Annotated in this window: 57 protein-coding genes and 2 riboswitches (2 of these 59 running past the window's edge); of the genes, 10 read left to right on the top strand and 47 right to left on the bottom strand. The window is 38.4% G+C overall.

Annotated features, from left to right (window positions below; all coding sequences use genetic code 11):
• Window positions 1-577, bottom strand: partial view of a class I SAM-dependent methyltransferase gene (locus O3598_RS04590; protein ID WP_316111417.1) — the beginning only. The gene continues 596 nt to the left of window position 1, outside the view; the window shows 577 of its 1,173 coding nt (coding positions 1-577); it begins with the start codon at window positions 575-577; its stop codon lies beyond the left edge, outside the window.
• A 359-nt stretch (window positions 578-936) separates the two neighbouring features.
• Between O3598_RS04590 and ychF the strand changes: the two genes are divergently transcribed.
• A complete protein-coding gene (gene ychF, locus O3598_RS04595; protein WP_371451969.1) occupies window positions 937-2,043 on the top strand; it encodes a redox-regulated ATPase YchF in 1,107 nt (368 codons plus the stop codon).
• Window positions 2,044-2,146: 103 nt separating this feature from the next.
• Here ychF and O3598_RS04600 read toward each other — a convergent pair whose 3' ends face one another.
• The 8 genes from O3598_RS04600 to O3598_RS04635 all read right to left on the bottom strand — a co-directional run bounded on the left by O3598_RS04600 (window position 2,147) and on the right by O3598_RS04635 (window position 6,631).
• Window positions 2,147-2,350, bottom strand: coding sequence for a CsbD family protein (locus O3598_RS04600; RefSeq protein ID WP_005379485.1), 204 nt, complete (start codon window positions 2,348-2,350; stop codon window positions 2,147-2,149).
• Between the two features lie 65 nt (window positions 2,351-2,415).
• Window positions 2,416-2,655, bottom strand: a complete 240-nt coding sequence (locus O3598_RS04605) for a GlsB/YeaQ/YmgE family stress response membrane protein (RefSeq protein WP_009661862.1) — start codon at window positions 2,653-2,655, stop codon at window positions 2,416-2,418.
• A gap of 197 nt (window positions 2,656-2,852) precedes the next feature.
• Entirely contained in the window at window positions 2,853-3,563 is a 711-nt protein-coding gene (locus tag O3598_RS04610; protein ID WP_371451970.1) for an NAD(P)H-dependent oxidoreductase, read from the bottom strand.
• A gap of 66 nt (window positions 3,564-3,629) precedes the next feature.
• Window positions 3,630-4,313, bottom strand: coding sequence for a Fic family protein (locus tag O3598_RS04615; RefSeq protein WP_009661725.1), 684 nt, complete (start codon window positions 4,311-4,313; stop codon window positions 3,630-3,632).
• A 77-nt stretch (window positions 4,314-4,390) separates the two neighbouring features.
• Window positions 4,391-4,648, bottom strand: a complete 258-nt coding sequence (locus O3598_RS04620) for a putative Se/S carrier protein (RefSeq protein WP_009661865.1) — start codon at window positions 4,646-4,648, stop codon at window positions 4,391-4,393.
• A gap of 51 nt (window positions 4,649-4,699) precedes the next feature.
• Window positions 4,700-5,299, bottom strand: coding sequence for a sulfurtransferase-like selenium metabolism protein YedF (gene yedF, locus O3598_RS04625; RefSeq protein ID WP_316707599.1), 600 nt, complete (start codon window positions 5,297-5,299; stop codon window positions 4,700-4,702).
• Between the two features lie 87 nt (window positions 5,300-5,386).
• Window positions 5,387-6,418, bottom strand: a complete 1,032-nt coding sequence (selD, locus tag O3598_RS04630) for a selenide, water dikinase SelD (protein WP_371451973.1) — start codon at window positions 6,416-6,418, stop codon at window positions 5,387-5,389.
• 9 nt (window positions 6,419-6,427) lie between these two features.
• The gene (locus O3598_RS04635) at window positions 6,428-6,631 is read right to left on the bottom strand and encodes a DUF951 domain-containing protein (RefSeq protein WP_005379561.1); all 204 of its coding nucleotides are present in this window, start codon (window positions 6,629-6,631) and stop codon (window positions 6,428-6,430) included.
• Window positions 6,632-7,233: 602 nt separating this feature from the next.
• On the opposite strand from O3598_RS04635, the gene rbr reads away from it, so the two are divergent.
• Window positions 7,234-7,779 carry a rubrerythrin gene (gene rbr / locus O3598_RS04640; protein WP_205096659.1) on the top strand — a complete coding sequence of 182 codons (546 nt, stop codon included), beginning with the start codon at window positions 7,234-7,236 and terminating at the stop codon, window positions 7,777-7,779.
• A 177-nt stretch (window positions 7,780-7,956) separates the two neighbouring features.
• Here rbr and thiM read toward each other — a convergent pair whose 3' ends face one another.
• Complete coding sequence (gene thiM / locus O3598_RS04645; RefSeq protein ID WP_371451975.1) at window positions 7,957-9,462, bottom strand: hydroxyethylthiazole kinase; 1,506 nt, start codon at window positions 9,460-9,462, stop codon at window positions 7,957-7,959.
• A 4-nt stretch (window positions 9,463-9,466) separates the two neighbouring features.
• Entirely contained in the window at window positions 9,467-10,309 is an 843-nt protein-coding gene (thiD, locus tag O3598_RS04650; RefSeq protein WP_371451977.1) for a bifunctional hydroxymethylpyrimidine kinase/phosphomethylpyrimidine kinase, read from the bottom strand.
• Between the two features lie 62 nt (window positions 10,310-10,371).
• Window positions 10,372-10,466, bottom strand: a riboswitch (TPP riboswitch).
• A gap of 81 nt (window positions 10,467-10,547) precedes the next feature.
• Window positions 10,548-10,653: riboswitch (TPP riboswitch) on the top strand.
• Between the two features lie 52 nt (window positions 10,654-10,705).
• On the opposite strand from thiD, the gene cytX reads away from it, so the two are divergent.
• Window positions 10,706-11,905 (top strand): putative hydroxymethylpyrimidine transporter CytX, encoded by a 1,200-nt coding sequence (gene cytX, locus O3598_RS04655; protein WP_316065072.1) that lies wholly within the window; start codon window positions 10,706-10,708, stop codon window positions 11,903-11,905.
• 45 nt (window positions 11,906-11,950) lie between these two features.
• On the opposite strand, the gene O3598_RS04660 is transcribed toward cytX, so the two are convergent.
• From O3598_RS04660 to modA, 3 genes are all read right to left on the bottom strand, one after another.
• A complete protein-coding gene (locus tag O3598_RS04660; RefSeq protein ID WP_316065071.1) occupies window positions 11,951-12,580 on the bottom strand; it encodes an ATP-binding cassette domain-containing protein in 630 nt (209 codons plus the stop codon).
• Between the two features lie 8 nt (window positions 12,581-12,588).
• Window positions 12,589-13,257 carry a molybdate ABC transporter permease subunit gene (gene modB, locus O3598_RS04665; RefSeq protein WP_005379554.1) on the bottom strand — a complete coding sequence of 223 codons (669 nt, stop codon included), beginning with the start codon at window positions 13,255-13,257 and terminating at the stop codon, window positions 12,589-12,591.
• A gap of 98 nt (window positions 13,258-13,355) precedes the next feature.
• Entirely contained in the window at window positions 13,356-14,144 is a 789-nt protein-coding gene (modA, locus tag O3598_RS04670) for a molybdate ABC transporter substrate-binding protein (protein WP_227040896.1), read from the bottom strand.
• A gap of 215 nt (window positions 14,145-14,359) precedes the next feature.
• On the opposite strand from modA, the gene O3598_RS04675 reads away from it, so the two are divergent.
• Window positions 14,360-15,349, top strand: a complete 990-nt coding sequence (locus O3598_RS04675) for an AEC family transporter (protein ID WP_287509388.1) — start codon at window positions 14,360-14,362, stop codon at window positions 15,347-15,349.
• Between the two features lie 88 nt (window positions 15,350-15,437).
• On the opposite strand, the gene O3598_RS04680 is transcribed toward O3598_RS04675, so the two are convergent.
• The 9 genes from O3598_RS04680 to glmS form a co-directional block, all read right to left on the bottom strand.
• Complete coding sequence (locus O3598_RS04680) at window positions 15,438-15,728, bottom strand: ArsR/SmtB family transcription factor (RefSeq protein ID WP_005379548.1); 291 nt, start codon at window positions 15,726-15,728, stop codon at window positions 15,438-15,440.
• A 123-nt stretch (window positions 15,729-15,851) separates the two neighbouring features.
• Window positions 15,852-16,298, bottom strand: a complete 447-nt coding sequence (locus O3598_RS04685) for a universal stress protein (protein WP_005379465.1) — start codon at window positions 16,296-16,298, stop codon at window positions 15,852-15,854.
• A gap of 141 nt (window positions 16,299-16,439) precedes the next feature.
• Window positions 16,440-17,705: a hypothetical protein gene (locus O3598_RS04690; RefSeq protein WP_371451980.1), complete on the bottom strand. Its 1,266-nt coding sequence runs from the start codon at window positions 17,703-17,705 to the stop codon at window positions 16,440-16,442.
• A gap of 55 nt (window positions 17,706-17,760) precedes the next feature.
• Window positions 17,761-18,519 (bottom strand): amino acid ABC transporter ATP-binding protein, encoded by a 759-nt coding sequence (locus O3598_RS04695; protein WP_205096651.1) that lies wholly within the window; start codon window positions 18,517-18,519, stop codon window positions 17,761-17,763.
• Window positions 18,520-18,528: 9 nt separating this feature from the next.
• Complete coding sequence (locus O3598_RS04700; RefSeq protein ID WP_005375469.1) at window positions 18,529-19,185, bottom strand: amino acid ABC transporter permease; 657 nt, start codon at window positions 19,183-19,185, stop codon at window positions 18,529-18,531.
• Window positions 19,186-19,308: 123 nt separating this feature from the next.
• Entirely contained in the window at window positions 19,309-20,121 is an 813-nt protein-coding gene (locus O3598_RS04705; protein WP_016476010.1) for an amino acid ABC transporter substrate-binding protein, read from the bottom strand.
• Between the two features lie 103 nt (window positions 20,122-20,224).
• The gene (locus O3598_RS04710) at window positions 20,225-20,710 is read right to left on the bottom strand and encodes a hypothetical protein (protein ID WP_371451981.1); all 486 of its coding nucleotides are present in this window, start codon (window positions 20,708-20,710) and stop codon (window positions 20,225-20,227) included.
• Between the two features lie 28 nt (window positions 20,711-20,738).
• Entirely contained in the window at window positions 20,739-21,725 is a 987-nt protein-coding gene (gene trpS, locus O3598_RS04715) for a tryptophan--tRNA ligase (RefSeq protein WP_371451983.1), read from the bottom strand.
• A gap of 58 nt (window positions 21,726-21,783) precedes the next feature.
• The gene (gene glmS, locus O3598_RS04720; RefSeq protein ID WP_371451985.1) at window positions 21,784-23,616 is read right to left on the bottom strand and encodes a glutamine--fructose-6-phosphate transaminase (isomerizing); all 1,833 of its coding nucleotides are present in this window, start codon (window positions 23,614-23,616) and stop codon (window positions 21,784-21,786) included.
• Window positions 23,617-24,182: 566 nt separating this feature from the next.
• On the opposite strand from glmS, the gene O3598_RS04725 reads away from it, so the two are divergent.
• Window positions 24,183-25,535, top strand: a complete 1,353-nt coding sequence (locus tag O3598_RS04725; protein WP_371451987.1) for a hypothetical protein — start codon at window positions 24,183-24,185, stop codon at window positions 25,533-25,535.
• A gap of 48 nt (window positions 25,536-25,583) precedes the next feature.
• Here the strand turns inward: O3598_RS04725 and O3598_RS04730 are convergent, their stop codons facing one another.
• The 18 genes from O3598_RS04730 to O3598_RS04815 form a co-directional block, all read right to left on the bottom strand.
• Window positions 25,584-27,299, bottom strand: coding sequence for an NERD domain-containing protein (locus tag O3598_RS04730; protein WP_371451989.1), 1,716 nt, complete (start codon window positions 27,297-27,299; stop codon window positions 25,584-25,586).
• 3 nt (window positions 27,300-27,302) lie between these two features.
• Window positions 27,303-27,710, bottom strand: coding sequence for an SMI1/KNR4 family protein (locus tag O3598_RS04735; RefSeq protein WP_371451991.1), 408 nt, complete (start codon window positions 27,708-27,710; stop codon window positions 27,303-27,305).
• A gap of 4 nt (window positions 27,711-27,714) precedes the next feature.
• Window positions 27,715-28,449: an HNH/ENDO VII family nuclease gene (locus O3598_RS04740; protein WP_371451993.1), complete on the bottom strand. Its 735-nt coding sequence runs from the start codon at window positions 28,447-28,449 to the stop codon at window positions 27,715-27,717.
• Complete coding sequence (locus O3598_RS04745) at window positions 28,436-31,651, bottom strand: ATP-binding protein (RefSeq protein ID WP_371451994.1); 3,216 nt, start codon at window positions 31,649-31,651, stop codon at window positions 28,436-28,438. Before O3598_RS04745 ends, O3598_RS04740 begins: the two co-directional genes overlap by 14 nt.
• 1 nt (window position 31,652) lies before the next feature.
• Window positions 31,653-32,291: a hypothetical protein gene (locus tag O3598_RS04750; RefSeq protein WP_316062778.1), complete on the bottom strand. Its 639-nt coding sequence runs from the start codon at window positions 32,289-32,291 to the stop codon at window positions 31,653-31,655.
• A gap of 1 nt (window position 32,292) precedes the next feature.
• Window positions 32,293-34,377, bottom strand: a complete 2,085-nt coding sequence (locus O3598_RS04755) for a dynamin family protein (RefSeq protein ID WP_371451997.1) — start codon at window positions 34,375-34,377, stop codon at window positions 32,293-32,295.
• A 215-nt stretch (window positions 34,378-34,592) separates the two neighbouring features.
• The gene (glmM, locus tag O3598_RS04760) at window positions 34,593-35,945 is read right to left on the bottom strand and encodes a phosphoglucosamine mutase (protein ID WP_371451999.1); all 1,353 of its coding nucleotides are present in this window, start codon (window positions 35,943-35,945) and stop codon (window positions 34,593-34,595) included.
• A 135-nt stretch (window positions 35,946-36,080) separates the two neighbouring features.
• Window positions 36,081-37,682 (bottom strand): NAD(P)/FAD-dependent oxidoreductase, encoded by a 1,602-nt coding sequence (locus O3598_RS04765; protein ID WP_371452001.1) that lies wholly within the window; start codon window positions 37,680-37,682, stop codon window positions 36,081-36,083.
• Between the two features lie 2 nt (window positions 37,683-37,684).
• Entirely contained in the window at window positions 37,685-38,602 is a 918-nt protein-coding gene (locus O3598_RS04770) for a CdaR family protein (protein WP_038123666.1), read from the bottom strand.
• Window positions 38,599-39,411, bottom strand: coding sequence for a diadenylate cyclase CdaA (gene cdaA, locus O3598_RS04775; RefSeq protein ID WP_005375475.1), 813 nt, complete (start codon window positions 39,409-39,411; stop codon window positions 38,599-38,601). The genes O3598_RS04770 and cdaA overlap by 4 nt, the downstream gene beginning before the upstream one ends.
• A gap of 99 nt (window positions 39,412-39,510) precedes the next feature.
• Window positions 39,511-39,825 carry an XdhC family protein gene (locus O3598_RS04780; protein ID WP_227068566.1) on the bottom strand — a complete coding sequence of 105 codons (315 nt, stop codon included), beginning with the start codon at window positions 39,823-39,825 and terminating at the stop codon, window positions 39,511-39,513.
• Window positions 39,815-40,546, bottom strand: a complete 732-nt coding sequence (locus O3598_RS04785) for an XdhC family protein (RefSeq protein WP_227068567.1) — start codon at window positions 40,544-40,546, stop codon at window positions 39,815-39,817. Before O3598_RS04785 ends, O3598_RS04780 begins: the two co-directional genes overlap by 11 nt.
• Window positions 40,530-41,342 (bottom strand): selenium-dependent molybdenum cofactor biosynthesis protein YqeB, encoded by an 813-nt coding sequence (gene yqeB / locus O3598_RS04790; RefSeq protein WP_227068568.1) that lies wholly within the window; start codon window positions 41,340-41,342, stop codon window positions 40,530-40,532. The genes O3598_RS04785 and yqeB overlap by 17 nt, the downstream gene beginning before the upstream one ends.
• Window positions 41,339-42,055 (bottom strand): nucleotidyltransferase family protein, encoded by a 717-nt coding sequence (locus tag O3598_RS04795; protein ID WP_227068569.1) that lies wholly within the window; start codon window positions 42,053-42,055, stop codon window positions 41,339-41,341. Before O3598_RS04795 ends, yqeB begins: the two co-directional genes overlap by 4 nt.
• Before the next feature lie 8 nt (window positions 42,056-42,063).
• The gene (gene yqeC, locus O3598_RS04800) at window positions 42,064-42,822 is read right to left on the bottom strand and encodes a selenium cofactor biosynthesis protein YqeC (RefSeq protein WP_005382104.1); all 759 of its coding nucleotides are present in this window, start codon (window positions 42,820-42,822) and stop codon (window positions 42,064-42,066) included.
• Between the two features lie 33 nt (window positions 42,823-42,855).
• On the bottom strand, window positions 42,856-45,147 hold the full coding sequence (locus tag O3598_RS04805; RefSeq protein ID WP_285417414.1) for a xanthine dehydrogenase family protein molybdopterin-binding subunit: 2,292 nt from the start codon (window positions 45,145-45,147) through the stop codon (window positions 42,856-42,858).
• Window positions 45,147-45,599, bottom strand: a complete 453-nt coding sequence (locus O3598_RS04810; protein WP_005375431.1) for a (2Fe-2S)-binding protein — start codon at window positions 45,597-45,599, stop codon at window positions 45,147-45,149. Before O3598_RS04810 ends, O3598_RS04805 begins: the two co-directional genes overlap by 1 nt.
• On the bottom strand, window positions 45,599-46,381 hold the full coding sequence (locus O3598_RS04815) for an FAD binding domain-containing protein (protein ID WP_316602343.1): 783 nt from the start codon (window positions 46,379-46,381) through the stop codon (window positions 45,599-45,601). Before O3598_RS04815 ends, O3598_RS04810 begins: the two co-directional genes overlap by 1 nt.
• A gap of 128 nt (window positions 46,382-46,509) precedes the next feature.
• Here O3598_RS04815 and O3598_RS04820 point away from each other — a divergent pair, with 128 nt between their 5' ends.
• On the top strand, window positions 46,510-47,388 hold the full coding sequence (locus tag O3598_RS04820; RefSeq protein ID WP_287505401.1) for an epoxyqueuosine reductase: 879 nt from the start codon (window positions 46,510-46,512) through the stop codon (window positions 47,386-47,388).
• Window positions 47,389-47,397: 9 nt separating this feature from the next.
• Here the strand turns inward: O3598_RS04820 and yfbR are convergent, their stop codons facing one another.
• The 3 genes from yfbR to O3598_RS04835 form a co-directional block, all read right to left on the bottom strand.
• Window positions 47,398-47,985, bottom strand: coding sequence for a 5'-deoxynucleotidase (yfbR, locus tag O3598_RS04825; protein WP_005375498.1), 588 nt, complete (start codon window positions 47,983-47,985; stop codon window positions 47,398-47,400).
• Between the two features lie 76 nt (window positions 47,986-48,061).
• The gene (locus O3598_RS04830) at window positions 48,062-48,916 is read right to left on the bottom strand and encodes a D-alanyl-D-alanine carboxypeptidase family protein (RefSeq protein WP_287505403.1); all 855 of its coding nucleotides are present in this window, start codon (window positions 48,914-48,916) and stop codon (window positions 48,062-48,064) included.
• 45 nt (window positions 48,917-48,961) lie between these two features.
• Window positions 48,962-49,873: a mechanosensitive ion channel family protein gene (locus tag O3598_RS04835; RefSeq protein ID WP_287505405.1), complete on the bottom strand. Its 912-nt coding sequence runs from the start codon at window positions 49,871-49,873 to the stop codon at window positions 48,962-48,964.
• Between the two features lie 172 nt (window positions 49,874-50,045).
• Here O3598_RS04835 and O3598_RS04840 point away from each other — a divergent pair, with 172 nt between their 5' ends.
• Window positions 50,046-50,822 (top strand): adenosylcobinamide amidohydrolase, encoded by a 777-nt coding sequence (locus O3598_RS04840; RefSeq protein WP_016476031.1) that lies wholly within the window; start codon window positions 50,046-50,048, stop codon window positions 50,820-50,822.
• An 84-nt stretch (window positions 50,823-50,906) separates the two neighbouring features.
• On the opposite strand, the gene O3598_RS04845 is transcribed toward O3598_RS04840, so the two are convergent.
• The 3 genes from O3598_RS04845 to O3598_RS04855 are packed head-to-tail and all read right to left on the bottom strand — an operon-like array spanning window position 50,907 to window position 54,133.
• Window positions 50,907-51,884, bottom strand: a complete 978-nt coding sequence (locus O3598_RS04845; protein WP_005382081.1) for an asparaginase — start codon at window positions 51,882-51,884, stop codon at window positions 50,907-50,909.
• A gap of 18 nt (window positions 51,885-51,902) precedes the next feature.
• The gene (nadE, locus tag O3598_RS04850) at window positions 51,903-52,673 is read right to left on the bottom strand and encodes an NAD(+) synthase (protein ID WP_016476032.1); all 771 of its coding nucleotides are present in this window, start codon (window positions 52,671-52,673) and stop codon (window positions 51,903-51,905) included.
• Between the two features lie 8 nt (window positions 52,674-52,681).
• A complete protein-coding gene (locus O3598_RS04855) occupies window positions 52,682-54,133 on the bottom strand; it encodes a nicotinate phosphoribosyltransferase (protein ID WP_371452006.1) in 1,452 nt (483 codons plus the stop codon).
• Between the two features lie 231 nt (window positions 54,134-54,364).
• Here O3598_RS04855 and O3598_RS04860 point away from each other — a divergent pair, with 231 nt between their 5' ends.
• The 3 genes from O3598_RS04860 to O3598_RS04870 all read left to right on the top strand — a co-directional run.
• Window positions 54,365-55,813 carry an aminoacyl-histidine dipeptidase gene (locus O3598_RS04860; RefSeq protein WP_371452008.1) on the top strand — a complete coding sequence of 483 codons (1,449 nt, stop codon included), beginning with the start codon at window positions 54,365-54,367 and terminating at the stop codon, window positions 55,811-55,813.
• A gap of 264 nt (window positions 55,814-56,077) precedes the next feature.
• Window positions 56,078-57,043, top strand: a complete 966-nt coding sequence (locus tag O3598_RS04865; RefSeq protein ID WP_371452010.1) for a CobW family GTP-binding protein — start codon at window positions 56,078-56,080, stop codon at window positions 57,041-57,043.
• A protein-coding gene (locus O3598_RS04870) for a permease (RefSeq protein WP_371452012.1) crosses the window boundary here: on the top strand, window positions 57,040-57,671 show its start. 895 nt of this gene lie beyond the right edge of the window; the window shows 632 of its 1,527 coding nt (coding positions 1-632); it begins with the start codon at window positions 57,040-57,042; its stop codon lies beyond the right edge, outside the window. The genes O3598_RS04865 and O3598_RS04870 overlap by 4 nt, the downstream gene beginning before the upstream one ends.

Consider the following 57,671-nt stretch of genomic DNA (forward strand, 5'->3'; position numbering starts at 1 on the left):
AGCCTTTAACGCCATATTTACGGGCTGCTTCAATTAAAAGGAATCCCCAACCACAACCGATATCGAGTAATGTCATACCTTCTTTTAAATATAATTTATCGAGAATATGATGAACCTTTTGGTATTGTGCATCTTCTAAGCTATCATCTTCATGTTTAAAGTACGCACAAGAATAGCTCATCGTCTTATCAAGCCATAAGCTATAAAAATCATTGCCAAGGTCGTAGTGAGAAGACACTTGTTGTTTTTGATCTTTCTTTTTAAGACCTACATTAAAGAGAGAACTAAGTACCTTTTTATTGATAGAATCCTTATTAACATGACCTAGTACAACACAAAGAGCTTTGAATAAATCGCCTTCTATTTCAATATCCTTACGCATATACGCTTCGCCAAGTGCAAGTTCACCAGAAACGAGCAAATCTTTCTTAGGGATATCGCGGTTTACACGAATGGTAAACTCAGGTGTACCTTCGCCAATGGTATATTCATTGTCACCCACTTTTACACTAAAGCAGTGATCATTAAAACGTTCTAAATAGTGAACTAAAAAACTATCAAATAACTTAGAAAACATACTTAACTTCCTTTCCTAGTAGCGTTACATGACGTTTACGTTCAATCAAAATGACACGTCCGCCTGCACACTGACATAGTCATATCTACTCATCAAAATTTTCTATAAAACAAATCATAAGAAAAACTTATATTTTTATTATATAAATACATCTACTTATCATTATTTTTTATAATAAACTTCAACTTTCTCTCTAATATTATAGCACTTCTTGATAAATAATCTAGACCAATTCTATAGAAATGTATATATCCATTAGAATATGATATAATATGTGTTTGACAAGGCTTTTATAAGAAACAATATTTCTAATGAAAGCTTTCACAAAGAACGAAATTAATTTTAATAAAGGTGGTACCATGAGCACAAATTTAGAAGTAGGCATCGTAGGCCTTCCAAATGTTGGTAAAAGTACATTATTCAACGCTATTACAAAAGCTGGCGCTGAGGCTGCCAACTATCCATTCTGTACAATTGAGCCAAACGTAGGTGTTGTTGATGTTCCAGACAGTCGTCTAGCTGTATTAGCGGAAATGTTCGGTTCCAAACGCATCCTCCCTGCTGCTATGCGATTTGTAGATATTGCAGGTCTCGTTGAAGGTGCATCTAAAGGCGAAGGTTTAGGCAACAAATTCCTTAGCCATATTCGTCAAGTAGATGCAATTGCACAAGTTATTCGTTGTTTCGATGACCCTAATATCACTCACGTTGCAGGTTCTATCGATTCAATCCGAGACATCGAAATCATCAACACCGAGCTCTGCCTTGCAGACCTTGAATCCGTAGAAAAACGGAAACAACGCATTGAAAAAATTGCAAAATCCGGCGATAAAGATGCTCGCGCTGAGTTACCATTGCTAGAACGCATTATCGAAGGTCTCGGTGAAGCAAAACCAGTTCGTGCCCAAGGTCTTAACGAAGAAGAGTTAGAAATGATTAAAGAGTTGACATTACTTACAGCAAAACCATCTCTTTATGTTGCTAACATTTCTGAAGATGAAGTATCTGATTACTCCGCTAACGAGCACGTAAAACGCGTAGAAGAATACGCGAAGAACGAAGGTGCTGGCATCGTTGTTGTATCCGCTCGTATCGAATCCGAAATTGCTGAGTTATCTGATGAAGAATCCGCTGCCTTCCTAGAAGATCTCGGTCTTGAAGAATCTGGCTTAACTAAGCTTATCAAGGCAAGTTATGCACTCTTAGGTCTTATCAACTACTTCACAGCTGGTGAAATGGAAGCTCGTGCATGGACAATTGTAAACGGCACAAAAGCACCTCAAGCAGCTGGTAAAATTCACTCCGATATTGAAAAAGGCTTTATCCGCGCTGAAATCGTATCCTTCGATGACTTACAAGCTTGCGGCAGCCAAAATGCGGCTAAAGAAAAAGGCCTTGTTCGCCTAGAAGGTAAAGATTACGTTATGAAAGACGGCGACGTAACACACTTCCGCTTCAACGTATAATACAAATTAATAGCAATAAAAAACCAGTAAATCGAACGATTTACTGGTTTTTTGTTGTCTCTTAATGAGATTTTCTTTATGTGATTGTTGAATAAACACGAGTTTATTCTTTATCGTTATCAACAGAGTTTTTCAAGCCGTCAAGTGCGCCTTCTACAGCATCTTTAACATCTTCTACAACGTCTTTAACTTTAGCAGTTGTTTTTTCTACAGCACCTTCTGATTCCAATTTTTTGTCACCAGTTAATTTGCCAACATTTTCTTTTAGTGCACCTTTAGCTTGGTTGAGTTTTTCTTCTAATGCCATAATAGTGACTCCTTTCATGTAAAATCACGTTTAGCTATATTAGACCTACTTTTATAAGTAGATTACTATCCCCTTTTTCCGAAGAAAAATGAGACTACAGCAACAACAATGACTGCACCTAATACAGATGGAATTAAGGACATACCTGCTAAGCTAGGACCCCAGGTACCAAATAGGGACTGACCTACGGACGATCCAATTAAACCAGCAACAACTTTAGCGATAACGCCCATTGCACCGCCTTTGTTAGTGATGGCACCTGCTAGGAACCCGATAAAACCACCAACAATAATTGACCATAACATATAATCACTCCTTTACGCTTATATACATGTATCTTAAAAATCATCTAAATATACAGATATGTTAAATATTGTGTATATTTATAACGTACCATTCATGTTTAAAGGTTAAATGAAGTGCGATATATAAAGTTGGCATACTTTAGCAAAAGTAGTGTTCTATGGTCCTAACATTCTTCTTGTAAATATTTTGATATATTCTATTCAACGACCTTTACAATTTCATCCATTGTACGACGTGTTTTATTGCGATGTGGTTCTTCATCACGGTACCCAAAGGCTGCCATTACAGAAATACCGAAATGTTTAGTATCGAAAAGACCAAGTTCATCGCCTAAGAATGCTGTCATCTTGTCTTGGTTGAAGCCTTCCAACGCACAGGAGTCAAGCCCTTCATAGGCAGCCATGGTCATCATATTCGCCATAACGATATACGCTTGTTTAGAGGACCAATCAAAAGCAGCACGTTCAGACTCAAATGTTTTATAGTCTTCCGTAGTAAACTGCGCATATTTTTCCTTATAAATAGCATCTACTTCAGCAGGTAATTGTTTAACCTCTTCCTGAATATAGCGTACATAAGGAGAATCAAATTCTAAATCAACCTTTTTACGTGTTAAGAATACTACAAAATGACTTGCTTCCAAACCAGCCAAAATACCCCAGCCGTAAGCCTTCATTTTTTCGCGAATCTCTGGATTTTGAATGACTAACAACTGATATGCTTCAAAACCTAAGGATGTTGGAGACAAACGCGCTGCATTCAGAATCGCATTCCAATCATCGTCAGAAATCTTTTTAGTGCTATCGAATTTTTTACATGCATAACGATATGTCATAGCATATTCTAAATCGTTACGATCCAATTTAGGGGCTGTTAATTTTACGTTTTCTATTTCATATTTGCTCATTGAAATTCAACCTTTCATTATATTAATTTCAAAAACTTAACCTAGATACATAACATATGATGCTCATTAGCCAAAATTTTGACCAAATAGAATCATACGTTCTTTTTCCTTATAAAATAAATCAAGACCTAACTTATATAAGCCATTTAAATCACCATCATTTAACAGAGTCATATATTCACCTCTATCAGCTTTGTTAATGATAATAGGCGCTAATTTCTGTTGTAAACAAGCGTGTACAATAAGAGCTCTTCCTGTACGGCCATTACCATCAACAAAAGGATGAATACGTTCAAATTGCAAATGTTGCTCCATAATGGTACGCACCCGCTCTTCATCATTTTGGGATATCTCTAAACGATATTGCAATGTATCACACCAGTTTTTTAAAGCTTCTTGTACTTGATATGGTTTTGTTGGCTCAAAATCAGCACCAATAACCATGTTTGGAACAACCTTAAATTGCCCATTATCATCACGGATATGTGCTAGTAACAATCGTTGTGTGTCTCTTATGATATCTATCGTAATTACTTCTTGATATGATTCCATCAAGAATACTAAATAGTCGCGATAATTAGATACTTCATAGAACTCACGCAAATCCATTTTACGGGGTATCATATTATCTAATATGATACTCTTTGCTTCCCCTTGTGTTAACGTATTCCCCTCGATTGCTGTACTATGATGGGCCATACGGACGACCATATCGTCTATATATTCGCGAGGCAAGGTAAAATCAACCATGTATATCTCCTATACAATACGATTTTTATATATTAATGTTATCATATATAGATAAATTTCGATACTAATAAATCGATTTAATCTTTATAAGCTAAAACTGGTTTCCCTTTTTCATACCAAAATAAGCCTGACGTACTAATCTTATGTTCTTTTAGGATAGTCTGAACTTGTTCTACAGCATTCAAGTCTATTTGAATGGACAAACCACACATATCATTCAATTCTGGCGGTGTAGCCATCAGTTGGTGAGGCACCGAAAGTTCTGTTAATATCTTATCTGCTTTATCCCCAAAATAATAGGATGTAAAAACGACAAGCAACTTTTTATTGTTCAACGCCTCACCCCCAATAATATTGCTTAATCATTTACAACATAGATACGAGTATTATAGTTTAACAACATTTTCCCCAACGATAGCATCTGTAATCGCATACATGTTTGTAATAGAGCCTACCCCCACTTGATCTTTTAGACCATAATAGTCGAGACAAATGCCACATGCAGCAATTTCAACACCAAGTTCAGCCAACTTTTTAATATTGTCTAAATGAATAGAATCGTTGGTTACCATTTTAACGCTACTATTGATGAAATAAATTGTAGATGGCTTCACGTCGGCTTCAACCATGCACACCCAGAAGGTTTTCATCAAATTACGGCCAAGCTCTTCACTACCTTCACCAAGATAATCTTTCGTCATCAAAATGATGCGGTCACTATAATTCATAGGTTTGCAACCAATTTCCGGTGCAGGTTCTACATTCGGCGTAAGTTTAATAAAAAAATCTATACCATCTTGTCCAATTGCCACATCATAGCCACGAGACTTCCCAAATTTCTCTACATTATCGCGACTCACCTCGTTATCTACAATGGTCGTAATAATCGCGTCTGGATTTGCATCGCTTACCTTCTTCGTTTCAATCACAGGTTTTGGACACAAACTGCCACGCACATCTACAGTTAATTCATTTGTATTACTCATTATTTACCTCAATATTATTATATATTTTGTGAAAGCATCAACGCACAACTACTCTATATACTATTAAAATCAAAATTGTAATATATCTTATTTAGTGACGCGTACCGCTAAGCCACTAAAGCTTTCAACAGCACCAACTATAGTGGCACCTTCAACGCCCACATCATGTAAAGCTTTCACAAAATCCGGTCCTTCTGTAGCAGGCACAGAGAATAAAAGACCGCCTGATGTTTGTGGATCAAATAAAATATCCGTCCACACAGAATCTAATATTTTATCTACTTGTACATCTGTAATAGCCTTACGATTGCCATAGGACGCCGCTGGTACAAGGCCCATTCGAGCCGCGTCAATGACGTCATCAAAGAGCGGAATATCATAAATCTTGATATGAATTGTTACATTAGAGGCACTCGCCATTTCTACAGAATGCCCCATAAGGCTAAAGCCCGTCACATCAGTACACGCATGAATTGTAAAATTATGGGCCACCTCAGCAGCCACACGATTCAACGTACTCATGCTAGCAACCGCCTGCGCAGTACCAGTAGGAAATAAATCAGCTTTCAACGCATTATTCATAATACCTGTGCCGATACGTTTTGTTAACACCAATACATCCCCTACTCGAGCGCCTTTATTCTTCCAAATCTCATTAGGATTAACTTGACCTGTGATCGACATGCCAAAAATAGGTTCCTTATTTTCGATGCTGTGACCACCTACAATGGCTGCACCAGATTCAGAAACAATGGACGCAGCCCCATTGAGTACATCCGTCAATACGCCTTGTTCTACTAAGGGAACAGGAAATCCAACGATGTTCATCGCCGTTAGGGGTATCCCCCCCATCGCATATACATCGCTCAATGCATTAGCCGCTGCAATTTTACCGAATAACGTAGGGTCATTGACAACAGGCGTGAAAAAATCCAATGTTTGTACAAGGGCAAGTTGATCAGAAATTTGATATACCCCTGCATCATCAGCACCAGTCATATCAGCTAGAACATGTTCATTTGTAACAGGTGTAACGGCCTTTAAAACACGTTCTAATATATGAGGACCAATCTTACACGCGCATCCTCCACTCGTAACATAATCAGTGAGTCGCACCATAGTCCTACCTCATTCATTTTCAGGCAAGCGCGATACTATTTTCTTCGCTGCCTTTTCAAATTTAGGGCGAGGCATCAACAACTGATGACCACAACCTTTACAAACGATAAGAAAATCTGTACCTATGCGCTTGACCTCCCACTCATCACTGCCACAGGGATGCGATTTTTTCATTTGTACTATATCGCCCACATAATATCTAATAAACGCCATAGCGCCTCCTTATACTATTTCTATTATATATATCTTATTATACTTAAAATATGTTCTCCAATATAGGTAAAAGTACACTTTGACTAATAAGATCTATCGGCTTAATCAGAATTGTTACCAAAAACAAACAATTCTACAAACAATAATGATTTTCCATGTAATTATCATTCTCATTATCAGTAATTCTATTTTTAATAAACCCATTACTTAACAAGCTTTCAAAAACCGCTTATTTACTACATTGATAACATTTATCATTTAGAAAATTCTCGAAATAAATTTTACAAAAACACTTGCATTTCTCATTTAGTATGTTACAATATAGTCAACAATGATTATTCGTTAAGTATACGAATCAAAAACATTGTGGTGTAAATTATAGGCAAGTGCCTCTTTACAACTATAGGTAAGTACTCATTTAAAAGATAAGCAAGTGCTTTTTTCAAATATAGACAAGTGTCTATCTAATCAGTATATAAATAAGTTTTTATTTAACTTAAACTCAAGTGAGTTACCCACTATTGCATTCACAACCAAGTGGTTATGAATATATAACTAATTAAAAATTTTGAAATTTGATGTAAGTACAAAGGAGTATTAAAATGGCAGAATTAAAAGGTTCTAACACTGAAAAAAATCTTCAAACAGCATTTGCTGGTGAATCCCAAGCATACCAAAAATATACATACTATGCAGCAGCAGCTCGTAAAGCTGGCATGAACGAAATCGCTGATTATTTCGAAGAAACAGCTCACAACGAATCTGCACATGCTAAAGTTTGGTTCAAAGCTCTTCATGGTGGCGACATTTCCGCTGATATCGAAGCTAACCTTCGCGATGCAGCAGCTGGTGAAAACTATGAACACACTACAATGTACAAAGATTTCGCTGATGAAGCAGAAAAAGAAGGCTTCACTGCTATCGCTTTCAAAATGCGCGAAGTTGGTAAAATCGAAGCTCGTCATGAAGCTCGTTACCTTGCATTAGCAGCTCGTGTTTCTGGCAACAAAGTGTTCCACAACGATCAACCAGTTGCATGGATTTGCGCTAACTGCGGTTACATTCACGTTGGTGAAGAAGCTCCTAAAGTTTGCCCAGTATGTGCTCACCCACAAGCTTTCTTCCAACGCCACGTTGAATCCATCTAATCTATAAGTTTAGATAAAATAATATTTTAAATACAGATATTTGATACTGCAAGTGCAGTTCTTCCTAACTGTATGTACAGACAACCTCAATATAAAAGACGATGACTTAGGTCATCGTCTTTTTTGTGTTCTATTAGTTATATATGTATTAAGAGTCGTAAGTCATACTATTTACTATTAAAGGCTAGATGCTAATTCTTTAAATTGTCGAACCGCTTCATAAGGCTTTTCTGCATGGGCAATGGCGGATATAACTGCTACACCACAAGCGCCAGCACGGAGTACTGCCATTGCATTGTCTATGGTAATACCACCAATTCCAACGCATGGTAAGTTTAATCCTTGTGCCTGTAGTTCAGCTATACGTTCCGGGCCGCATGGTTCTTGCGCATCAGGCTTGCTACTAGTTGTATACATAGGACCTACGCCTACACAATCAGCATACAGTACATCTGTCTTATGGAGTTCCTCTATGGAATGGATGGATATCCCCACTACCTTATGACCTACGATATTACGCACATCTTCTAAGCACATATCGTCTTGCCCTACGTGAATACCATCCGCATTAACAGCGACCGCTAGCTCTACATCATCATTGATAATATAGAGCACATGATACTTGGCACAGATATATTGTAACTGTTGTGCTAGTTCTAACTTCTGTTGACCTTCTAATGTACCATCGCCCTTCTCTCTAAACTGAAAGCAGGTTATACCACCACGACAAGCATCTTCTACGATTTCGAGCAACCGTTTTTTGTTAAGCGCTGTATCTTGTGTACCACACACGAAATACACCTGTAATTGATCTGGTACAACTACAGACTGCACACGATTTTCAGATACAAGCACCTCATCATCTAGCGTATACAAAGCATCCATAAAGGCTATGCTAAAGCTACCTGGTTTTATTCCACTTACCTTAACAGCACTTTCACCAGCTAAACCATAGTACGCCAATGCATAGGCAAGAAATTCACCTGTAGACAGGCTATACTTAAAGGAATCATAAATTCCAAAAAAGGCTGCTAATACGGCCCCCAAGAGACAGCCTGTTCCCGTTACAGCAGTCATAATCGAATGACCATGAGGCACTGCAAAGACTCGAGTTCCATCAGATACATAATCCTCTTCGCCCGTTGCTACTACAGGACAGTTAATAAGACGCGCTAAACGATATGCGATAATGGCACTATCCGCTACCTGCGCCCCATCAACACCCTTACCTAACGGAGAGTTTTCATCCTTATTATCAGAACTCAGTGCATCATAAACAGCCTTAACTTCGCTTTGATTGCCTCGTAATAACGAAATAGAACCAGTCTTAATCAAATCTAAGACCACCGACAATCGGTAAGCTCCTGCATGACAGCCCACAGGATCAAGAATAATTGGTACATCATATTCCTTCGCTAGTTTAATAGCCTCTTTATAGTAACCAACCTTCTCAGGTGTAAGTGTCCCAATATTGATGAGCAGTGCTGATGCATACACAATAAGATCCTTTAAATCTTCACTACATTCGCTCATGATAGGCGATGCCCCAATAGCTAGTAGTCCATTAGCAGTAAAGGTTCGTACCACATCATTGGTAATACAAATCACAAGAGGATTTTTCTTCCTCAATGTGTATAATATATTGAATTCAGGCCTAATTTGATTATGTATATATGGGTTCATAGCATCATCTCCTCTCATCTTTTTTCAAGAGCTCATCCATCGTTTCAGTTCCATTCGCCAATAAACCATAGGCCATGTGGTTAACTGGGCCACACCCATTGCCTAACGCTGGATTGTACTTAATAGCAAGAGCAATATAGTCCTTGGCAATACCGATGGCATCCATTACATCACGGCCTTTAGCAAGCTCCGCTGTAATAACCGCTGAGAAGGTACAGCCCGTACCATGAGTATGCACCGTATCGTATTTAGGACTCGTCCACGTACGAACGTGACCATCTCTTGTGAAAGCATAATCTGTTGCATCTTCGCCAATATGGCCACCTTTAATGATGACCACTTGGGGCCCTAAGTCATGTAAAATTCGATTAGCCGCCGTTGTTATGTCACTTTCACAATTAATAGACATGTCCGCTAAGACCTCAGCCTCACTGCGATTAGGTGTGATAACTGTAGCGGTAGGAATGAGTTTAGATTTTAAGAGATGTACAGCCTCATCTGATACGAGTCGGTCACCGCTAGTAGCAATCATAACGGGGTCCATTACGTACGAAATATCCTTGCTTACATAAGGATAAATGAGATCCATCATTTCCGGTAAGGCAATCATACCAGTCTTAACGGCTTGGGGCATAATATCTGAGTACACATCGTGTAACTGTTTTTCTATACTCTCTAAGGATAGATGTTCTACGTGGTGAACACCCGTTGTATTTTGAGCTACCACGGATGTAACCACGGCCATGCCGTATACGTGACGACTTTGAAAGGATTTTAAATCAGCCATAATACCAGCACCACCGCTAGGATCAGTACCAGCAATTGTTAATGCAGTATGTAATTTCATAATACCTCCAAACATATAAAATGAGACCACTCCCAATGGAATGGTCTCGTAATAGTTTAGTATTATGTTGCACTCCACTTCCCTACGCCAGTATTATCTGGATCAGGTCTAGGGTTTTGAATGGTCAATCTCAGCATAAGCACCCCTAGTGGCAATATATTTTTATACTCTAGTTATAACATCATTATACAATCTATGCAAGAAAATAATTGACGGGGTTCTCTTAACAGCCTATAATGAAGCCATAACGGGGTGCTCACATGAGTGGGCTGAGAGTAAGCTAATGCTTTAACCCATAACCTGATTTGGATAATGCCAACGTAGGGAACATAGAGGATTAATAGCCGAGTTCCTATGAACTCGGCTTTTTCTATGACTTCCTGGCAAGGAGGACGTATGAAAGACACATACATTACACAACCACAGTTCGCCATGATATGGTTTGGTGCCGCTCTATCTATAGCGGAAATTATGACAGGAACCTATCTAGCCCCCTTAGGACTCACCCAAGGTCTATATGCCATCATCTTAGGACATATCATCGGCGGCATACTGCTCTTTGGGGCTGGCCTTATCGGTGGACGTTTACGGCAAGGCAGTATGAATACTACTGCCTTCAGCTTTGGCCCACTAGGGGCTAAAGGCTTTGCCTTTTTAAATATGCTTCAACTTATCGGCTGGACTAGCATCATGATCTACGATGCTATGCTAGCCTTACAAGAACTAGCACCTCTATCCCCTATCATTTGGACAATAGCTATCGGAGCACTTGTCATCTTGTGGCTTTTCATCGGCCTTCACAATACGGGCTATATTCAAGCTATCGTATCCGTTCTATTGTTAGGCCTCACCCTTTACATGGGTGCTCACATGATATCGCAGTGGCCTAGTGAAGGTGTCATTCTAACTAGCGGTAACATGAGTTTCATCGCTGCCCTTGAATTATCTATCGCCATGCCACTATCTTGGCTACCTCTCATCAGTGATTATACCCGTGAAAGTAAAAAACCTTTCTCCGCATCACTTACAAGTGCTACAGTCTACACTGTAACAAGTATCGTTATGTACACCTTAGGTCTTAGTGCCGCTATCTTTGGCGGCGGCGACTCCATCATTACTATCATGATGAATGCAGGACTTGGCCTTGCGGGCCTCATCGTTATTATTTTCTCTACCGTAACTACAACCTTTATGGACGCTTACTCTGCAGGCGTATCTAGTACGACTATCTACAAGAGTGCTTCTAGTAAAGGCATAGCCGTTGTAGTTACTATCGTTGGTACAATCGCTGCCATCCTATATCCGATGGACGATATTACAGACTTCCTATACCTCATCGGCTCTGTATTTGCGCCGATGATTGCCATTCTTTTGGCGGACTACTTTATCAATCGCCAACAAGTACAAACGATCTCAGCATATCTCGTGCGCGGTTTAATTTGGGTAGTTTCCGTTGGACTCTATCACTATATGTTACATAGTGAAAGTACTATTGGGGCTACACTGCCAGCCTTTACAACGGCATTCGTCGTAACAGCTATCGTTGGATTTATAAGTCATACAGAAAACTCATCTGTCGAAATAAAACAACACTAAAACAAAAACACCTTCGTAAGCAATCATGCTTATGAAGGTGTTTTACTACTCAGGTATAATAATTTGTCCGTCTTCACAGATCCAGTGTCTATCACCAACTGCATCAGCTTCGCTTTCATCATGGGTAACCCATACGCAAGGTACATCCCATTCACGAATGATGGAAACAAGATCCTCACGCACTTGTTTCCGAAGGTTCCAATCTAATGCAGATAAAGGTTCATCAAGAAGCAATATAGTTGGTTTTGAATAGAGTGCACGACCTAAAGCCACACGTTGTTGTTCACCACCAGATAAGCGCCCCGCCTTAGTGTTACGGTATTTTTCTAATCCTAAACGTTTTAATAGAGAATCACACATATCAGGTGTGCCTCGTTTACTATATGTAATATTGTGTTCCACGGATAAATGAGGAAATACGATATTGCCTTGTGGCATATATCCTACCTGACGCTCTTGAGCTGGCACCCATATATTTTGATCTCGGTCAACCCATGTTCGTTCATCGCATCGAATGATACCAGTTGTAGGTTTCACTAACCCTGCAATACATTTAATAAACGTACTTTTACCACTTCCAGATGAACCGGTTAACACCGTAATTCCTGAAGATAAAGTACCATCGGCTTTCACAATCATAGAAGGTCTTGCTATGGTAAAAGAAAATGTAATCATAGTCCCTCCTAATTACGCCCTAAATTACGGAACAAGGATCCTTTTGTAAGGATGTGAATCCCGCTCAATAGCGCTAATGTAAGCACACAAATGTAAATAACGAGTTCAAAGGCATCCATGTACTGTCCTGCCTCTACATAGGAATAGATAGCAAGTGGCATGGTACGCGTAATTTTAGGAATATTACCTGCGATTAATATGGTAGCACCGAACTCACCCATAGCACGACAAAATGCCAATATGCTGCCCGTTAAAATCCCCTTCCATGCCAATGGTACAGAGATTGTAAAAAATATGCGCAGCTCTGAAGCGCCTAATGTACGTGCTACGTCCTCCATATTATGGTCTACAGACTGCAATGCGGACCGCACCGTTTGATAAAACAAAGGAAAGGCAATAACAGAAGAGGCCACAACGGCACCTGCTGCAGTAAATACGACGCCTAAACCATGTGATTCTAACCAAGCGCCGAATGCATAGCCCGGTGTAAATACCATAAGCAAAGCAAAGCCAACTACTACTGGAGGCAATACGAGCGGCAATGTTATTAGGGCATCTAGAATAGCGATACCACTCCACTTACATCGATTCATCCAGTAACAAGCAGCTAAGCCAGTCAATATAACAATAACTAGAGCTAAACTCGCCACCCACAATGACAACCAAAATGGACTCATATCGGGCCTCCTTTCTTTGCCGAATCTCTGCCGGATAATAAATTATAACTCTATTGTATCATAAGAAAACGCTAGCCCTAAAAGCTAGCGTTAAATTCTTATTTAGACGTAGAGAACCCATATTTTTCCAATACTTTTTGGCCCTCTGGGCTCATTACGTATGTATAGAAATCTTGAGCCAAAGCATTATCATATTTCTTAATAATACCGATAGGGTATATAACAGGATCATGAGAATCTGCAGGTGTTACTGCAGCAATTTCAACTGCATCACCGGCTGCAATAGCATCCGTCTTATAGATAAAGCCCGCATCACCAGCCGCTTGGCTAATAGAAGCCGTTACAGCTTTAACGTCTTTAGCATATACCACATTAGGTTCTACTTGGTCCCATACACCTAATTTTGTTAGTACTTGCTTACCATAGTTACCAGCGGGTACGGTATCTGGATTACCTAAAACAATACGTTTTACAGATGCAATTTGATCTAACTCAATTTTAGGTTGTCCTTTAGGAACTACAAGAACGAGTTCATTTGTTACAAATGGTTTTACATTTGTTACTAAATCTTTATCTTGTAACATCTTCATATTTTTTTCGTCTGCAGAAATGAATAAGCTTGCAGGTGCACCTTGTTCAATCTGTTGACGCAATGTGCCAGAGCCAGCAAAGTTAATTGTGATTTGATCATCTGCTAAGTTATGCTCTTTCTTATACGCATCTGCTAATTCAGTAAGAGCCCCCTTAAGGCTAGCAGCCGCTTGAATTGTAATCTTTTCAGACGTACTTGGCTTTGCGCTATCCGTAGTTTTACTTGCATCATTACCACAGCCTACTACAAAGGCGAGCATACAAATACTCATTAAAACTAATAGAATTTTTCTCATACAACCTCCTACTCTCTACGGAATTAATACATATAAATGCTTAAAAATATAAACCTAAACTCTACGTCCTATGGTATGATATTGATATAAAGTAATTCAGTTACATATATATTCTATGTGTATAATAGATATATTATATTATATTTTGTCATAGTTAATATATACCATGATTTTAATCACACAAAAATATATATTAGAAAACTCTAGGTGAGACCATGAATTTATTAACATTAATAGGCCATATCTTCATGAATTCCATGATTCCTATATTTATGCTTATAGGCGTTGGATTTGTATTAGATAAAAAATTTAAACTTGACTTATATACACTGAGCAAACTTAATTTCTATATATTATTGCCCACCTTCGTATTTAGGGCGATGTATGAGGCTAAATTCACTTCAAGTACATTGGAAATTGTTTTCTGTGCACTGTGTGTACTCATACTAAACTCTATTATTTCTGAAATTATTGGGCGCATAGGGGGCTACGATGTAGCTAAAATCGCAACATTAAAAAACTGTGTCATGTTCAATAATGTAGGTAATATGGGGGTGGCCCTTGCCATCTTTGTATTTGCTAATGTACCATATGTCATCGATGGGGCTACGCCCTATGCTAACTTAGGACTCGTGAGTGTAGTATCTATCATGATTATTCAAACCATTACGAGCAATACTTATGGATTCTATCAAGCAGGTGCAGGTCGATTAAGTACGAAAGATGCACTAAATGTCGTATTCCACATGCCCATGGTATACGCCATTCCACTAGCCTTACTATGCCAATTATTGCCATTTGATCTTCATAGGCTCTTCTTCTTTGCTCCCCTCAACATCTTTGCTAACGCCTTTGTTGGTGTAGCCATGATAGCCTTAGGGGTACAAATTAACCGGACCCCATTGAATTTCTTTAAAGCTGACGTCATGTTAGCCAGTGCATTACGACTTATCATAAGTCCCCTATTAGCCGCTGTTATGACCATACTATTTATTATCTTCTATGGTCCTATGCATCCAATTGCGGCACAAACAATCGTCATTACCTATAGCGTACCAACGGCTATCAACATGGCCCTCATCGCTATCGAAATGAAAAACAACCCAGAATACGCTACGCAAATCGTAATGGGTACCACCATATTATCGGCAGTGACCATGCCACTCTTTATCACATTCGCTTATTATATATTTCCATTATACTAAAAATATATACATCAAAAGGGAGCCCCGATAGGCTCCCTTTCTTGTATCTAATTCATATAATGCAATATGATAGACCAGGTACAGTACTCTATTGATGTGATACGTGATCCATACCCATTCGTACAAGGCCTTCTACATGATCATCATTTAAAGAATAATATGCAGTTTTCCCTTCCTTGCGATATGTTACAAGACGAGCTTGTCGCAATACTCGCAACTGATGTGAAATAGCAGATTGTCCCATGCCCATTGTCTCTGCAATATGATTAACACACATCTCATTTTCTAGCAGTATCTCAACAATCTTTAGGCGCGTTGGATCGCCAAGAATCTTAAACAATTCTGCTAACTTTAACAATGATTCGTTCCCGTCGATCATAGGGATCCTTTCTTTTAAACTAACACTAATAATCTATCTAAATTTAAATACTATGTCTATGATATCTATTATATACAAAAAAAGGCTTTGTACACAATGACAAAGCCTTTAAATTGTATGATATTATTTAACGACCAATACTGGGCAAGAGGAATGACTAGTTACATAGCTACTTACACTACCCATGAATAAACCTTTCAAAGGTCCAAGACCACGGCTACCCATTACGATAAGATCAGCATTGTATTTTTTAGCAACAGCTAACAATGCTGGGCCTGGGGAACCAACTTCAAATACAGATTTAACTTTAACACCTGTAGGAATTTCTTTCACTACATCGTTCAAAATTTCTTTACCTGTTTCTTCCATGTCTTCTGCAATTTGTTCAGACACATAGCCACCAGAAATTGGTGTTTGATCAAAGTTGGAAATAGCAGATACAATATTTGCTACATGAACAACAATCAATTCTGCTTTGTTACGATCTGCTACTGCAAGTGCATGTTCTAGTGCACGTTTAGCATTTTCAGAACCATCAGTAGGTACGACAATAGTTTTGTAGGTAACCATATTAACCCCTCCTATTTCTAATCCCCATGAAGGGATATGATTAAAAATCGTTTAGTCTATTTATAATATTCTAGACGAATTAGGAAAAATCCTCTTTTTTCGATTAGGATTTATATACATTATAGCACATTTTTTTACAGATTAAAGAACTTGAGACGAATTGTTGATGTTTAAGGAATTCGATAACTTAAATCCATCTAAAATATCGATTAGTTCAGGTGTGGTCAATACAGTACCTATTGGAGCTATCATGCGAGCTACACCGACATTGCCATTATTGCCGAGAATAATAGTACCACTAAATGCAACAGTTTCAGCTGTATCCGTATCTGCTACTTCTGGATTTTTCATTGTCCCTGCTACATAAAACATAACAGCGCCATCAATAATATGTGTTTCATATCGTTCAATGGTTGCCTTATTTACATCCACCAAGGATTTTACGTATTGATCACCTAACATTTGCTTGCCCATCATCGTAGGCATAGCACTGCTCACCGCTTGTACGGGAACGGAAAAACTTTCTACGTCGAGACGGATCTTATCCTTTGTGAAAGTAATCTTTTTAGGGTCATTAATGCGTGTAAACCCTTTAGGACTAACGAATTTCAAACCTTCTGCTACATTGATATCACTGGAACCTGACAATAGTTTCTTAACATTATTTAATGTAGAGCTACTCTTCTTTGTATCTAGCAAGGAAAATGAAGGAACTGTCGTTTCCATAAGTCCTTGTTCCATAAATTTGGCCTGAATAGGTGGATATGTACTTACGAGATTATAACGATGCGTTGGGTCCTTTTCCATAATGAATTCAACTTCAAAAATAGAGTGAACCTGTTCCGTAGATGTCATCTCTGCATAGGACTTCGGTGTCGTACGACTCCAACGTGCGGCTTGTGCCCCTTTCTTAGGGAAGAATCCGCCCACTATATCATTAGTGTCAAATACATTGCTATGTTGTCGCCAAATGCGAAGATATTCCTCATCTGTCATGCCCTTAATAGGTACATCGTACCACGTTGTATTCCACACTTTTTGCGATACATTGCCTTGCGGTGTATTATTTCTCTTTGTAAAGGATACAGTATATGCATCATTCTGATTTGGGCCAGACAAATTAAAGGAATACCCCTGTATATGTTCACTTTCACTCCGTACATCCATATCAATCATAACACCATCATTTACACGCCAAGGAATGGTGAAAGTATAACCGTGTTTCGTATCCTTTACAACCGTATTCATCTTAGTAGCATACGATTTATATTGCTCTGGCAATACGGAAAGAGCATCTGCTTGCGAGGCTACGATAGACTTTGGCGTAGCATGTTCAGGAGAGGCTCCGTAAGCAACGCTAGATACGATGGACAATCCAGCTAATACTAATGCGATAGGTAATTTCATAAAGTTCCTTTCATATATGTGAAGGTACCACCTATGATTACATAGGTGGTAAGGATTATAACATATTTTCTAAAAAAGCTTTAGTTCTAGGAGATTGCGGATTGGTAAACAATTGTTCCGGTTCCCCTTCTTCTTGAATGATACCATCTGCCATAAAGATGATACGATCTGAAACTTCTCGAGCAAAGTTCATTTCATGGGTAACAATAATCATAGTCATCCGATCATCGGCTAGTTGTTTAATCGTTTTTAATACTTCTCCAGTCAATTCTGGATCAAGGGCAGACGTCGGTTCATCAAAGAGCATAATTTCTGGGTTCATGGCTAATGCACGAGCAATCGCCACACGCTGTTGTTGACCGCCAGACAATCTAGAGGGATACATATCTCGTTTATCCCAAAGACCTACTTTATTAAGTAAGCGTTCTGCGATTGGCATAATATCGGTATCTTTCATACCTTTTACCATACGCGGTGCCACCATAATATTTTCAAGAACAGTCATATGGGGGAACAAATTGAAGGATTGGAATACCATCCCCATGCGAAGTAATAGATCATGCATGGTATGTTTATCAGCGTAGGTAACGACGCCGCTAGCATCTGTAGATGCCAACGTTACACCATCAACGGTAATAGTACCACCGTCAATCGTTTCCAACTGACCTAAGCAGCGCAAAAATGTAGACTTACCGGAGCCAGATGGACCGATGATAGATACAATTTCGCCTTTATTCATTTGCAAGGAAACATCTTTTAATACCACATTATTATTAAAGTGTTTCTCTATGCATTCCATATTTACAAAAGTCATAATTACCTCTTACTCATCATATACAGAGAAACGTTTTTCTAAATAATTAAAGATATTCGTCAAAATGAACGTGAAGATTAGATAGAAAATAGCGGCCACAAGGAACGCAGAAATATCAAAATCACGTTGAACAATGGACTTTGTGATACGCAAAATATCATTCATTGCCAATACATATACAAGAGATGTATCTTTTAATAAGTTAATCGTTTCATTGGCAAGTGGAGGTAATACGCGCTTAAACATTTGCGGCAAAATGATGGTACGCATCGTTTGACCATAGGTAAAACCAAGTACTTTTGCCCCTTCGTATTGACCGCGTGGAATCGATTGAATACCGCCACGGAAGATTTCACATAGGTACGCTGCATAGTTGAGTACGAAGGTAACCACTGCCGCTGTTGCATCATCCATTTGAATAGCACCATCAGTCATAATCGGTAACGCATAATACATAAATAGAATTTGTAACATCAATGGCGTACCACGCATTAGATATACAAAGGCTTCAACAATTTTATCGACTACAGGAAGCTTAGATAGTCGAAGTAAAGCTAATATGATACCACCAGGTATAGATAGTACCCATACGACACAGAACAGTGCAATGGTGACCTTAAGCCCATCCGCAATGGTCGGGATAATCTGCAATAAATAATCTAACATGAAATACTCCTTCAAAACACGAATAGAGAAGAGGCACATGGCCTCTTCTCTAGTGTACATTTCGTTCTTTAATTATCAGTTGTACATACTGACCACAGTACTATTAGTATATCACGAATCGTACTATTTAGCATCGCTCTTATCTAGATCTGCACTAGAGCCCAACCATTTTTCAACAATTTTATCAGCAGTACCATCTTTTTTCATTTCGGCTAAGATACCATTGATTTTATCGCGTAATACGGTATCATCTTTGCGGAACCCTACAGCAAAGTTATCTACGCCGTAATCAGTGCCTTCTACAATTTTGTATTTGCCAGGTTCTTTTGTCATGAGGTAACGAGCAATAACACCATCAGCGATAACTGCATCGACACGACCAATGCCAAGATCCATGAATGCACTTACGAAATCAGCATAGGATTTAATTTCTTTAACAGTTTTGCCACTAGGATCGTTTTGTAATGCAGATTCACCAGTACTAGCTTGTTGCACACCTACAACCTTGCCAGCAAGATCAGATTTACCCTTGATAGCATTATCATCGTTACGAACAACGATGTATTGTTTATCTTTCATATATGTATCGGAGAACAAGATATTTTTCTCACGTTCAGGAGAAACAGTTAAACCATTCCACAATACGTCGATTTTCTTAGATTTTAACTCTGCTTCTTTGCTGGACCAGTCAATCGCTTTGAACTCAACGTCCATACCAGCGCGCTTAGCAGCCTCTTTAGCCAAGTCAATATCTAACCCTACGATTTCACCTTTATCATCTTTAAAGCCCATTGGTGGGAAGCTATCATCTAGGCCAATAACAATTTTCTTAGGTAATTGAGTATCAGCCTTCTTTGTATCACTACCACAACCGCTTACAAAAGCCATCATAGAAACTGCAGCCAAACCTACAGCCATAATCTTTTTCCAGTTCATAATATCCTCCACACAATATGTTATAGGTCATGTTTTAACTTATGAACCTATTATACTTTAGCGTGTTAAAGTTGTAAATAGTTAAATCAATAAATTTACAAAATTATATATCATGTGTATCTCTATAATGTTTTATGGCGGCTTGAAGGCGCATTTTATCCTTATACGGTGCAAGTTGCAGATCTAAAGGTACTACATAAATGCCACCATGAGTATTAACGGCTTGTAGTTCTTTCCAATCAGGCGTAAACCCAACTACGCTTTCAAAAGGAACATACACATAGTAATCATCCAAATTAATGGCACTACGGAAATAGTCACGTAAATTTGTCGGTCTCTGTTTGATGACAAAGCCTTTTTCACAAATATATACGAGCACTACATCGAACCCGTGTACCCACCATAACAAGCAAACGACCAATGCATAACAAAGCATGCGATTACCTATATCATGTGGGGCCCATTTAATGAGGGCAACACAAATTACAATGCCTAAAATCCGTCCTAGCCACTGTACGGCCTTATGTGTGGTGACCATGTGCTTTACATGGCCACCCGAAAATCGTTCGCTTACCTCTTGTTTTGTCATAATTGACCTCAAAAGTGTATGTAAATACTTATTTACGGCAAAGCCCCATCGCTTGTTCAACCTTGCGATACATCATAGATGCTTTTGCATGTGCTTTTGCAGCACCTTCATCTAAAATGACATCTAGTTCAGGGCTTGTTATGAGTTCATTGTATCGTTGTTGAATTGGTTCAAGTGTTGCTACAAGCAAATCAGCAATATCCGATTTAAATGCGCCATACCCTTTACCAGCATACATTTCTTCGATAGCTTCATAGCTGTCTTTTGTAATAGCACAATAAATGCCCATCAAGTTAGAAATGCCAGGTTTGTTTTCTTTATCGTAACGCACCGCGTTATCAGAGTCAGTTTGAGCGCGTTTCAATTTTTTCACGATCAAGTCTGGTGCATCCAAAAGACGGATTGTAGCATTTTGGTTATCATCAGATTTACTCATTTTCTTAGTTGGCTCTTGTAAGCTCATAACGCGAGCACCACCTTCGCCTACCTTGATATCAGGTACTACGAAAGTTTCGCCAAATCTACGGTTAAAACGCTCTGCCAAATTACGAGTCAACTCAAGATGTTGTTTTTGGTCCTCACCTACTGGAACATAGTTAGTACCATATAACAAAATATCTGCCGCCATCAATGGTGGATACGTAAGCAACGCTGTAGGAATAGAGTCACCTTGCTTTTGAGATTTATCCTTATATTGTGTCATACGTTCTAATTCGCCTACATAGCTAATAGATTGCATAACCCAACCAAGTTTTACATGTTCAGGTACTTCGGATTGAACAAATAATGTTACCTTTTTAGGGTCGAGGCCAACAGCGAGGTATAACGCAGCCAAATTACGAGTATTTTGGAATAACTCTTTTGGATCTTGTGGTACTGTAATCGCATGTTGATTAACGATACAATAGTAACATTCATCAGTATCTTGATAGTCTAAGAAATTACGTAAAGCTCCCAAATAGTTACCAAGTGTCAATTCACCACTTGGTTGGATGCCGGAAAATATAACTGCCATAATAGTCTCCCTATATTGAAATAAACCAACAGTGCCGAGGCACTGTTGGTTATATATATTATTCTACGGTTACAGATTTAGCTAAGTTACGTGGTTTATCTACATCTGCGCCGCGTGTAATCGCTGCGTAATACGCCAATAATTGCAATGGTACAACAGCGAGGATTGGAGCGATGAATTTATTGGCACGAGGCACATAGATTGTATGGTCTACGTGTTTAGACAATTCTTCGTCACCCTTCATACCAATACCGATTACAACCGCTTCCCGAGCTTTTACTTCGCGGATGTTGCTGATCATCTTATCGTACACATCTTCTTGTGTAGCCAATGCGATAACAGGTACGCCTTCTTCAATAAGAGCCAATGTACCATGTTTCAACTCGCCACCAGCATATGCTTCAGCATGGATGTAAGAAATTTCTTTCAATTTCAAAGCACCTTCCATCGCTACTGCATAATCGATAGCACGGCCCAAGAAGAACGCATCAGATTTGAAGCCATAATGTTTTGCAAAGGCTTTCATATCTTCGTCTACTTCAAAGATTTCATGAATCAATGTAGGCAAGCTTTTAACACCGCAAAGGATTTCTCCGCCTAAAGCCGGATCCATTTTACCATTTAATTGGCCAAGATATACAGCAAACAACAAGCCTGCTACTAATTGAGTCGTGTACGCTTTTGTAGACGCTACAGAGATTTCAGGACCTGCCCATGTGTACACAGTGTTATCTGCTTCACGGGAAATACTGGAACCTACTACGTTTGTAATTGCCAAGGATTTAGCGCCATGACGTTTAGCCTCTTTCAAAGCAGCCAATGTATCGGATGTTTCACCGGATTGACTGATAACGATACATAATGTTTTATCATCAGTCAACGGATTGCTATAACGATACTCAGATGCGATTTCTACATTTACAGGAATACGCGCCAAGTTTTCAATATATTGTTTTGTTACAAGACCTGCATGGTATGCTGTACCACAAGCAACGATAAGGATTTTATTGAAAGCTGCTACATCGTCAGCAGTCCAATTCAACTCATCAAAGATTACTGTTTTACCATCTTCGGAGATATGTGTACCGAATGTATCACGCACAGCTTTTGGTTGATCATGAATTTCTTTCAACATGAAATGTTCATAACCGCCCTTTTCTGCAGCTTCTGCATTCCAATTAACATGGAACACTTCTTTATCAATAGTATTGCCTTTACGGTCAAATACAGATACATTATCGCGTGTTACGATAGCTAATTCACCATCGTTTAAGATGTATGTATCACGTGTGTAGTTAATGATTGCTGGAATATCGGAGGCAACGAAGTTTTCCCCTTTGCCAAGACCGATAACCAATGGGTTTTCTTTTTTAGTACAAATGATTTTGTCCGGCTCATCAGCACAGATGATTTCAAGAGCATACGCACCATCAACACGATCAAGCATGCGACGAACAGTACTTACAAAATCGCCATCGTACATATCCTCTAATAAATGAGCTACTACTTCTGTATCAGTTTCAGATTTGAAATGGTACCCTTTTTCGATGAGCTCTTCTTTTAAAGGCATATAGTTTTCGATGATACCATTGTGAACAACAGCAAATTTACCATCTTCAGATGCATGAGGATGGGCGTTCATATCGGATGGACGACCATGAGTAGCCCAACGAGTATGACCAATACCTACAGTCCCTTCATTAGGATCTGCTTTTACAATCGCCTCAAGATTAGCTAGACGGCCAACCTTTTTTTGAATTTTAATTACATTTTCAGGGCCGATAACAGCAATACCTGCAGAATCATAACCACGGTATTCTAATTTCGCCATACCGTCCAATAAGAAATCAGATGCTTGATTAAAGCCAATGTATCCTACGATACCGCACATAAGTATATCCTCCTATAACTGGGGGCATTCTAGCCCCAGCCAACAACTAAGGCTAACTAATTAATATTCTAGATTAATGTTCTAGATTAATGTTTCAATTATGTATTAATTATTACTTTAATACAATTCATTCAGATACACTTTGTCTCCATTGTTACCAATGGGCTTTTTAGTATCTGTTACGACATGAATGTGCCGGAAGAGCATCCGCTGATGATTCGATCACTCTTCCCCTCGTCTACCCTAACGACTGCCTTCGCGGGTACTTGCGCTATTCGCCTTTACGAATTTGGAACTCCTTTCACTCATATGTGGCAGAACTAGTACAATTGTAATCATACTAAATTATATTATACTAAATCGATGTAATGAATGTAAAGAATCTAGGCCTTATGAAAGCATTAAACACAAGATATAACGCTTATTTTCATAGGGGTACATAAAGCCAAACGATTTCATAGATCACTCATACACCATTATTATACTACTTATTATAAAAATTTTATACAATCATATTTATCGAAATTTATATGATGCATATTTATTGTCTAACAGGAGAGATTACAATGAATACACAAAATAATAAAACACATAAAAAGACAACATCTCTAAACCATAAACACTCATATAGAAAATTACGCCGTTGGGTACTTCCTGCCGTATTAGGTGCCGCCCTTTCTACATTGGCATTCCTTCCAACCTTTGCAGAAGACATACCAAGTGCACCACCAGCTGGAAATCCACCTATGAGTGCACCTAATGGGCCAGTTCCAAAAGCTGAAGCTAATCCTAATACTTTCACAGGTACTACGGTAGTAACCGAAAATAAAGCCATTGCGCATGAATTGATATCTAATACAACATCAGATCAAAATGCGTTCATCGGCAAAGATAAAGCAGTTGTAACCATCGAAAACAGCGTATTCGATAAAACAGGCAATACGACAAGCGATGACAATAGTAATTTCCGTGGTCAAAACGCAGTAATACTCGGTATCGACGGTAGTCAAATCAACATCAAAGGCAGCAATATTACATCCAATTCCAATGGCTCGAATGCAGTATTTGCCACTGATGAAGGTTCTGTCATCAATGTAGAAAATACTAACATTCACACAAAGAGCGATTCCTCCCGCGGTTTAGATGCCACTTATAAAGGCACTGTAAACGGCAGAAATCTTACTATTACAACCGAAGGTGCTCACTCTGCTACATTAGCTACAGACCGTGGCGAAGGTACCATTACAGCAGAGGCTGCCAAATTAACAACATCTGGTGAAGGTAGTCCTATTATCTACTCTACTGGTAATATCACAGCTGACTATATTACGGGCGAAGCTAAAAACAGTGAAATTGGTGTTGTAGAAGGCAAAAATTCCATCACACTTACCAACTCTAATGTAACAGGCTACAAAGACAATGGTTTTATGCTATACCAAAGCTTTTCTGGTGATGCTGAAAGTGGTATTGCCCGTTTCAAAGCAGAAAACAACTCACTCACCACCCATGCTACAGGCGCTTTCATCTATGTGAACAACACCACTGCAGAGGTAGACCTTACTGGCAATGCTATCTCTACTCCCAATACTACAACACTAGTGAAAGCAGCGGCCGACTCCCGTTGGGGCAAAACCGGTGAAAATGGCGGTCACCTTACACTTCGCGCCTCCAACCAAGCCTTAAACGGCAATATTGTAGCCGATGCAATTAGCACCATTGCGCTAGACATGACAAATGAATCTAGTTTAGTTGGCGCTATAAACACTGACAATACAGCAAAAGAAATTACACTGAAACTCAGCAAAGACTCTACCTGGACACTTACTGGTGATAGCTATGTAAAATCCTTAACGAACGAAGATACTACAGGAGATAATATTCACTTGAATGGATATAAACTCATGATAAAAAACAAATAATAAGAATAATAGGAGTCATCAAAGTAATGATGACTCCTATTACTCTTATTATATTATATCAATCCTAAATAGATTTAACAAATCAGATTTAGGGTTTTCTGATACCGCTTTATCAGAATAGTGTTTAATAATAGCTTTATATTCTGATGGTTCTACATTATCATAAAAAGCCATTTGTAAATATGTACTTGCTCTTGAGCATCCAACATATACCAATCGCTTATGAAGTTCATCATTAAGCTTATCTACATAAATATCAATAAGAAGTACTGCCTTAGCTTCTAATCCTTTAAATTTTCTTACAGATGTAAATAAAATGTGACCTTTCTTTGGAGTTGTAGAAATCGAAAGCCCCCCAACACTCTTAACATTTTGCAATATACTGTTTTCAATACTACTAGTCGTCAAAATTACAATATCCTCAATTTTTAACTTATCTTGTATCATTCGAATTACAAAATTGGATACAATCCGCATCAACTCTTTTGCATTTTGATAGAAAGAACCTTTCGGAATTATACCAGATAAATCATTGACATAAATATCTTCCTTTATATTCTCGACAGTAGTACCAATAGTACGAGCAATTTCTGCAGTATTCCGACAGTTCTTATATAAGACTAAACGACAATCACCATATGTATCCAACCAACATGTTGATTTATGCATCATAATATATTGATTCTTATCATAAAATACATAAAAATGACCATTTAACATATCTGTTAATATCGAAATATGTTCAAGAATAGATTCCGGAATATCCTGCCCTTCATCAATAACTACATTATCATAAGGCCATAAACAATCATCATATTCAGTCAAAAAATACTCAATAAACATCGGGATAATTTCTGAAATTGAATATTCTTGTTGTGGCATTAACTCCTCTGCAAGAGAACGGACATTGTGAAATATAATACTACTCTGTTTATAATGCTCCTGTAAATAAGACAATAGAAACTCATTAAAGCAAAGATATAGGACATTTTCACCCTTACTTGCAAGTATTTTAGCTTTCTCTATAGCTAGCATTGTCTTACCCGTACCAGCAGGTCCATGAATAACAGCAGTAGGTTGCTCCTGTAAAAAATATAATATAGATGCTTGTTGTCTGTTCATTAGAATATAACTACGCTTAGACTCAAATGCAGTACTAGCAACTGACTCCGCAATTCTAAAATTAGGCATTAATAACTTGATTACATCTTTAAAATCATGCATACAAAGCTCTGTTTGCCTAAACCCAAGATTTTCTTTCCAGAATAAAAACGCTTTATCTAGATCTTCTGATGGGTTAATTAATGAACCTACATCAAATATAATATCGCGATTAACTTCTAAGGGTAGTGTAATTTTATCATGAATAGATACTGATGGGAACCATACCGCACGCCCAATTACAGGCATTGGCCCATGATAATGTTTACGTAAATAGTTCTGAATCCTAAATTGACTTTCTGCAGCTTGACCGAGTGGGTCAATTATTTTATTTTCTTTTGTATAACGATTCGTTTGAACCCAATTACCATTGCAATACGAGATACCCCCAGCTTTAACTTCAATAGATAAGATACCTTTCTTAGGGTGCAAAACAACAAAATCTGCTTCTCCTTCACTCCGCCGTTGGTTTATTTCACCTAACCAGTGGTAAGAATGGAAAATAACATACTCATTATTTAATTTTGAGAACGCCTCATATACAAGGCGTTCTCCTTCACTAGAATGAAAACTATTTATTATCGTAGGATAAAATTTAGCCATATTTTATACTATATTAAATCTTCTTTCTATGTATTGTTTCATACTGTTTGCAATCAATACAAGTTGAGAATTAGGAGCACTTCTATATACCTTACCTGAATTCTCTTGCCAAATAACAATCCCATCTACATGTGTATCCTCTATCACATAAAATCTATGAGGTATATTTGGATTTAAATTCCAGGCCTCTTTTGTTACTGGTACAACATGTCTATGTTCTGAATTAGCAATTCCAGTTAACTCAATCCCTTCTGCAATAATTGCCCCAAACTCCCTCAAATACTGTTTAAATTCATCAGCAAACTTCAAATCCAATTCTTCTTCAGCACTATTAATCATTTCTTCTGATGCTTTTTTTAATGAAAGAAGATCTGGCAACGAATTAATTGTAGTAGTTATATCAGTTTTCATCAATCTACTCCTTTATATTTTCACTTCTTGTTTTCCAATGACTCTTACGCTCTTCATCCCAAGTATTACCCTCACCATGAACTTCTGTTACTTTTGTATTATCATGCCATAGAGTCTGATTTTTCTTACCATCTACATATTCACCTGTCCGATGCTCTTCTATTGACAATTCGACAAGAGGAGAATCCACTTTCTGCCCAAGATGATGTAATTCTAATGGCTTTCCTGTTTTTTCATCAATAGGTGCTAATCCCCTCTTTATACGATCTCTATTACTAATTCCATCAGCATCTGTATAATCTAAATTGATATCTTTCTTAATCAAACATGGACGTCCATTAATCTCAACTTCTACAAGATCTGCTTCTTTTAAAATCTCATATTGTCTCATATTTTCAATATTATCAATAATTTCATTAGACCAACCTGTTTCTGATTTCACTTTAACCTTTTCTTCTTCAGTCAATTGTGAAAGCAATGGATCAGAAAATTCAATATTATTTATTTCAACGTTATCCACTATTCCCTCTTCGTTCTGAGTATTTAATACAGATTGCCAAATAACATTCTCATCATCAAAGATATAGTTTAATTCTTTAGGTGCGGTAGTAAAAATAAATTCTGAATCTATCTCTCCTATCGATTTTTGAATAGTTTTACTCAAATCGATTTCATTGAGTTCTGAAACAGTTAGTGTCTGTTCAAAATCATCCAATCTAACATTATTAGCGTTTATCATATTCAGACACCTCATCTCGTATCTCCATTAAACCTCTATATATACGACTCTTTTCCGTTTTTGAAATAACTATAAAATAATTATCTATAGTTCTCATTAAATCTAAGTTTTCAATTTTATCCTTAGCAATCAAACTCATCACAATAAATCGTCCGTATAATAAAATATCTCGTTTATAAGACTTTTCCAATAAGTTTTTCAACCTGACAATGGCTTCATCAGTACGTAAATTCAATACATCTTTTATAGCAGAAGCTAGATCATCTGATGGTAATTGTTTTACTGAATAAATACCAGTTACAAGTAACTTTAATATTGATATAAATAAATAATCTCTAATGAGAATTCTAATATTGTCGCAGAATAACAATGATAACGACTTCCGATTAGCTATTTTTACTAAATTTACAAATATTTCTTCTATTGATAATTTTATATTTTCTTTTGACTCTACTAAAATTGTATTAAAAAATGCAATAATCAAACGCTGCACTTTTATATCATCATCAAATGCTCTAGTTACAGTACTCAAATTCAATAAATTAAATCTATTATAATTATAACTATATATATCTTCATCAGTTATATATCTGTTCAGTCCTGTAAAATCTCCTGATTCATCAACTATAGTATTCTCAATTTTAACACGCGTAGGATTAGACATGCCTTCTCTATGACAATATCCATACCCAGATTTTAAAGTTCCTAACTGTATAGCATCTTCACTAAGCATACCAATAGTATTAGCCATCACATTCTGATCATCCTTTGATACAAGGCGTTGAACTACTTTATTAGATGAATTCTTTATTACATCAGGAGCCAATTTTGATGGAATTTGCTCCGCTACAATAACACCTTGACCATAAGATCGCATCTCAGCAAGAATATTAACAAAATGCTCTACAGCCTTGCCTTTCGCATTCCCATTAAATTCCGAATTTACTTCTGCTACTGTGTTTTTTAATAAGCGATGAGCTTCTTCAATAACTAAAAGATGTTGTAAGCCTTCACTATAAAATCCTTGCAACTCTTTTTTTATTTTTCTATATTCATTGACAAAAATAATAAGAAGTCCCACTCCAAAAGCTTTATCTGCATCATCAGCTAAATCTTCAAGTTCAAATACAACACGTTTATTTAATAATTGATCAAAATTTATACATTCTGATGTATTAAATGTATAGCCTTTAGACCCATAACATAGATTTTCTATACGAACTAGCATTGCAGACTTTATATTATCTAAAATTTCACCTTTATATTCAAGTTCATCTTCTATATAACGAATTATCTCATTTTTTAAATCCTGCATAGTTGGAAATAAATAGCGATGTGCACTGTTTTGATATTGTTCAAAAATATATTGTTCATCATATAAATACAGTTCTGAATCTAAATTTACCAATAATGGATGACAACCTAATGTTAAATCCCAACCTTTCTTCTGATAAATTGAATAGAGACATTTTTCTAATATATATGGCATAGGTCCATATAATCCAAACGATGCATTGAATAAGTCTTTTAATAAATCAATATGACTCTGTAAATTAACTCCTGGCATGATATAGAAAGGATTAATTTGTGGGCAATTAAGCTGTGGGTTCCCCATCGTATATATTCCATTTATATCTACATCACTAAAGCTTCTATACTCTTTTTTGGCTGACTCTATAACTAAAAAAGGCATACCAGCTTCATGTAGTATCTTTTTTACAGTTGTAGTCTTGCCACTACCTGTCAGTCCACAAATAAAAGTATGTTTATTCAAATCACGTTTACTAAAAGTAAATGGCATATTATTTAAAACACGACTACCATCTAATAAATATCCAACTTTAATATCATCTTTTTCAGTAGACGAGCGAACTAAAGGATATGATTTTTCATAACGCACTTCAAAATCAGGAACACTTTCAGTTGGTAATGTGCATAATAAGCCTAACTCTGTTGAAGTTAAAGAAGAACACAGTGGATTTTCTTCATAACTATTAACTTTATATCCGTTCAAGAATCTTGGTATTTGAATTAATTCTCTACTCTCTTTATCAATTGTAAATGTAATCATAGGTAATTGCTCTATGCTAGGTTTTGAAAGTTCCCCTAGCAAGCAAGCTTCTATAACTTTTTTTGCATCTAAAGATAACGCAGAATATGCGATTGATACTTCCCACATACCACAAGATCGGCCTATTTTCATTCTATTTATAGCTGTATCGGCATACGACATTAATTCCAATGCAAAGCCATTTTGAATTTCTCTTGAAATAGATTTATTCTCAGATATAGTTTGTCCTATACTTTCACTAATTGTTCTACTAGTGCTATAAGATTCTGTCTTTCCAGCACCCGCTACAATACCTAATGCATTTCCGATAAGACCACCTAATAGCATACCTGTCGCAGTACCAATTACGGGGACTACTGAACCTATAGCAGCACCTCCAGCAGCTCCAAGCCCTCCCAATATATGTCCACTCATATTAGCTTTACTAATAGATTCAGACTCCGAGTTACTTGTACTTACAGTTTTAGAATTAGATGTGCCAAATGAATCCGCCATCGTATGTTTACTTAGAGCGAACGCTCTATCGCGAATATTAATTAAACTAGAGATCCTATTTTCTGTCGATACACGAGGAATAGGTTTTGCTAAAAATAAAAGTGTATAAGATTTTCCATTTAAAGTTCTTAGTATAGAGGATATACTAAATTTTTGTTTTTCACCATCAATATTTATCGTCGGAATTCCAGCTAATACACCATAATAATTCTTTTCTGATACATTCTCAACAAATTCTGGTCTATAATGCTCAAGTTCAATCCCAGTTAAACACCCTTCAGTAATGGATTTTACAGTATCACTATCCCCCAAAACACCAATTACTATATTAGCAACCCCATCCTGACTAATAATTCCATATGTAATTGGAACAGCTAAAGAGTTCAAACTAATAAATAATTTTTCTATTTTTTCATTAAGTTCCTCTCCAACAGAATTTATTTCTTCAGTAGTGCAAGACACAATTTTATAAAATGTCATATTTTTTATCAGAACAGAACTTTTTTCTTCTAAATATTGATCTATATTATCTTGGCTTATAGTATATGCTGGGCACACTAACTGTAAATATTTAAAAGTATCCTCACTAAGAATATCAATTTTATTGGATAGTGTATTTATTTCATTGTCAGCCATTTTAAACCTCATGCGATTCAATAGAAGACTCAAAAGCATCTATACGTCGATAAAATTCATTTTCAGCACAGTCTAAATGATTAATAAATTGTTCTCTTAAATTTGATAAATATATTGATATAGCTTTTTTTAGTTCCTGTTTTTCTAGTTTATTTTTAACAATAAATTGATCTAATAATACTGTAGCTACTAAAGAACTTACTGTGGTAATTACAATATATCCCCCTATAAAAGAAGACTCCGTTAGAGATTTTACAAGCCCTCCACTTATTACAGATAACCCTAATAGCACACCAAGATCAACAATATATCTTTTTTTATTATTAGAGTTAAAACCTGTTCTCTCTGGTAATTGGAATTTAAATTGCTCTAATAATACAGTTGTCAAATTTAAGCTCAAAAACTTATTCTGTGTCATAATATCCTTAGGATCCATATTACTCAAGTATTTTTTTGAAGCTAAATATAACAAATCACTTAATATTGATTTACTCCGTATAGATAATTCCATAGAAACCAAGCTATAAATCTCTTCACTAAGTTTTTTTGAATCATCAGATAAATCTACTATTTCGCATGATTTTTCACCTAAATCAGTAAATAAATCATTAATTTTAGAAGCTATAATATCACTATACATATTATAATATCCCCTTTTCAATAGCTTTTAATTTTATTTGTCCTCCCTTCGAGAAACTAGAGAGCTCCTCTATTTTCTCAATATATTTCATTATCTCAGTATTTTCTACTCTTACCTCATTAATCTCTTTCAACTCTTTAATCTTACTATCAGCATTATTATTTAACTCAAATCTATACTCTATAATCGCATCAGAAACAAAATCAATTAACTCATTCTCCAATTCAGCTCTTATCAAATTAAGTCGTTTATCAATACTATTAGAATAATTTTTAAAATATTTTTTTTGCGAAAATACTGATGCATATTTTGCATCTGAAAATGTTCCTGCTTCTTTAATTTTTACACGTTCTTCAGCATTAGATTTACTTTGTTTTTCTATTTTTTCAAAATCGATGGATTCATAATCCGGCTTTATAAAATCTATCAAATCTAATTTTTCTGAGATTGATTTTAATAAATCATTACAATCCTCTATCACCTCTTGTTGGATTTTCTTAGAAATCTCTTTGCATTCTTCTATAGTTTCCAAAGAAATAGATTTTAAACTATCAATAGACCCTTCTTTATCTGGATTTAATGAGGCTTTCTTACTTTTATAATTACAAACTATAGTATCAGCAACCTCTTTTATTTTTCCCTTTTCATTACTAGTATAATGATAGCGAATATCTTCAATACCAACTGCTATCCTATTTAAAATTAAATTTTTCTCTGCTTCTAACTTTTTTATTTTAGCTTCTATATCATTAGGGTTTTTGATTTTTTGTCTCCATGACTCAATCTGATCACTAAATTCTAAATCTAAGCTATTATATAAACGAATCATTGTGTTTAATACATCTTTCAATAATATATAATGCGATTTTCGACCAAATTTCTCTAATAAACTGTATACTCGTTTAAATCTAGATTTCGCCTCTAAAGATTGAATAAAGTCACTAAGACTCCCATTCGCCAAGCCGCCTATCGTATCGTAATAAGATAGTTTTATAAAATCCTCAAGTTCTTTTGAGTCATCTAATTCTTTCAACTTATTCGTCACAGCTTCTATCGACTCCAATGAATCAAATACTTTCGCTGACATTTCAGCTTTACTATCTACAAAAAGTATATTTTCTTTATTCAATTGTTTGAACTGCTTATAAGCTTCTTCTTGCAAACGCATCAAATCATTCTCATTCATTTGTGCTACTCGAGTGAATATTAAAAAAAGAGCTTCTTTATTTCGTCCAACAATTGTATTATTCATAAATTGAGAAAACTGAGTTGACTCTATGGCTTGTCCTGTTATAGGTTTCAAAAAAATAATAGCATTAGCATCCTTTATATACTCTGTTGTAACTTCAGAAACACCGCCTCTTGCACATACACCCGGGCTATCTATAATTTCAACTCCTTTTAAAGAATCACTTAAAGGATAAAAAATCTCAATTTTAGTTACTATATTAAACCAATTATCTATATAACTAGATATATATTGCCTAATCTTACTTTCATATTTTTCTAAAGATAAATGATATATATTAGCTGCTTGAACTGACTCAGACGCAATCAAATTTTTAATATCTTCCTCAAATATCTTTATTTTTTTTGTCTTATTATTAGCTTTTCTACCTGCTTTTACCAATATTTCTTCATTAATCGTAGGTACCGGAATATCTCTATAGTCATCATCCAAGGAAGCATTCTTCTTCAAAAAAGATTTAACAGCTTCTGGTTCATTAATTACTTCTATCCGCCCATCGGCATAAGTTGCTACAAGCTTAAAATTTTTAGCATATTTTATTTCAAGTAAGACACTAGTACACTGCTTCACATCTACAGGCAATAAGTCTATGCCTAAATATGCATTAATAAATGTAGATTTCCCACTTTTCGCTTCTCCTGCTACTATGATTTTAAACTTATCTTCTTTAATCTTCTCTATATCAGCCCGAATTTTTTTTATAAGTCCCTCTTTTCTCTTTAATGGATTACTTATATTTATATTCTTATAATATTCCAAAACCTCCTGCAAAAAATTTTCCATATCATTATAAATTGATAAAACTTCTTCTTTCTTTTTTTTATAACTAATTACCATGTCTCCGCGCTCCTTCATATTAAATTCATGAATTCTCTATGGCTAAATTATAAATTACATAATACTATCAGTCAACATGCTCTAGATTTGATGAGACAAAACTTACATATCTATGTTTCATTAAACTTTATATGTAAAAAATCCTGTATAGATGCTATCTCATCTTTTACAAAGATAGTACCTATACAGGATTTAATAAATTATATTTCTTAATCTTATTCCGCTAACCCTTGTTCTCTACCGATAATATCGGCAATTTCTTGACATAAGGCTTGTAGTGCTGCTTGGTCTGGACCTTCAGCCATTACGCGGATGAGTGGTTCTGTACCAGATGCACGTACCAGTACACGACCTTCGTCACCAAGTTCACCTTCAGCTGTTACAATAGCAGCCTTAATAATATCGTTTTCTTCCCAACCAGTCTTTGTGGCAACGCGTACGTTTATAAGAACTTGTGGGTATTTTGTCATAATGCCAGCCAATTCAGAAAGTGGTTGGCCTTTTTCTTTTACAAGAGCCGCCACTTGAACAGCAGTCAACATGCCATCACCAGTTGTGTTATGATCGAGGAAAATGACGTGACCAGATTGTTCACCGCCAATGGAAAGGTCGTGTTCACGCATATATTCCAATACATAGCGGTCACCAACAGCAGTAGAAACGGTTTTCATACCAAGTTCTTCAGCTGCTTTGTGGAAGCCGATATTACTCATAACGGTACCAACTACGGTATCGCCTTTGAGCTTACCTTCTTCTTTCAATTTAAGAGCGCATAATAGCATGATTTGGTCGCCATCGAGGACTTGACCTTTTTCGTCTACTAACAAGCAACGGTCCGCATCACCATCATTGGCAATACCTAAATCAGCATGGTGTTGTTGAACAGCTACTTGCAAGCCTTCGATATGGGTAGAACCGCAATGATGATTGATGTTCAAACCATCTGGATTGACATTGATATTGATAACCTTTGCACCAAGACCAGACAAAATTTCAGGACCTACACTAGAAGCGGCACCATTCGCGCCATCATAAACAATCGTTAAACCTTCAAGGGATGTATCGATTGTATGACGAACAAAGTGAGCATAGTGATGTGCAAGATTTGCATTATACTCTACACGACCAATGCCAGCACCTGTAGGACGAGGTAATTCGTTATCTGCACTTTGACGTACATATACTTCTAATTGATCTTCTACTTCATCTGGTAATTTAAAACCACTACCATCAAAGAATTTAATACCATTATCTGGGAATGGGTTATGAGATGCAGAAATAACAGCGCCCGCATCAAAACCTTGTTGCTTTACAAGGTATGCTACAGCAGGTGTAGGAATGACTCCCGCCATAACTACATTACCGCCTACAGAACAGATGCCAGATGCCAACGCGCATTCCAACATGGAACCAGAGATACGCGTATCTCTACCAATTAAAAATGTAGGATGTTCTTTTTCTTTACCAAAATGTGTTGCCGCTGCACGCCCCAAATGGTATGCCAATTCAGGTGTTAAAAATTCATTAACAACGCCACGTACACCATCAGTACCAAATAATCGAGCCATATTCTCCTCCGTCTACAAACGAATGTATTTCAATCTATGTTGTGTGTATTATATCACACGAGTTTGTACAATTTATAAAATCCAGGTTGAGCTTTCACCATAGCACGTAAATGTATAAATCTATTTGTGAAAGTATCATTCATTAGGTTTTGCATACATGCTCATGCACGCAATCGCCGTTTCTGCACCATCCAAGGCGGCACTCATGATGCCACCCGCATAGCCTGCACCTTCCCCCATCGGGTAAAAGCCACCGACTGTAGTGGATACGCGATTATCATCACGTCCCATACGAAGCGGTGAAGATGTGCGCGTTTCAACGCCGGTCATACAGATTTCAGGGCTATCAAAACCTTTGATACGGCGTCCCCAATACGGTAAGGCCCGTTCTAAAACAGACGATACATAATCAGGTAAACACTGGTGCAAATCGCAATCTACGATATGAGGTTCATAACTATGTATACTGCTTTCAACAGACGGCGCATCAGACTGTCTCAAGAAAGAACCTACCGTTTGAGCCGGTGCATTAAAGTTTGAACCACCCAATTTATAAGCCTTGCGTTCCCATTCTCGTTGAAATGCTACGCCATCTAAAGGATGGGTACCAAAATCATCAGGGCCTACGTTTACGACGATAGCACTATTTGCAACGCCACTGTCACGGGCATACAAGCTCATACCATTGGTTACAACACCGCCCGGTTCGGACGCAGATGCGACCACTTGCCCACCAGGACACATACAGAAGCTATAGGCCGTACGCCCTGATTCTTTATCATGATATACCAAGGAATACTCAGCAACCCCTAATCCTAGGCTCTTTGGATCCACACCGTACTGAGATTGATCGATGACATCTTGAGGATGTTCAATGCGAACACCGATAGCAAATGGTTTAGCCACCATATCGATACCGCGTTTAAATAACATTTCATACGTATCTCGTGCACTATGACCTACACCAGATAAAACTAGAGTCGTATCAATACGTTCCGCACCATTCACCTCGATACCGACCACATAATCCTGATCAACAAATACATCGGTTACCTTAGCTCCAAAGCGGACTTCGCCGCCCCATTCGATAATGCGCTCACGCATGGCTTTTACCATATGACGTAATTTATCTGTTCCTACGTGAGGTTTATGCTTGTATAGGATTTCTTCCGGTGCCCCGAATTCTACAAAGTATTTTGAAATTTCATGCAACCGCGGATGTGTGACGCGCGTAGTCAATTTACCATCAGAAAATGTACCGGCCCCACCTTCACCGAATTGAACATTCGATTCCGGTTTAAAGGTTCCCGTTTTCCAAAATGTTTCCACATCCTTTGCACGAGTATCTACATCTTGTCCCCGTTCTAACACGATAGGGCGATAGCCTTCACGGGCTAAGTAAAAGGCCGCCATCATACCTGCAGGACCAAAGCCCATCACAACAGGTCTATGTGCTAGAGGTCTATCACCAATGGCAATCGGTTCTGGATTCTCAGGTGTAAATAAGGTAACATCCTTTTGCTTACCTAGTTTCTTAATGATTTTTTCTTCATGTTGAGCCTCTACAAAAAGAGTATACACAAATACAATATTGGGTTTCTTACGAGCATCTACGGCACGTCTCACCACATGAATTTTCTGTATATATCCCTTTAGTTGAGGGTATTTCTTTTCTACTATTTCCTCAATCGTAGCCTTTACGGTAACGGCTACGCGAAGATTTATTATTCTTATCATATCTATGCTTTTCTTTGTATATCCACTGTTACATGAACCGTAGTCATCTTACTAGTAAGGCCATCAGGAATTACTATATTATAGGTACCATCAATAGGTGCCGTAGCATTACTTATATCAATAGATTCCGTCTTAAGATCCGAAACAGAATCTACCATTTCTTCACGACCTGTAATTGTTACTTGTACAGGCTTAATCGTAATACCTTTGACTTCATAACCATCCGCTACTTGACCTACGGTTATTGCCGAAATAGGTACGGCTTTATCTTTTCTAAGTAAATTTAATTCATACTGTGCTTGACCTTGTGTTGGGCTAATATTTACATCGAGCACATTGCCCGCATTATCCCAAGCTTCCAAATCAGCAACAGCACTAAAGTTTTTAGTTTGACCGGCCACATTAACCTTCATGACAACCCGTGTGGCAGCCATTACTTGTTGTTTGCGACCAGATACAGTGACTTCCTTAGGAATCACAGTAACCGATTTCATGGCCACATTATCCGGAATTTGTCCAATTGGCACAATTTCAACAGGTAATTTCTTTGACGCAAATTCATCAACATTAATCGTTACCGTATCAGGTTTGATTTCAACTATGTTCATCCCCGATGGTGGATTAAAGTGGATGGTTACATTATTTTGTCCCGTCGAAACCCCTGACGCATCTATATAAGCCTTAAGGTTTTCAGACTTTAAATTAATAATCGTATCGCGTGGCCCACTAAGCGTAACGCGTACATATTGAGGTGCATCTTCTATGATGTAATTAGCTGCCAAATTTTGCACCTGTACAGGCACCGTATAGGAAACCTCCATCACAGGATTTTGGTCGCGCATAATAAAAAACCACATGACGATGGCTGCCAATAATGAAAGTATTTTTGCAGGCCAGTTGCGTTTCAAATGAATCATCATTTCTTGCCACCCCATTTCCACATGCTCGTAATATTTTGACGAGGTCTTTCCATAAATGTACGAAGGGCCTCTTTAATTTGATCTTCTGGTAAGTGACGATAAATATGTCCGCCATAGGTATAAGAAATGACACCCGTTTCTTCGCTGACAACAACGACAACTGCATCTGTTTGTTCAGACAGACCAATAGCCGCGCGATGACGTGTACCAAGTTCGGTACTCAATGTACGGTCCTCGGTAAGAGGCAATAGACAACCTGCAGCCTGAATGCGGCCATTACGGATAATCATAGCCCCATCATGAAGAGGTGTACTAGGAACGAAAATATTTTTAATCAATTCCCGACTAAGTACAGCATCAACAATAATGCCTGTATCAATAAAGTCGTTTAAGCCTACCTCGCGTTCAAATACGATGAGGGCCCCTGTATGTTCACGAGACATAACGCGAGCCGCCGCCATCACTTCATTGATAGCCATATCCATTTCTTCTTCGTTTACATTCTGTGCTTTACTAAAAATACGGCCACGCCCAAGTTGCTCTAGGGCACGACGTAATTCCGGTTGGAACACGACAGGTAACGCAAAGAGGATAACGGTCATCCCTTGTTGGAGAATCCAGTTAATAACATACAGATTCATTACATGGCTTAAAACATTCAAAATAGCCAAAAATAATAACCCTTTTAGCAAGGCTACAGCGCGTGTATCCTTTAAGAGTTTATACATATAATAAATACCGATAGCAACCGTCAAGATATCGATGAGATCAAGGATTCTAAAGGTATGTATGAGGGCTTCAAAATGCATATGTGCAACTCCTTATACAAAATAATAAGGTACAGCCATTACATTAGCTGTACCTTATATTTTATCGCATTTTATGAGCACTGTAAATTTAAAACGAAGTCATACATTCTGCGTTTTAATCCATACATCCATGCAACCGCCACAAACCATACCTTCTTTTACGGCTATATCATCATTTAATTTTACTTCAATACGTCGATGTTGCTCCTTCTTCTTCATGGAATCAATAGCACTGAGGCGTATTTCATTTTCTGCGCGGCCACCGCCAATAGTACCAAAAATAGATCCATCAGGGAATACAACCATCGAGGTACCTGCTTTACGAGGTGTAGAACCAGCCGTATGAAGAATTGTTGCCACTGCTAGTGTTTCATCTGTGCGTTGACTCAAATATTCTACAAACTCACGCTTCATGACTTACAACTCTCTTTCTGCGTAAAAACTGACCTTGTTTACCTCGTACAACAGCAAGGTACTCACTGACGATAGATAAAGCAATTTCCTCTGGTGTTTGAGCACCTAAATCTAGACCAATAGGAGCATAGATCATATCGAGTTCCTCTTGCGTCCAACCTTTGGTTTTCAAATTTTCTAATGCATAATGAATACGTTGTTGACTGCCCATAACACCCATATAAGTAGGCAGTTGATCTCTCAATTGTTCAAGGCATGTGTTATCGAATTCATGGGCTCTCGTAACGATAATAAATCCATTATATTCATCAAGAGGTAACTTGTCTCTAAAATCATCCAAAGGCAAACATTTTCTTGTTACACGCTCATCAAAGAATTCAGGCACCACATATTCAGGTCGATCATCAACAACAGTAGCACGACATCCGATAAATAATAATAAATCCGTAATGGCACGGCTTACATGGCCTGCCCCAAGGACAAGTACAGATGGATCCTTTTCAACAGGTTCAACAAAACATTCAGTGCTACCAAATACACATAAAGCATTCGGCTTGACTCTATTTAGTGTAAAGCCTTCTATAGCGTCACCATATAATATATCCCCATCCTGATTATAGATAGTTCTATCCCCTTGACGAGGCCCCGATAGGATGGTCACCAAAAATGTTGGCTCCGTCACCTGTAATCGGTCTTTCATAATCTCATAAATGATTTCCATCTTTATTCCTTTCATAGTCCCATGCAGTAACGGCCTCTAAAACACCGCCGCCAACAGCGAGGGATTTGTCAGAAATACTATAACAATGCGATTCCTCACAACGAGCATCCACATCAGCCAATTTAAAATGGTCAGATACGATAAGTCCCGTTTTTAAAATGCCCCGTAATGTACCGGTAATCTTAGCCCGCACCGGTTCTTCATCAACATAACCAATCACTTCGTTAGCTTGCACCTCGTCACCAATATGACGTTTAGCTGTAAATACTCCTGCCTTTGGCGAATGAATCACCCGTTCATGGGTATAACCACCCACATTGCCAGGAATACCTGTATTCGGTTGCGCTTCACCATCATAAATACAGCGTCCTAAATTATGTCCACGCATAGTTTCGATGACTACATTCACATCGCGGCCAGCGCTAAATCCAGGACCTACACCAATAACAAAGGGTGCATCGAGTCTAGTAGTTCCTACATTCTTTTTAGCCAAAATGGCATCTACAACAACATCCGGATGCAGTTGATCTAATAGCTCTTCATAGGACGATGTTACAACAGGAATCACACCTTGTGATAACGTATCCTGAATTTCACCGATACACACATGACGTGCAACCAACCGTTCAAGAATCATTTCACCGCAATGAACAGCATTACCATAACTCACCTCTCTACGAATCATAGTAGGTATAGCAATTTCATTAACTACTACAGGGTACCCTGCACGTCTCAATCTATAAATTGCACCGGAAGCGATATCGCCGCCTCCGCGCACAAGTATTAAAGGCTTCATACACCCTCACTTTCACGATATTGCAAATCGTTATAATCCTCTGGCGTATCTATATCAAATCCCCATTCAGGAATAATACTTACATATTCTACAAAATTATGCCCCACACCACGAATGATCGTTCGTCCACCTTGGTCACCCTCGATGTGTTGCAAGTCCTCAAACCAATGGGCACCAAACAAAACGGGATTGCCAGGGTGTTGAGTTGTTCCATATTTAGGTACTACGATTGTTCTATTTGTTTCATCCCTATGCTGTTGAAAGCTAGTAATGAGTTGTTCAACAACCATTGGATTCAGTAACGGTTGATCAGACACAGAGCAAATAATACCATCTAAAGCGCGTGTGCCAAATTCATTCATCAAGTATTTCACGCCTAATGCGATGGATGTGCCTTGACCTAAATCAGAATATTCGTTATGAATAATGGAAAATCCATAACTGCTAGCAATATGGTCAATATCATGGTCCCCACCTGTAACGGCAACCATTGGATAGATTTTTAAATTCCATGAAGGATTAGTTTGTTCCCAGCCAATTTGTAATGCATGACATACAGCATCAAAAATCGTCTTTCCGCGCCACGGAAGTAATTGCTTATTTGTTCCCATTCGTCGAGACTGACCTGCTGCTAACAAAACAAGGCCAATACGAGGTGTTTCTCGTGAAAGGGCGCCCCCTAAGGGAGCGCTTTCACCTGTCTTATATTCCATTTTGCTACCTAGCGACATTGAATAATGCGACGAATTTCACAACTAGCCTTATACCCATCAGCCAACACAATGGCCGTGATATCACTATCTACCACATGACTTATGAAATCATCAATAATACGATGTTGTACCGTGTCATAACCAGTGCAGAACAAGATTTTCTTGCCCTTACTATATTGGAATAGCCCTTGTTTATGAAGCACGATTTGAGCAAGCATATGAGGTGTTACAATGGCACCTTCTTCGCGATGTACAATGGATTGAACTAATTCTAAATTATGTACATGATCTTCATCAAGGGATGCGCCCAGCATTTGAAGGTTCACCACCCCTATAGTCGTCTTTGTTTGACTTGGGATAACAGGTTCCGTATGTTTTGGTGCCTTAAGCCATTTCTCTTTGGCTCCATCCGCTTCAACAACGATTTGCCAGTTTGGATGTAACGCACTAAGGCCATCTATGCTTTCACAATCTACAGCATCAACCTTAGTTCGTGTAATACCATTAAACCAGGCACCACAATAACCTTGTTGAATACGTTTTGTACAATATTCATCAACATCGTTGATATCCTTTGTATAAATAGGTTCATATTGAGCCACTTGTGATTCATACAACTGTGTTGTAGTCGTCACTACGATAGGTTGTCCTTGCAACCGACCATACTCGACTAGCTTAGATAAGACCGTTGTTTTGCCGCCAGCCCCAACCAATGCGACAATGCCAGGTTGGATAAGACGATTCCAGTACTGCGTTTGTGATGTCATAGCACGAGGCCCCCTTTAGGAATGTAGAAATGGTTATACTTTATATTTCTCGTCCATCCCCATAAATACCTTCTCTGGTGTCATAGGTAATGTACGAATATCCGCACCAACTGCATTTTTTACAGCATGTTGTATTGCGGGACAAGCTGTATTAATAACAATTTCACCGATGGATTTAACACCATATGCACCACTTTCCTCATATGATTCAACAAAGGCTGTATGTAATTCACCAATATCTTGACGTGTAGGAATTTTATAGGTCATAAAATTATTAGTTTCTAAACGACCATTACTAGAGTATCTAACGTCTTCATACAAAGCCATACCAATAGCTTGTACTGCGCCGCCTTCAACCTGTACACGCGCTAGTTTAGGATTCACAACGGTACCACAGTCTACACAGTTATACATATGTAACGGTATAATTTGTCCCGTTTGTTTATCTACCTTAACTTCAGCGATAGACGCCATGAATGGTGGTGGAGATGTATGACTACCCCATGTTGCGAACCCCGTTAATTGTTCGGATGTAGTTCCTACTAATAGCTTAGGTGCTAGTTCTTGAATGGACATTTTCTTTGTACCATCCTTAGTCACACCTACTAAGCCGTCAAAATCAATATCTTCTGGTTTAACCTCCATAAATTGCGCTAATTTATGGATTATCTTTTCTCTCAGTTCTTCAGCCGCCATTTTCGCCGCAGTACCCGTTACATAGGTCGTGCTCGATGCGTATGAACCTGGATCAAATGGTACGATATCCGTATCAGATTCGACAACCGTCATAGATTCCATAGGGCAACCAAGGGCTTCACAAGCCATTTGTGTAAGAATTGTATTAGCCCCCATCCCCATATCGGAAGAGCCCGTATACAATGTGTAGTTACCATCATCGCCAAGACGAATTTCTACGGATGCTACATCGATATTAGCAACACCGGACCCTTGTAAAGCAAGAGCCATCCCCAAACCGCCGCGATAGCGCTCATCAATGTCCCAACTATGAGGACGCTCATCCCAACGAGCCATTTCCTTGACCTTATTTACAGTTTCTTGGAATAGGCCAGAATCCATGATTTCATCAGGGTCATACACTAAACTACGTTCACCGGCAGCAATCAAATTCTTTTGACGAAGTTCCGCTGGGTCGATTCCCATTTCGTCCGCCAAACGGTTTACTGCACATTCTAAAGGCCACAAAGCCTCTGTAGCGCCATAGCCACGGAAGGCTCCGCCCGGCGTATGATTCATGTAAACCCCTTCGGTGCCATAGTGTACTGCTTTTGCCTTGTTATACAATGGCACGGACTTATGTTCCCCCGCTGTGGTTGTCGTAAAGCAGTGTGTTGCATGAGCGCCTGCATCGGTAATGGAGTCCATATCGATAACTTGGATAATGCCATCCTTGGTAGCCCCTACGCGAATATACCATTCACGAGCATGACGTGTAGTAGAACAAGTTTGCGCTTCTGTTCTATCATATAGCAAATAACATGGCTTTTGTAATTTCCAGGTTACAAATGCTGTCATCAATTCGGTACAAGCCGTTTGTTTCGATCCAAAACCACCGCCAATGCGAGGTTTAATAACGCGAATTTTAGATGCAGGAATTCCTAGTGCTCGTGCAATATGACGACGCACATGGAACACTATTTGCGTAGAGCTAACGATGACAATACGGCCTAAATGATCAATATAGCCAAAGCTTTGGAATGGTTCCATTGCAGATTGACGCGTAGCTTGGTCGAAATATGTGCCTTCTACGACATAATCGCATTTAGCAAGTTCCCCTTCAATATCACCAACACGCTTATGGTACGATACACAAATATTGCGTTTATAGTCTTGTCCTACTGGAATGTGATTGAGAATATCATCTTCTGGATGAACTACTGTTTCATGGTCCATAGCCGTGCGTAAATCAAGCACCGGTTTTTGCACCTCGTATTCAACCTTAATGAGAGGCATCGCCTTCAATGCAGTAGCTTCATCTTTAGCCACGACGAGGGCCACTTCATCACCTACATAGCGAACTACAGAATCGAGAATCAATGCATCATAGGCAGATGGCTCTGGATAGGTTTGACCTGCTAAAGTAAAACGCGTATTCGGTACATCTTCATAGGTAAAAATAGCCTCTACACCAGGGATTAATTTAGCTTTAGATGTGTCAATAGATTTAATTTTCGCCTGTGCATGTGGACTACGCAATACCTTAATAATGAGGGCATCTTTTGGCACAAAATCCCCTGTATAAGAAGGTTTACCACTGAGTATACCCTTGGCATCGACTTTATCATAAGACTTACCAATGTGCTTCATTATAAACCTCCTTGTAGATACTTACGAACACCGCGGAGCTGCGACTCATAGCCGGTGCAGCGACAGAGATTGCCAATCAAGTATTCTCGGATTTCATCATCACTAGCATTAGGATTTCTACGCTTCAATGCGATAGCGCTCATCATCATACCGGTAGTACAGAAACCACATTGGTCAGCCCCTTCAGAAGCAAGACAATCTGCTAATAATGAGGCTTCTGCTTCAAGACCTTCAAGGGTCGTAATCGTATGACCGGGCGCACGGAATGTAGGATATGCACAGGATAGCGTGATTTCATCGTCGACCCAAACAGTACATAAACCACAGTTTGTCGTATCACAGCCACAGCGTACGCTATAATAGCCTAAGTTACGCAGCGTAGTTAATAGCATTTCATCCGTTGGCACATTAACGATTACATTCTTATTATTAATATTCAATACTAATTCCATTATTGTGCCACCTCCTTAACTAACCGACGAACCATGGCTTTAGCCATCTCAATGCGATATTCCTTGGATGCATGAGAATTTTTTTGATACACTAATTCCTCTGATGCAATCTGTGCTGCCTCATCAAATGCATCTAATCCTTTTTCTGAAAGCAAGGCACTAGCTTTCTCAGCCAATTGTGGCGCACCTGGACGAGTCCCTATATAGACTTCATAATTTGTATCATCACGGCGAATAGAACCGGTTAAATACGGAAAGTCACCACGAGAAATGCGCAACGCCTCAACCGCAACAGGCACTTCGCGTTTAGGGATGCGAATTTCAACTAAAATATCGCGTTCCCGATAATTCATATAATCCTTCATGGACATACGACCACCTTTATAGGTTACGATGTCTGCATGAACAGCTAACAAGGCGGGAATAATATCAGAGAACCCAAATTTGCTAGCTACGGATCCGCCCATGGTAGCCATATTTCTAAATTGGACGCCTAGAATTTCTTTGACACCACGTACTACAGCACCGCTACAAAAGCGTTGTAATGGTTCAAATCGTTCTACATCGCCTTGTGTCGCCATAGCGCCAATAACAAATTCGTTATCTTCTTCACGAACATATCGTAAATCTAGTCCTGCCATATCGATTACTGCAGGCCATGTACGACGACCCAAGCGTAGCCAACACCCACCAGCAAGCATCGGTGCCGTCTTATTTTTCACGGCCATTTCATAGGCCTCTTCCACCGTCTTCGGTTGTAATACTTTCAAAAAGGCTAACATAATCTATCCTCACAATGGTATACTAAAAACAATCATTATCTTAAGCCATTTACTATTAGCAATGTTGCCATAAAACCTTTTATTTTTGCTTATATATATAATTGTAACAACTATTACATCGTAAATCTATGACAAACAATATAAAATTACAAGAAGTTTGCAAACAATTACATATACCCGTAGTAGGCACCACGTCATGGCCACTCCCTATAGAGGCCCGTGAAATTTTGCAGGAATCCAATCCCTGTCCATTCACAGCAGCCGACATAGACGAACGACTGATAGGCACAACAGACTTTATGCCACACAGCGCCATCGTCTGTCTATTTCCCTATCATATGCCACATGAAGGTCCTACGAATCTATCCCGTTACACGTGGGCCACTGATTACCATCTAGTGGTGACAGACTATTTACAACGCCTCGTAGATGAACTTAAAACGACTGCCCCAGATGCATCATTCTCTATCCATTGCGATACGAGTCCCTTGGCTGATCGATATATGGCGTATTTAGCAGGTCTTGGATTCTACGGTAAAAACAAGTGCTTTATCAATCCAACTTGGGGTTCTTATATCGTTATCGGTACTGTGCTCACCACATTAGAATTCGAGTCCAATACGCCTATGACCGATACGTGTATGGGCTGTAATCGGTGTATTACATCCTGCTTAGGTCAATGTCTAGATGGCAATGCATTTAATTACGCCACCTGTAAAAGCTATTTAACGCAAAAAAAAGGCGATCTCACCAATGACGAACAAGCCATCATCAGGAAATCACCCTTGTTATTCGGTTGTGATGTATGCCAAGAAGTATGCCCCCATAATAAGGACTTACCTACAACACCCATTATTGAATTTCAATCTATCGAACCTTATGTGGATGTTGATGAATTAGAGTCTATGACCAATAAGGAGTTTAAGGCAAAACACGGCCATCGAGCCTTCTCATGGCGCGGTAAAAAGATATTGATACGCAATCAGGAATATATTACAAAACCTTAATACTACCTACTATATTTTATAGTAATTTAGTTTATCCAAGGACTCACTCAAGGCCGGTACATATTCTTCGATGAACATGTCCACCTCTGGCATATTTAGAGCTTTCAACTTGGCCAAAATCGTATCGTGCGCCTCCTTGAATTCATCATTGCCCGCATGTAATTCATTAACGCATTTCATATAGGCGGACAAGGTATCGGCAGCTTTCACAATCGACCATTCAGGCAATGTTTCAGCATCTACAATATACGGTTTATAAACGGATTGCAATCGTTTCGGCAATGTGCTTAACATTTTTTCTTGCGCTAAGGTTTCCACCTCGCCATACAAGGAACGAAGCTTAGGATCAAAGTATTTAATAGGCGTCGGCATATCCCCTGTAAAGATTTCACTCACCTCATGGTACATGGCAATGACGGCCACCTTGTTAATATCTAAATTTCCACCGAAATATTCATTTTTAAGAGCCGCCAAATTATGGGCTACCATAGCTACCTCAAGGCTGTGTTCTTGAATATTTTCTGTTTCCGTATTGCGCATCAAGCTCCAACGGTTAATAAAGCGCATCCGTTTTAAAAAAGCAAAAAATGAACTCATACATATCCCCCTTACAATGAAGGTCCCACCAGAAGGTAGGACCTTTTATAGTATGTATAACTAAATAGTTATGATATTAAATGACACCGCGTAATTTAAAGCCATAGTCTAGGAACTGAACGGCCTCATTCCAACGGTTGTCATCATTGAGCATCACCACAATCATAGTGTGCCCATTTCGCGTAGCCGATGCGATTAAACATTCACCAGCCGCATTTGTAAATCCCGTCTTTAAGCCATTAGCACCAGGATATTTATTACGGATAAAATGGTTTGTAGTGCGAATCGTTTCAGGCGCACGGTTTTGATAAGGCACCTTATAGTAATCATTGGCCACCTTGTCGCGGAACATTTGATATTTCATCCCATAAGCTGCAATCAAAGCCAAATCTCGTGCCGTCGAATGATGACCCATTTGGGTCAATCCATGAGGGTTGAGGAATACGCTGTTTTTAGCCCCCGCCTTAGCAGCTATGCGATTCATATCCTTCGCAAAATTTTCTACAGACCCACTTACGTTCTCTGCCACCACTACGGCCGCATCATTACCAGATGCTACCATCATACCTTCAAGAACACCTTCCAAGGTGATTTGGTCGCCTACTTGTATACCAAGATTAGATTCTTCCATGCTCGTCGCATAGGGACTAATCGTAGCTAACTCATCTAATTGCGTTCCTTTTAACTCAAGTGCTGTTAATAAGGTTACCATTTTCGTAGTACTTGCCGGATGCATCCATTTATCGGGATTCTTAGCGAATAAAATCTCCTTATTATCTGCATCAATGAGTACCACTGCTTCACCAATGGTAGATGGTGGCGTAGGTGCAGCACCATGAGCAACAGTACCTAAGAGCATGGCACCTATGAAAGCTAACGCCAATATAAAACGTTGCCATACTAAGTGCCTATGCATTATTAAATCTCTCATATCAATCTCTTTCTACATATTATTAACTTGTAAATTCATGATTTATCAGATTTCTTGATTCGTGGTAGTTACTTTTTTCTCAGTTTCTTTAGTTTCATCTGTAGAAGTATCTGCGTGTTGTATATATACAACACGTTGTGGATATGGAATATCTATACCATGCTTATCAAAAGCATCTTTTACATCGGACATAATACTATATCGAACATCAATAAACTGACTAGTTTTAACTTCTGCAAATGCAGAAATACGCACAGAGTTATCACCAAATTCAGAAATACCAATCTCCATATATTTAGCATTTAGAATACGTTTATCCTTGGCAAAAACGTTCTTTAATATCTTAATTGCTTCATGATGATCATTGTTATAGCCAATATCAAAAACAAACGGAATCATTCGTTCAGTCATATAGGAATAATTCGTTACTGATTGAGATGTAAGAATCGAATTTGGTATGTACACCCGTTTCTGATCCTTTGTAGTGATAATGGTATTCATAAACTGTATGGATGTAACGCTACCTGTAATGTCCCCAACCTCAATATAGTGTCCAGCGCGAAATGGTTTAAATATTAAAATCAATAATCCAGATGCCAAGTTTGACATATTATTTTGTAATGCCAAGCCGATACCTAAACCAAAGGCACCAAAGGCAGCCACAAAGGATGTAGTAGGAACACCAATTTGATTAAGACAGATTAATAATAAACCTACAAGCAATACATAATTAATAATTTGAGATACAAAGCCCATTGCGGCAGTATCATAGTTGGCCCGTGTCATAACACGAACAGCAAGAGTTTTAATCCACCGAATAATATAGCGGCCTACCAAAAATATAATAAGAGCAAGCAAAATATTGCCGGCTTGGCTAAAAAACCATTCTCTTAATTTTAACAATACATTGGCATCTTTAAATAACAGCTCTGATGCGGTTGCTAAGAATTCGTACATGTATACCCCCACAATGCTTAAGGTGACTTACTCAAATCTATGGTAAACATATGATATAATTTCACATGTAAATATTATGTATTATAAACAACTTATATGAAGATAATAAAATATTATCTTTTATTATAGCTTTATATTCTATATCTAACAATGATAAACTAGGGAGTCCTATATGTCTAATAATCCATATACAGCGCCAGATGAATTAATAACAGGCGGTCATGTCACTAAAGAATGCAACTCTGTAACCGTACTCTTTGACGACATTCACTATTCCTTAAGCAGCGGTCAACTAAATGGAGGCTTTCACCATACATTAGGTGTACGCAATCAACAATTAACCTACCATATTGAAACAGAAAAGGATTTACCAGGTGGCTCTGTAGCAAACTATTTAGCTCAAGAATTTGAGCATATCGATGTGCCTGTACATTTCAGCACTGCACTGTTAACCTCTGCTACACCATCCCTTCATGCGTACACAATGGTACAAGAAAGTGATACAATCGTTGAAACCATTGTCACTGGTGGTTATAAGAAAACGGCCCATCGTGCAGGTACAGGTTATTGTTATGAAGAAAAAGATGGTGAATTCCACACCCCTGGCACAATTAATATCCTCGTATTTACCAACAAGGCCTTAACAGATAGTGCGATGGTGAAAGCCATCATGACGATTACCGAGGCTAAAACAGCAGCATTACAAGATTGGAAGGTAGAAAGTACCAAGGACTTCCACAAATACAATACACATATAGTTCACAGTTTAGCAAAAGAAACGAATACCTCCGCTACTGGAACTGCTACAGATGGCATCATCTTAACCATCAATGCAAATGGCGATGTATTAACTGATGCAGGATCCTATTCCCTATTCGGCGACACATTAGCCAAAGCTGTATACCTAGGTGTACAACGAGCATTAGAAAATGCCATCGGTACCGAATGATTTATACAAGCAAAAGGCCCTTTGTGAATAATCACAAAGGGTCTTTTTATATCTGTCTCATCCGCATACAATCGCTTGTAAAGGTTAGTATTCTTTAAAGATTCGTTCCAAATCCTTGCAAGTGCGTTCCTTTTGTAAGGCCAACATCAACAAGATACGAGCCTTTTGAGGTGACAAGCTATCACATACAAAATAGCCTGCCTCCACATCTTGGGGAACCTTAGATACTATACCACTTCCCGTTCTGGATGCGCGTACAACAGGTATTGGTAAATTGGATGTTACCTTGCGGATAGGTTCTGGTATCGTACCATGGCCTAAGCCAGCTAAGATCAAACCCGATGGGTTCGTTGCCACTATGGCAAGCCCCATAATTTCTTCGATACCTGCATAACAGGTTAAGATTTCAACACGTGGTAAGTCATCGTCCTCTGGCAAGCCAAACTCAGATTCCATCGTATGCTTACGCAACGGACACATATAGTATTGGGCTATACCATCTTGTACAATACCAAGATGACCTGCATTAGGACTACCAAAGGTTGCCACGTTAGTTGTATTCATTTTCGTTACATCACGAGCACCATCAATATAGCCATTCATAACTACCAGTACGCCCTTATTATATGATTCTGGTGTTCGAGCCACTTGTATAGCTTGCAACAAATTAATAGGGCCATCGGCACTGATAGCTCCTGCTGGACGCATCGAACCAGTTATAACGATAGGCTTATCAGTATGGACAGTAAGATGCAAAAAGTACGCAGTTTCCTCCATACTATCCGTGCCATGTGTAATAACAACACCCGCAATATCATCATTATCCACACATTTTTGTACTAATTTTGATAGACGGACCCATTGAAATAGCGTTATATCTGAACTTTCAATATTACAAAATTGATTGCACACAAAAGGTCCATAATCTCTAACGCCAGGTACAGAGGATATAATTTCTTCTAAGGGCAATACACCTGCTGTATACCCCGTCAAATCAGTATCCGAAGCACCTTGTCCCGCAATGGTACCACCAGTACCAATGATTGCAATTTTCTTAGTCATCTTATCCTCCTATAGGTATCATAATGTAGAAGGTTTAAAGGAAGGCATTAATTCGAGTTTATGCCGATTAATTCGTTGTAGATAATCAATGCGCTCCTTCGTTTGTATATCTTCAATTTCGCCGGTTCGAATATATCGATCGAGAACGGCATAGGTAAATCCTAGTTTATCCTCATCAGATTGACCACTGAGCCCATCACTAGGCGTTTTGTCTACTAAATGACGCGGAATATCCAAAAGGCGTCCAATTTGACGCACCTCTTCAACCACGAGATTCGCCAATGGACTAAAGTCACCCGCTGCATCGCCAAACTTGGTAGAGTAGCCCACATAGTCTTCAGAGCCATTACATGTATTAGCAACACGTGCACCATGTGGCAAATTTTGACCTACCGCATATAATGTGGCCATCCGCAAACGAGGTGGCGTATTGATTTCTGCATCTCGCGCTAAAGCTGTACGGCCCGTTACATTGGAAAAGCCCTCTCCTTGTACAATGGCCTTCGTTAATGCACGATAGGCATTACCAATATTCACAATCATATAGGGGATACCAAGATGCGCCACCACCTCTTTTGCATCATCTATATCGGATTGTACATCATTTGGCATAAGGACGCCTACAACGCGTTCTGCACCAAGCGCCTCCTTACAAAGAGCGGCTACTACACTAGAATCCTTACCGCCCGAAATGCCGACTACAGCGGAGCATGCAGGTCCATTTTGTTCAAAATAGTCCCGAATCCACGCCACTAATTCCTCTTTTGTTCGTTCTGGATGTGTAAGCATAGGCCCTCCTATTTTTTACGACCAATACGATTCAATAAGTCCATCTTCATATGGTAATAGTCAGGGCTCATATCTAGATAGTGACGATGTGGATTTTCAAAGCGCTGTTCTTCCGGCCAAATCTCATGAGTTAATTGTTCTTGTACATAGGCGCGTATCGATTCCAATGTTGGGGATGGTACGATTTGCTCGCCCCCTTTAATCATGAGTTCCTGCATATTTTTAAATGTACAGTTTTCATAATACAATTCTCTCCACGGTTTTTCTGGATCGATATAACGATATGGTTTGTCTGTGGATGGCACTTCGCCAGGTAATGTCAATAATTCAGCAATAGCGCGACCATCTTCATTATAAACGCGATATACCTGTTTCAATCCAGGATTGGTAATCTTTTCCACAGACTCAGAAATCTTAATGCGCGGTTCCCATACGCCGCCTTTTTCAACGCCTGCAATCTTGTATACAGCGCCGAATACAGGATCCGTTTTCGACGTAATCAATCGTTCCCCCACGCCAAAGATATCAATAGGGCCACCTTGATTTAATAAGGATGAAATCGTATATTCATCAAGGCTATTAGATGCCATGATCTTGCAATCATTCATCCCCGCATCATCGAGCATACGACGCGCTTGCTTAGCTAAATATGCTAAGTCACCAGAATCGAGGCGGATACCTTTTAATCGATGACCATTCGGTTCCAAATTATCCTTGGCAACCTTAATGGCATTTGGTACACCCGATTCTAATACATTATAGGTATCCACCAAGAACACAGCGCTGTCCGGATACACTTCAGCATAGGACTTGAATGCTTCATATTCAGAATCGTGGTACATAACCCAACTATGTGCCATGGTACCATTTACAGGAATCCCAAATTGTTGTCCCGCTAGAACTGTGGCAGTCCCATTGACACCGCCTATGAAAGCCGCCCGCGCACCATATACAGCAGCATCTACATTGTGAGCGCGACGAGCCCCAAAATCGGATACAATGCGCCCATCAGCGGCGCGCACGATGCGGTTCGCCTTTGTAGCAATAAGCGATTGATGATTAATCATGGTAAGCACTGCTGTTTCCACAATTTGTGCGTCGATAAGAGGTGCTACGATGGTCATAATCGGCTCATTAGGATATATAATGGTACCTTCTTTGAAGGCATATACATCACCGGTAAATTTGAAGTTGCGCAAATACTCTAAAAATTCATCACTAAATAAATGCAATGATTTAAAATACGCCATATCCTCCTCATCGAAATGAAGATTCAAAATGTATTCTAAAACTTGTTCCAATCCGCCAAAGATAGCAAATCCACCTTTGTCCGGATTGCGACGGTAAAATACGTCGAAGGCAACGCGGTCTGTATTGTCTTGTTTCGTAAAGTACCCATGAGCCATGGTCATCTCATAGAGATCCATAAGCATACTAATGTTGCGACGTTCATGTTGCATACTTTCACCATCCTATATAAATAAAAGGTATATAATACAGCGCGTTCGTTATACATTACGCATGATACTATTATAAACTATATACATCGTCTTTTCTATTCATAGTACATGTGATATAACTATATTATAGATAATAATTACTTATTAACTAATGAATAAACATGAATAATCTCATAGCAACTAAGATAATTAGAATTATATGGGATATATTTTCAGAATGAGAGGTGCCAAATGGACGCAATCGTTCAAGCAAAACGCGTATTAGAAATATTTAAAGAAATGAGCCAAATCCCACGTGGATCTGGCAACGAAAAGGGCATTAGCGATTACATTGTCAATTTTGCTCACAATTTAGGTCTCGAAGCTACACAAGATAGCGAATGGAATGTAGTCATCAAAAAACCAGCTACACCTGGCTATGAAAATCGTCCATCCGTCATCCTTCAAGGTCATATCGATATGGTATGCGTAAAAGGTCATGATTCCAACCATGATTTTACAAAAGATCCAATCGCCAACATCATCGAAGGTGAATGGATGCACGCCGATGACACTACATTGGGTGCAGATAATGGCATGGGCGGCGCTATGATTTTAGCAGTCCTAGAAGATAAGAACCAACAACATGGTCCACTACAAGTATTGTTCACAACTAACGAAGAAACAGGTATGGATGGTGCTGCAGCGGTAAAAGAAGGTCAAGTAACAGGTGACTATCTAATCAACTTAGACACTGAAGTGGAACATGAGTTCTGCGTGAGCTGCGCTGGCGGCTGCCACGTTAATGTATCCATCCCACTATTGCGCGAAAATAATCTACCTGGTTATGATGCAGGGCTTTCACTAACTGTAAAAGGTTTAAAGGGTGGTCATTCCGGTATCGAAATCATCGAACAACGAGCTAATGCAAACCAAGTACTTGCTCGCGTTCTTTATGATTTAGAAAAACAATATTCCTTTAATCTAGCTTCTTTCGTAGGTGGCGTTAAACATAATGCGATTCCATCTAAAGCGGTTGCAACCATGTCTGTACGCAACGATGATATAGAAGCGATTAAGACCCTTATCAAATTCTACGAAAAAGAATACAAACATGAATTTGCAATCAAAGATCCTGATTTAACATTCGTAGTGGAAGAAATTCCTACACCGGCAACAGTGTATGCTGATGATACAGCAGAAGCCTTAATTTCCTACCTCTATCTTGCAGAAGATGGTGTTCACTCTATGAGTCAAACCATCGAAGGGCTTGTAGAAACATCAGATAATCTCGCTATCGTTTCTGAAGGCACACATACGATAGACATCCTCGTATCAGTTCGTAGCTCTAATAAAAACAGCTTAGAATACTTAACTAAAAAATTATTACTCCTTGCTGATACATTAGGTGTTTCTGCTACCCGCAGCGGTGGTTATCCTGCATGGGAATACGATAAAGGCTCTAAACTAGAAGAACAAGTTATCGCACTTTACAATACCATGTCCGACACCCCTGCCCGCGTGAATGCAGTCCATGCAGGCCTAGAATGTGGCTTATTAAAGAATGTTTTACCAAATACTGAAATGATCAGCTTTGGTCCAACAATCATTAGCCCACATACAAATACGGAACGCGTACATCTACCTTCTGTAGAACATGTATATGTATTCCTTAAAGCATTACTAGAAAAATTACAATAATTTTTCAAAGTTTTACATAATAATATTTATTCAAATAAGCGTATGTACTCATATATATCCTATGAGGCATACGCTTTTTTGTAAAATCAACGTTATAAATATATAAACATGTTCACATATACTCATATTAGTATAATATTATCAATTTTTCTTATAACTCGCTTATTACTTAACTTTGTAAACTATTGTTTATACCCTTATGGGTATTTTTATATGTTATGTAAGAGTAGTATACTATGTTTACATTTACAAGGGAGGCGTATTATGATACCAATTACGATCATATCCGGATTCTTAGGAGCCGGAAAAACAACGTATTTACAGCATATATTAAACTGTGGTAACACAAATGAACGTATATTAATTATAGAAAATGATTTTGGTGAAACCAGTCTCGATGCAAAACAATTATCTACATCGGGCGCAACTGTACGCGAAGTAACCTCCGGTTGTATTTGCTGCAGTCTGCAAGGCAACTTTAAAAATGCCTTAATCGATATTCTATCTACGCAAGATATCAATCAAATCTATATAGAGCCATCTGGTGTTAGTAAATTAAGTGAAATTTTATATACTTGTGATGATGACGATATCACCAGTAAAGCCTATGTCAGCATGATTATAACGGTCGTAGATGCCATGCAGGCACCTATGGCAATTAAGAACTTTGGCCCCTTCTTTAAGGACCAAATCAAACACTGTTATGCCATTCTACTTACTCATGTAGAGGATGAAAAACAGGTTGAAAAAACAAAACAACTCATCATTGAATTAGCACCACATACGCCAATATATACCGATGTAGATGCACTTCAACAGGATATACACCAACTAAAATCTAATACTCATAAGGCACATGAACATGATTCCGAAACCTGCAGTTGCCATACATGTAACGACAGTGAGGATTACAACGGTGCTCACCATGATAATCACAGTCATCATGACCATGATGTCCACCATCACGAGCACCAACCATTTGTGACCCATACATTCCATAATCTACAATCCCTCGATGATACACAATGGATTGATTTTTGTAATAATTTACCATCTACAATACTACGGATTAAAGGTATTATTCCTACCGCATCAGGCCCTATGGAATTACAATACACACCGCAATCCTGTGCTATAACAGCTACACACTTAAATGACTATCACCTAGTTGTTATTGGCACCGAAATAGATATTCCATCTATAAACGAGAAAGTGTGCAGTGCATCATGATTCCTGTATATGTCGTAACAGGCTTATTAGGGTCTGGCAAAACCACCCTAATCAATCTAGAGCTACGAGAACGAAAAAAACTAGGTTCTACAGAAATCATCAGCTTTGAAACAGGTAATACAGAGTTTATAAAAAGTCCTTTATCCATTGAGCCAGATGATATAGAAGAAAACCTATCTCATGTGGTGCAACAAATACAGGATTATATTTCTACAACAACACCGAAAGAAATATGGATTGAATGGAATGGCATGTTTTCATTTCAACAGTTAGAACTCATCTTCTTCAATTCAATTCTAAAAGAATTCTGTCATCTAGAACGCGTCATCTACACAGCAAAGAGCAACAGTATAACATCTATGATACAGGCACTAGGGGATAGAGTCGTATCGCAACTATACAGCGCCGATTATATTATGTTATATGCGAATGATACGACACAAATCAAAGCAGTAAAGAAACTCTTACAGTCCTATAATCCCGAATGTTCCCTTTTGGTCAATCCTACTGAAAAGGACATTCACAATAGACTCTCTCAACCGATATGGCCATGGTCATTGTACGGTATTGTGGCTATATTGACATTATATATATTACTGGTCACTGTATTCCGTCATAGTATTTCCTA

This window comes from Veillonella atypica (assembly GCF_041431435.1).
GTDB classification, from domain to species: Bacteria; Bacillota; Negativicutes; order Veillonellales; family Veillonellaceae; genus Veillonella; species Veillonella atypica.

Coding starts and splice junctions, on each gene's coding strand:
- ychF (WP_371451969.1), top strand. CDS start 937: ATGAGCACAAATTTAGAAGTAGGCATCGTAGGCCTTCCAAATGTTGGT.
- O3598_RS04600 (WP_005379485.1), bottom strand. CDS start 2,350: ATGGCATTAGAAGAAAAACTCAACCAAGCTAAAGGTGCACTAAAAGAA.
- O3598_RS04605 (WP_009661862.1), bottom strand. CDS start 2,655: ATGTTATGGTCAATTATTGTTGGTGGTTTTATCGGGTTCCTAGCAGGT.
- O3598_RS04610 (WP_371451970.1), bottom strand. CDS start 3,563: ATGAGCAAATATGAAATAGAAAACGTAAAATTAACAGCCCCTAAATTG.
- O3598_RS04615 (WP_009661725.1), bottom strand. CDS start 4,313: ATGGTTGATTTTACCTTGCCTCGCGAATATATAGACGATATGGTCGTC.
- yedF (WP_316707599.1), bottom strand. CDS start 5,299: ATGAGTAATACAAATGAATTAACTGTAGATGTGCGTGGCAGTTTGTGT.
- selD (WP_371451973.1), bottom strand. CDS start 6,418: ATGGTGCGACTCACTGATTATGTTACGAGTGGAGGATGCGCGTGTAAG.
- O3598_RS04635 (WP_005379561.1), bottom strand. CDS start 6,631: ATGGCGTTTATTAGATATTATGTGGGCGATATAGTACAAATGAAAAAA.
- rbr (WP_205096659.1), top strand. CDS start 7,234: ATGGCAGAATTAAAAGGTTCTAACACTGAAAAAAATCTTCAAACAGCA.
- thiM (WP_371451975.1), bottom strand. CDS start 9,462: ATGAACCCATATATACATAATCAAATTAGGCCTGAATTCAATATATTA.
- thiD (WP_371451977.1), bottom strand. CDS start 10,309: ATGAAATTACATACTGCATTAACAATTGCTGGTACTGATCCTAGCGGT.
- cytX (WP_316065072.1), top strand. CDS start 10,706: ATGAAAGACACATACATTACACAACCACAGTTCGCCATGATATGGTTT.
- O3598_RS04660 (WP_316065071.1), bottom strand. CDS start 12,580: ATGATTACATTTTCTTTTACCATAGCAAGACCTTCTATGATTGTGAAA.
- modB (WP_005379554.1), bottom strand. CDS start 13,257: ATGAGTCCATTTTGGTTGTCATTGTGGGTGGCGAGTTTAGCTCTAGTT.
- modA (WP_227040896.1), bottom strand. CDS start 14,144: ATGAGAAAAATTCTATTAGTTTTAATGAGTATTTGTATGCTCGCCTTT.
- O3598_RS04675 (WP_287509388.1), top strand. CDS start 14,360: ATGAATTTATTAACATTAATAGGCCATATCTTCATGAATTCCATGATT.
- O3598_RS04680 (WP_005379548.1), bottom strand. CDS start 15,728: ATGATCGACGGGAACGAATCATTGTTAAAGTTAGCAGAATTGTTTAAG.
- O3598_RS04685 (WP_005379465.1), bottom strand. CDS start 16,298: ATGGTTACCTACAAAACTATTGTCGTACCTACTGATGGTTCTGAAAAT.
- O3598_RS04690 (WP_371451980.1), bottom strand. CDS start 17,705: ATGAAATTACCTATCGCATTAGTATTAGCTGGATTGTCCATCGTATCT.
- O3598_RS04695 (WP_205096651.1), bottom strand. CDS start 18,519: ATGACTTTTGTAAATATGGAATGCATAGAGAAACACTTTAATAATAAT.
- O3598_RS04700 (WP_005375469.1), bottom strand. CDS start 19,185: ATGTTAGATTATTTATTGCAGATTATCCCGACCATTGCGGATGGGCTT.
- O3598_RS04705 (WP_016476010.1), bottom strand. CDS start 20,121: ATGAACTGGAAAAAGATTATGGCTGTAGGTTTGGCTGCAGTTTCTATG.
- O3598_RS04710 (WP_371451981.1), bottom strand. CDS start 20,710: ATGACAAAACAAGAGGTAAGCGAACGATTTTCGGGTGGCCATGTAAAG.
- trpS (WP_371451983.1), bottom strand. CDS start 21,725: ATGGCAGTTATATTTTCCGGCATCCAACCAAGTGGTGAATTGACACTT.
- glmS (WP_371451985.1), bottom strand. CDS start 23,616: ATGTGCGGTATCGTAGGATACATTGGCTTTAATCAAGCATCTGATTTC.
- O3598_RS04725 (WP_371451987.1), top strand. CDS start 24,183: ATGAATACACAAAATAATAAAACACATAAAAAGACAACATCTCTAAAC.
- O3598_RS04730 (WP_371451989.1), bottom strand. CDS start 27,299: ATGGCTAAATTTTATCCTACGATAATAAATAGTTTTCATTCTAGTGAA.
- O3598_RS04735 (WP_371451991.1), bottom strand. CDS start 27,710: ATGAAAACTGATATAACTACTACAATTAATTCGTTGCCAGATCTTCTT.
- O3598_RS04740 (WP_371451993.1), bottom strand. CDS start 28,449: ATGATAAACGCTAATAATGTTAGATTGGATGATTTTGAACAGACACTA.
- O3598_RS04745 (WP_371451994.1), bottom strand. CDS start 31,651: ATGGCTGACAATGAAATAAATACACTATCCAATAAAATTGATATTCTT.
- O3598_RS04750 (WP_316062778.1), bottom strand. CDS start 32,291: ATGTATAGTGATATTATAGCTTCTAAAATTAATGATTTATTTACTGAT.
- O3598_RS04755 (WP_371451997.1), bottom strand. CDS start 34,377: ATGGTAATTAGTTATAAAAAAAAGAAAGAAGAAGTTTTATCAATTTAT.
- glmM (WP_371451999.1), bottom strand. CDS start 35,945: ATGGCTCGATTATTTGGTACTGATGGTGTACGTGGCGTTGTTAATGAA.
- O3598_RS04765 (WP_371452001.1), bottom strand. CDS start 37,682: ATGATAAGAATAATAAATCTTCGCGTAGCCGTTACCGTAAAGGCTACG.
- O3598_RS04770 (WP_038123666.1), bottom strand. CDS start 38,602: ATGATGATTCATTTGAAACGCAACTGGCCTGCAAAAATACTTTCATTA.
- cdaA (WP_005375475.1), bottom strand. CDS start 39,411: ATGCATTTTGAAGCCCTCATACATACCTTTAGAATCCTTGATCTCATC.
- O3598_RS04780 (WP_227068566.1), bottom strand. CDS start 39,825: ATGAAGCGTGAGTTTGTAGAATATTTGAGTCAACGCACAGATGAAACA.
- O3598_RS04785 (WP_227068567.1), bottom strand. CDS start 40,546: ATGGAAATCATTTATGAGATTATGAAAGACCGATTACAGGTGACGGAG.
- yqeB (WP_227068568.1), bottom strand. CDS start 41,342: ATGAAGCCTTTAATACTTGTGCGCGGAGGCGGCGATATCGCTTCCGGT.
- O3598_RS04795 (WP_227068569.1), bottom strand. CDS start 42,055: ATGGAATATAAGACAGGTGAAAGCGCTCCCTTAGGGGGCGCCCTTTCA.
- yqeC (WP_005382104.1), bottom strand. CDS start 42,822: ATGACATCACAAACGCAGTACTGGAATCGTCTTATCCAACCTGGCATT.
- O3598_RS04805 (WP_285417414.1), bottom strand. CDS start 45,147: ATGAAGCACATTGGTAAGTCTTATGATAAAGTCGATGCCAAGGGTATA.
- O3598_RS04810 (WP_005375431.1), bottom strand. CDS start 45,599: ATGGAATTAGTATTGAATATTAATAATAAGAATGTAATCGTTAATGTG.
- O3598_RS04815 (WP_316602343.1), bottom strand. CDS start 46,381: ATGTTAGCCTTTTTGAAAGTATTACAACCGAAGACGGTGGAAGAGGCC.
- O3598_RS04820 (WP_287505401.1), top strand. CDS start 46,510: ATGACAAACAATATAAAATTACAAGAAGTTTGCAAACAATTACATATA.
- yfbR (WP_005375498.1), bottom strand. CDS start 47,985: ATGAGTTCATTTTTTGCTTTTTTAAAACGGATGCGCTTTATTAACCGT.
- O3598_RS04830 (WP_287505403.1), bottom strand. CDS start 48,916: ATGAGAGATTTAATAATGCATAGGCACTTAGTATGGCAACGTTTTATA.
- O3598_RS04835 (WP_287505405.1), bottom strand. CDS start 49,873: ATGTACGAATTCTTAGCAACCGCATCAGAGCTGTTATTTAAAGATGCC.
- O3598_RS04840 (WP_016476031.1), top strand. CDS start 50,046: ATGTCTAATAATCCATATACAGCGCCAGATGAATTAATAACAGGCGGT.
- O3598_RS04845 (WP_005382081.1), bottom strand. CDS start 51,884: ATGACTAAGAAAATTGCAATCATTGGTACTGGTGGTACCATTGCGGGA.
- nadE (WP_016476032.1), bottom strand. CDS start 52,673: ATGCTTACACATCCAGAACGAACAAAAGAGGAATTAGTGGCGTGGATT.
- O3598_RS04855 (WP_371452006.1), bottom strand. CDS start 54,133: ATGCAACATGAACGTCGCAACATTAGTATGCTTATGGATCTCTATGAG.
- O3598_RS04860 (WP_371452008.1), top strand. CDS start 54,365: ATGGACGCAATCGTTCAAGCAAAACGCGTATTAGAAATATTTAAAGAA.
- O3598_RS04865 (WP_371452010.1), top strand. CDS start 56,078: ATGATACCAATTACGATCATATCCGGATTCTTAGGAGCCGGAAAAACA.